Origin of the sequence: Variovorax sp. GrIS 2.14 (assembly GCF_046115955.1) — a bacterium.
In the GTDB taxonomy this organism is placed as follows: domain Bacteria; phylum Pseudomonadota; class Gammaproteobacteria; order Burkholderiales; family Burkholderiaceae_C; genus Variovorax.
In genome coordinates this window covers 169,445-212,688 of the sequence record NZ_JBJXIA010000009.1, presented here as the reverse complement: position 1 = coordinate 212,688, position 43,244 = coordinate 169,445, and the positions used below count along the sequence as shown (strand labels likewise).

At 63.5% G+C, this 43,244-nt stretch carries 37 protein-coding genes, 1 other RNA gene and 1 pseudogene (1 of these 39 cut by a window edge); 22 read left to right on the top strand and 17 right to left on the bottom strand.

Annotated features, from left to right (window positions below; genetic code table 11):
* The 7 genes and pseudogenes from RCH10_RS16525 to phoR all read left to right on the top strand — a co-directional run.
* Positions 1 to 252, top strand: a pseudogene (locus RCH10_RS16525) (phosphate ABC transporter substrate-binding protein PstS); the annotation flags it as partial.
* 15 nt (positions 253 to 267) lie between these two features.
* A complete protein-coding gene (gene pstC, locus RCH10_RS16520) occupies positions 268 to 1,335 on the top strand; it encodes a phosphate ABC transporter permease subunit PstC (protein ID WP_409053208.1) in 1,068 nt (355 codons plus the stop codon).
* Positions 1,332 to 2,216, top strand: a complete 885-nt coding sequence (pstA, locus tag RCH10_RS16515; protein WP_323497784.1) for a phosphate ABC transporter permease PstA — start codon at positions 1,332 to 1,334, stop codon at positions 2,214 to 2,216. The genes pstC and pstA overlap by 4 nt, the downstream gene beginning before the upstream one ends.
* A gap of 8 nt (positions 2,217 to 2,224) precedes the next feature.
* Entirely contained in the window at positions 2,225 to 3,016 is a 792-nt protein-coding gene (gene pstB, locus RCH10_RS16510; RefSeq protein WP_323497783.1) for a phosphate ABC transporter ATP-binding protein PstB, read from the top strand.
* A 12-nt stretch (positions 3,017 to 3,028) separates the two neighbouring features.
* Positions 3,029 to 3,730, top strand: a complete 702-nt coding sequence (gene phoU, locus RCH10_RS16505; protein WP_323497782.1) for a phosphate signaling complex protein PhoU — start codon at positions 3,029 to 3,031, stop codon at positions 3,728 to 3,730.
* A 13-nt stretch (positions 3,731 to 3,743) separates the two neighbouring features.
* Positions 3,744 to 4,436 carry a phosphate regulon transcriptional regulator PhoB gene (phoB, locus tag RCH10_RS16500; RefSeq protein WP_187051680.1) on the top strand — a complete coding sequence of 231 codons (693 nt, stop codon included), beginning with the start codon at positions 3,744 to 3,746 and terminating at the stop codon, positions 4,434 to 4,436.
* Positions 4,437 to 4,489: 53 nt separating this feature from the next.
* Positions 4,490 to 5,827, top strand: a complete 1,338-nt coding sequence (gene phoR, locus RCH10_RS16495; protein ID WP_409053207.1) for a phosphate regulon sensor histidine kinase PhoR — start codon at positions 4,490 to 4,492, stop codon at positions 5,825 to 5,827.
* Here the strand turns inward: phoR and RCH10_RS16490 are convergent.
* The 3 genes from RCH10_RS16490 to RCH10_RS16480 all read right to left on the bottom strand — a co-directional run bounded on the left by RCH10_RS16490 (position 5,819) and on the right by RCH10_RS16480 (position 9,314).
* The gene (locus tag RCH10_RS16490; protein ID WP_409053214.1) at positions 5,819 to 7,189 is read right to left on the bottom strand and encodes an MATE family efflux transporter; all 1,371 of its coding nucleotides are present in this window, start codon (positions 7,187 to 7,189) and stop codon (positions 5,819 to 5,821) included. The two genes, phoR and RCH10_RS16490, sit on opposite strands and share 9 nt — an antisense overlap.
* Before the next feature lie 10 nt (positions 7,190 to 7,199).
* Positions 7,200 to 8,936, bottom strand: a complete 1,737-nt coding sequence (locus RCH10_RS16485) for a hypothetical protein (protein WP_323497780.1) — start codon at positions 8,934 to 8,936, stop codon at positions 7,200 to 7,202.
* Between the two features lie 111 nt (positions 8,937 to 9,047).
* Positions 9,048 to 9,314 (bottom strand): type B 50S ribosomal protein L31, encoded by a 267-nt coding sequence (locus tag RCH10_RS16480; protein ID WP_187051683.1) that lies wholly within the window; start codon positions 9,312 to 9,314, stop codon positions 9,048 to 9,050.
* Positions 9,315 to 9,435: 121 nt separating this feature from the next.
* Here RCH10_RS16480 and RCH10_RS16475 point away from each other — a divergent pair, with 121 nt between their 5' ends.
* Positions 9,436 to 10,494, top strand: a complete 1,059-nt coding sequence (locus tag RCH10_RS16475) for an oxidoreductase (protein ID WP_409053206.1) — start codon at positions 9,436 to 9,438, stop codon at positions 10,492 to 10,494.
* A 49-nt stretch (positions 10,495 to 10,543) separates the two neighbouring features.
* Here RCH10_RS16475 and rho read toward each other — a convergent pair whose 3' ends face one another.
* Positions 10,544 to 11,809, bottom strand: coding sequence for a transcription termination factor Rho (rho, locus tag RCH10_RS16470; protein WP_187051685.1), 1,266 nt, complete (start codon positions 11,807 to 11,809; stop codon positions 10,544 to 10,546).
* Between the two features lie 188 nt (positions 11,810 to 11,997).
* Positions 11,998 to 12,330, bottom strand: coding sequence for a thioredoxin TrxA (gene trxA / locus RCH10_RS16465; RefSeq protein ID WP_187051686.1), 333 nt, complete (start codon positions 12,328 to 12,330; stop codon positions 11,998 to 12,000).
* Positions 12,331 to 12,499: 169 nt separating this feature from the next.
* Between trxA and RCH10_RS16460 the strand changes: the two genes are divergently transcribed.
* Genes RCH10_RS16460 through RCH10_RS16450 form a run of 3 tightly spaced genes read left to right on the top strand, consistent with a single transcriptional unit; the run spans position 12,500 to position 19,574 of the window.
* Positions 12,500 to 15,085: a PD-(D/E)XK nuclease family protein gene (locus tag RCH10_RS16460; protein WP_409053205.1), complete on the top strand. Its 2,586-nt coding sequence runs from the start codon at positions 12,500 to 12,502 to the stop codon at positions 15,083 to 15,085.
* Positions 15,082 to 18,345 (top strand): UvrD-helicase domain-containing protein, encoded by a 3,264-nt coding sequence (locus tag RCH10_RS16455; RefSeq protein ID WP_409053204.1) that lies wholly within the window; start codon positions 15,082 to 15,084, stop codon positions 18,343 to 18,345. Before RCH10_RS16460 ends, RCH10_RS16455 begins: the two co-directional genes overlap by 4 nt.
* Positions 18,342 to 19,574: a TIGR03862 family flavoprotein gene (locus RCH10_RS16450; protein ID WP_409053203.1), complete on the top strand. Its 1,233-nt coding sequence runs from the start codon at positions 18,342 to 18,344 to the stop codon at positions 19,572 to 19,574. The genes RCH10_RS16455 and RCH10_RS16450 overlap by 4 nt, the downstream gene beginning before the upstream one ends.
* A gap of 41 nt (positions 19,575 to 19,615) precedes the next feature.
* On the opposite strand, the gene ffs is transcribed toward RCH10_RS16450, so the two are convergent.
* Positions 19,616 to 19,712, bottom strand: an RNA gene (gene ffs / locus RCH10_RS16445) — signal recognition particle sRNA small type.
* A 108-nt stretch (positions 19,713 to 19,820) separates the two neighbouring features.
* Here ffs and dnaX point away from each other — a divergent pair.
* The 6 genes from dnaX to RCH10_RS16415 all read left to right on the top strand — a co-directional run bounded on the left by dnaX (position 19,821) and on the right by RCH10_RS16415 (position 25,622).
* Positions 19,821 to 21,743 carry a DNA polymerase III subunit gamma/tau gene (gene dnaX / locus RCH10_RS16440; protein ID WP_409053202.1) on the top strand — a complete coding sequence of 641 codons (1,923 nt, stop codon included), beginning with the start codon at positions 19,821 to 19,823 and terminating at the stop codon, positions 21,741 to 21,743.
* Positions 21,744 to 21,788: 45 nt separating this feature from the next.
* Positions 21,789 to 22,121: a YbaB/EbfC family nucleoid-associated protein gene (locus RCH10_RS16435; RefSeq protein WP_323500622.1), complete on the top strand. Its 333-nt coding sequence runs from the start codon at positions 21,789 to 21,791 to the stop codon at positions 22,119 to 22,121.
* Between the two features lie 12 nt (positions 22,122 to 22,133).
* Complete coding sequence (recR, locus tag RCH10_RS16430; protein ID WP_323497774.1) at positions 22,134 to 22,724, top strand: recombination mediator RecR; 591 nt, start codon at positions 22,134 to 22,136, stop codon at positions 22,722 to 22,724.
* Positions 22,725 to 22,858: 134 nt separating this feature from the next.
* The gene (locus RCH10_RS16425; RefSeq protein WP_323500620.1) at positions 22,859 to 23,893 is read left to right on the top strand and encodes an ABC transporter substrate-binding protein; all 1,035 of its coding nucleotides are present in this window, start codon (positions 22,859 to 22,861) and stop codon (positions 23,891 to 23,893) included.
* 80 nt (positions 23,894 to 23,973) lie between these two features.
* The gene (locus RCH10_RS16420; protein ID WP_187051694.1) at positions 23,974 to 24,789 is read left to right on the top strand and encodes an ABC transporter ATP-binding protein; all 816 of its coding nucleotides are present in this window, start codon (positions 23,974 to 23,976) and stop codon (positions 24,787 to 24,789) included.
* Positions 24,789 to 25,622: an ABC transporter permease gene (locus RCH10_RS16415; RefSeq protein ID WP_323497772.1), complete on the top strand. Its 834-nt coding sequence runs from the start codon at positions 24,789 to 24,791 to the stop codon at positions 25,620 to 25,622. The genes RCH10_RS16420 and RCH10_RS16415 overlap by 1 nt, the downstream gene beginning before the upstream one ends.
* 3 nt (positions 25,623 to 25,625) lie before the next feature.
* On the opposite strand, the gene RCH10_RS16410 is transcribed toward RCH10_RS16415, so the two are convergent.
* Positions 25,626 to 27,287, bottom strand: coding sequence for a transglycosylase SLT domain-containing protein (locus RCH10_RS16410; protein WP_409053201.1), 1,662 nt, complete (start codon positions 27,285 to 27,287; stop codon positions 25,626 to 25,628).
* On the bottom strand, positions 27,284 to 28,075 hold the full coding sequence (gloB, locus tag RCH10_RS16405; protein ID WP_409053200.1) for a hydroxyacylglutathione hydrolase: 792 nt from the start codon (positions 28,073 to 28,075) through the stop codon (positions 27,284 to 27,286). Before gloB ends, RCH10_RS16410 begins: the two co-directional genes overlap by 4 nt.
* On the opposite strand from gloB, the gene RCH10_RS16400 reads away from it, so the two are divergent.
* Both RCH10_RS16400 and rnhA read left to right on the top strand, forming a co-directional pair.
* The gene (locus RCH10_RS16400) at positions 28,074 to 28,871 is read left to right on the top strand and encodes a class I SAM-dependent methyltransferase (protein ID WP_409053199.1); all 798 of its coding nucleotides are present in this window, start codon (positions 28,074 to 28,076) and stop codon (positions 28,869 to 28,871) included. The genes gloB and RCH10_RS16400 overlap by 2 nt on opposite strands.
* A gap of 2 nt (positions 28,872 to 28,873) precedes the next feature.
* On the top strand, positions 28,874 to 29,323 hold the full coding sequence (rnhA, locus tag RCH10_RS16395; protein WP_323497791.1) for a ribonuclease HI: 450 nt from the start codon (positions 28,874 to 28,876) through the stop codon (positions 29,321 to 29,323).
* A gap of 186 nt (positions 29,324 to 29,509) precedes the next feature.
* On the opposite strand, the gene glp is transcribed toward rnhA, so the two are convergent.
* The 5 genes from glp to RCH10_RS16370 form a co-directional block, all read right to left on the bottom strand.
* Complete coding sequence (gene glp, locus RCH10_RS16390; RefSeq protein WP_409053198.1) at positions 29,510 to 30,871, bottom strand: gephyrin-like molybdotransferase Glp; 1,362 nt, start codon at positions 30,869 to 30,871, stop codon at positions 29,510 to 29,512.
* Positions 30,868 to 31,542 (bottom strand): molybdenum cofactor guanylyltransferase MobA, encoded by a 675-nt coding sequence (gene mobA / locus RCH10_RS16385; RefSeq protein ID WP_409053197.1) that lies wholly within the window; start codon positions 31,540 to 31,542, stop codon positions 30,868 to 30,870. Before mobA ends, glp begins: the two co-directional genes overlap by 4 nt.
* On the bottom strand, positions 31,539 to 32,714 hold the full coding sequence (gene moaA / locus RCH10_RS16380) for a GTP 3',8-cyclase MoaA (protein ID WP_409053196.1): 1,176 nt from the start codon (positions 32,712 to 32,714) through the stop codon (positions 31,539 to 31,541). Before moaA ends, mobA begins: the two co-directional genes overlap by 4 nt.
* A gap of 26 nt (positions 32,715 to 32,740) precedes the next feature.
* Positions 32,741 to 34,174 (bottom strand): aldehyde dehydrogenase family protein, encoded by a 1,434-nt coding sequence (locus tag RCH10_RS16375; RefSeq protein ID WP_323497766.1) that lies wholly within the window; start codon positions 34,172 to 34,174, stop codon positions 32,741 to 32,743.
* 143 nt (positions 34,175 to 34,317) lie between these two features.
* Complete coding sequence (locus RCH10_RS16370; protein ID WP_409053195.1) at positions 34,318 to 34,878, bottom strand: peroxiredoxin; 561 nt, start codon at positions 34,876 to 34,878, stop codon at positions 34,318 to 34,320.
* 115 nt (positions 34,879 to 34,993) lie between these two features.
* Here RCH10_RS16370 and RCH10_RS16365 point away from each other — a divergent pair, with 115 nt between their 5' ends.
* Both RCH10_RS16365 and RCH10_RS16360 read left to right on the top strand, forming a co-directional pair.
* A complete protein-coding gene (locus RCH10_RS16365; protein ID WP_409053194.1) occupies positions 34,994 to 36,592 on the top strand; it encodes a phospholipase D family protein in 1,599 nt (532 codons plus the stop codon).
* A gap of 102 nt (positions 36,593 to 36,694) precedes the next feature.
* Positions 36,695 to 37,252 carry a hypothetical protein gene (locus tag RCH10_RS16360; protein WP_187051702.1) on the top strand — a complete coding sequence of 186 codons (558 nt, stop codon included), beginning with the start codon at positions 36,695 to 36,697 and terminating at the stop codon, positions 37,250 to 37,252.
* Between the two features lie 63 nt (positions 37,253 to 37,315).
* Here the strand turns inward: RCH10_RS16360 and RCH10_RS16355 are convergent, their stop codons facing one another.
* Positions 37,316 to 39,820, bottom strand: a complete 2,505-nt coding sequence (locus RCH10_RS16355; RefSeq protein WP_409053193.1) for a sodium-translocating pyrophosphatase — start codon at positions 39,818 to 39,820, stop codon at positions 37,316 to 37,318.
* A 257-nt stretch (positions 39,821 to 40,077) separates the two neighbouring features.
* Here RCH10_RS16355 and ppa point away from each other — a divergent pair, with 257 nt between their 5' ends.
* Positions 40,078 to 40,605, top strand: a complete 528-nt coding sequence (gene ppa, locus RCH10_RS16350; protein ID WP_187051704.1) for an inorganic diphosphatase — start codon at positions 40,078 to 40,080, stop codon at positions 40,603 to 40,605.
* 28 nt (positions 40,606 to 40,633) lie between these two features.
* Here ppa and RCH10_RS16345 read toward each other — a convergent pair whose 3' ends face one another.
* The 3 genes from RCH10_RS16345 to RCH10_RS16335 form a co-directional block, all read right to left on the bottom strand.
* On the bottom strand, positions 40,634 to 41,017 hold the full coding sequence (locus RCH10_RS16345) for an FHA domain-containing protein (protein WP_323500610.1): 384 nt from the start codon (positions 41,015 to 41,017) through the stop codon (positions 40,634 to 40,636).
* Between the two features lie 154 nt (positions 41,018 to 41,171).
* Positions 41,172 to 42,353 (bottom strand): GNAT family N-acetyltransferase, encoded by a 1,182-nt coding sequence (locus RCH10_RS16340; RefSeq protein ID WP_409053192.1) that lies wholly within the window; start codon positions 42,351 to 42,353, stop codon positions 41,172 to 41,174.
* A gap of 135 nt (positions 42,354 to 42,488) precedes the next feature.
* Positions 42,489 to 43,244, bottom strand: the 3' portion of a protein-coding gene (locus tag RCH10_RS16335) for a DMT family transporter (RefSeq protein ID WP_409053191.1). It continues 150 nt past the right edge of the window; only the last 756 of its 906 coding nucleotides appear in the window; its start codon lies beyond the right edge, outside the window — the gene reads right to left on this strand; the stop codon is at positions 42,489 to 42,491.

The following is a 43,244-nucleotide window of genomic DNA, read 5'->3' as shown; positions in this document are numbered from 1 at the left end:
AACCAGAATGGAAAGGACGCATGGCCGATCACGGGCGCCACTTTCATCCTGATGCAGAAGGTGCAAGACAAGCCAGCCAACGCGACCAGCGTGCTGAAGTTCTTCGACTGGGCCTACAAGAGCGGCGACAAGACGGCTGACGACCTCGACTACGTGCCGATGCCCGACAGCGTGAAGACCGCGATTGCCAAGTCGTGGGGCGATATCAAGGACACGTCGGGCAAGACCGTCGCACCGTCGGCAACCAAGTAAATCGGGTCGGCGCGCATGAGCAGTACACCGCTCGACGGCGCGCCTCCCGCGGAGCCACATACCGTGTCGTCGACTTTCCCCGCTACTTCCGCTCCGCGTGATCCCGCGCTGGAGCGCGCATCGATCAATCCGCCGCGCAACAAACCGCGGTCAGGCCCGATGGCCGACCGCGTGTTCGGGTGGCTCGCGAAGGGCGCCGCGCTGCTCACGCTCGCGATGCTCATCGGCATCCTGCTGTCCCTGTTTGTCGGCGCCTGGCCTGCAATTTCCAAATACGGCCTCGGCTTTTTGACCAGCACGACATGGGACCCGGTCCGCGAGGAGTACGGCGGCCTCGTGATGATCTACGGCACGCTGGCGACCTCGTTCATCGCGCTGGTGATCGCCGTACCGGTGAGCTTCGGCATCGCACTGTTCCTTACCGAACTCTCGCCTTCTTGGCTGAAGCGTCCGTTGGGCACGGCCATCGAATTGCTCGCTGCAGTGCCGTCGATCGTCTATGGCATGTGGGGCTTGCTGGTGTTCGGCCCGATCCTCAGCGTCTATATCCAGCAGCCTTTGCAGAAGGCGTTTGCCGGCATTCCGTATTTGAGCGCGCTGGTGTCCGGCCCGCCGGTCGGCATCGGCATCCTGTCGGCCGGCATCATCCTGGCGATCATGATCATTCCGTTCATCGCCTCGGTCATGCGTGACGTATTCGAGGTGACGCCCGCTCTCCTGAAGGAATCGGCCTACGGGCTCGGCTCGACCACCTGGGAAGTCGTCAGCAAGGTGGTGCTGCCGTACACCAAGGCCGGCGTCGTCGGCGGCATCATGCTCGGCCTCGGTCGTGCGCTCGGCGAAACGATGGCCGTCACATTCGTGATCGGCAATGCCAACCAGCTCAACTCGCTGTCGGTCTTCGAGGCTGCAAACAGCATCACCTCGGCGCTCGCCAACGAGTTCGCCGAAGCCGGCGCAGGGCTGCACCAGGCGGCGCTGATGTACTTGGGCCTCGTGCTGTTCTTCATCACCTTCGTCGTGCTCACGCTGTCGAAGTTGCTGCTGGCAAGAATGAAGAAGAGCGAAGGGACCAAATCATGACCACAGCGGAACGTTTGCTGGAGGCCAACGCCCTTCAGGCGACGCGTGCGGCACGCTTTGCAACGCGCAAGCGCGTCAACCAAGTGGCGCTCGTACTGTCGCTCGCCGCGATGGCATTTGGGGTGTTCTGGCTGGTGTGGATCCTTTGGGAGACGCTGCGCCAAGGCATCGGAGGACTCGCGATCGCGACCTTCACCGAGATGACGCCGCCGCCCAACGAAGTCGGTGGCATCGCCAACGCGATCTTCGGCTCGCTGGTGATGGTGGCGATGGCGACTTTCGTCGGAACGCCCATCGGCATCATGGCCGGCATCTACCTGGCTGAATACAACCCCAAGGGCTGGCTGTCGAGCGTGACCCGCTTCGTCAACGACATCCTGCTGTCGGCACCGTCGATCGTGATCGGGCTTTTCGTCTACGCGGTGGTCGTTGCGTACTTCAAAAGTTTCTCGGGTCTGGCCGGCGCGCTGGCCCTGGCGCTGATCGTCATTCCTGTCGTGATCCGCACGACCGAAAACATGTTGCAACTCGTGCCACCGGGTCTACGTGAAGCAGCCTATGCATTGGGCGCGCCGAAGTGGAAAGTGATCATCAGCATCACGCTGCGTGCGGCGCGCGCCGGTGTGGTCACGGGCGTGTTGCTGGCCGTGGCACGCATTGCCGGCGAGACAGCGCCTCTTCTCTTTACCGCGCTCAACAACCAGTTCTGGACCGCGGACATCACGCAACCGATGGCAAGCCTCCCGGTGACCATCTTCAAGTTCGCGATGAGTCCGTATGAAAACTGGCAACAGCTGGCTTGGGCCGGCGTGTTCCTCATCACCGCGGCGGTGTTGGCCCTCAATATTCTGGCGCGCGTGTTGACGCGCACCAAGCTCTGAAAGCGATCATGTCAGCTGTGTTGTCCCAACCCTTCGCGCAAGCTGCGCGTTCCAAGATCTCGGTCAAGGATCTGAACTTCTACTACGGCAAGTTCCACGCGCTCAAGGGCATCAACCTCGAGATTCCGGAGAACAAGGTGACGGCCTTCATCGGCCCATCCGGCTGCGGCAAGTCGACCTTGCTGCGCACCTTCAACCGCATGTTCGAGCTGTACCCGGAGCAACGCGCCGAAGGCACGATCTCGCTCGACGGCGAAGACCTGTTGGCGTCGAAGCAGGACGTGGCGCTGATCCGCGCGAAGATCGGCATGGTGTTTCAGAAGCCGACGCCGTTCCCGATGTCGATCTACGACAACGTCGCTTTCGGCGTGAAGCTTTTCGAGAGCTTGAGTTCCAGCGATATGGACGAGCGCGTCGAGTGGGCACTCAAGAAGGCCGCGCTCTGGACCGAAGTGCGCGACAAGCTCCAGCAAAGCGGCTCCGGTCTCTCGGGCGGCCAGCAGCAGCGGCTGTGCATCGCACGTGGCATCGCGATCAAGCCTGAAGTCTTGCTGCTCGACGAGCCGTGCTCTGCGCTCGACCCGATCTCTACCGCCAAGATCGAAGAGCTCATCGCCGAGCTCAAGAGCGAGTACACCGTGGTCATCGTGACGCACAACATGCAGCAGGCCGCGCGCTGCAGCGACTACACGGCTTACATGTACCTGGGCGACCTCATCGAGTTCGGCGCGACGGAACAGATGTTCTTCAAGCCGCAGCGCAAAGAGACCGAGGACTACATCACCGGCCGTTTCGGCTAAGGGGACAACAAGATGACCGAAAAGCATTTATCCAGCCAGTTCGATACCGAACTCAACGGCGTCTCGTCTCGCGTGATGGAGCTCGGCGGCATGGTCGAGGCCCAGATTCACCAGGCTGTCTATGCGCTCGCTGAGTTCGACCCTGAAGCGGCCGATCGCGTGATGGAAACCGAGCACCGAGTCAACGCGATGGAGATCGACATCGACCGTGAGCTGTCGTCGATCATCGCGCGGCGTCAGCCGACCGCACGCGATCTGCGCCTGCTGATCGCCATCTCCAAGACCACTGCCAATCTCGAGCGCGTGGGCGACGAGGCGAACAAGATCGCACGGATGGTCAAGTCGATCATCGAGAGCGGTGCGTCGCGCACGCTGCCATCGACCGAGATCCGTATTGCCGCCGACATGGCTTCCGGCCTGCTGCGCAAGGCGCTGGATGCGTTCGCCCGGCTTGACACGGCCGCGGCACTGTCCATCCTGAAAGAAGACGACCTGATCGACAAGGAGTTCGACGGCTTCGTGCGGAAGCTGGTGACTTACATGATGGAAGACCCGCGCACCATCTCGGCCAGCCTCGACCTGCTGTTTCTTGCCAAGGCGATCGAGCGTATCGGCGACCACGCCAAGAACATTGCGGAGTTCATCATCTACATCGTCAAGGGCGCCGATGTGCGGCACACTTCGATGGAAGCCATTGAGTCGGTCCTGCTTTGATCCTTGCAGAAAGATGAAGAAACCTCGCGTCCTTATCGTTGAAGACGAGTCGTCGATCGCCGAGCTGATCGCGGTCAATCTGCGGCACAACGGGTTCGACCCGATCTGGTCGGAAGACGGCGTATCGGCGCAGCGCGAGATCGATACGCTGGCGCCCGATTTGATCCTGCTCGACTGGATGCTTCCGGGCCAGAGCGGCTTGCAGCTCGCGCGGCAATGGCGCAAAGACCCCAACACCAAGGCGATCCCGATCCTGATGTTGACGGCGCGTGGCGACGAGCCCGACAAGGTGGCCGGGCTAGACGCCGGTGCTGACGACTACATCACCAAGCCGTTTTCGACGCAAGAGCTGCTGGCGCGCATCCGTGCCGTGCTGCGGCGCCGCACGCCCGAAGCACCGGCCGAGCGCATTGAGATCGGCGAGCTGGTGCTCGACACCGCGACGCATCGCGTGACCTGGCAGGGCGGGGCGCTCAAGGTCGGTCCGACCGAGTTCAAGCTGCTGGGCTACCTGATGCAAAACGCGGAGCGCGTGCACAGCCGCTCGCAGTTGCTCGACAAAGTGTGGGGTGATCACGTTTACATCGAAGAGCGCACGGTCGACGTGCATGTGAAGCGACTGCGCGAGTCGCTCGGCGGTGCCGCGCCGATGGTCGAGACGGTGCGCGGTGCAGGCTATCGCCTGACTGCCCAAGCGACTGTTTGAACGCCCCGGCTGGCCGGCGGCCTGCTTGGCAGGCGCGGGGATAATCGCCCGCGATGCCTTTTCAAATTGCCACGTTTTTCATAGCCTCCCTTGCCGGCGCCGCGTGCGCTGCGGCGCTGACGGGATGGCACTTCGTATGGCTCGGTGCGTGGATCGGCGCATTGCTCTGGTTGCTGCTCGACGCATGGCGCGCGCAGCGATTGCTGAAAGTGCTGCGGTCCGACGTCTCGGCCTTGCCTTCGCGCGGAGCGGGGATATGGGGCGAGTTGTCGGAACGCATTCGCAAGCTGCTGCGCGAACGCGATCAGCAGATCCGACAATCCGAAGACCGGTTGCAGGAGTTCCTTGCGGCCATTCAGGCTTCGCCCAACGGCGTGGTGCTGCTCGATGAGCAGGGCCGCATCGAGTGGTGCAACCAGACGGCCGCGGCGCAGTTCGGCATCGACGCCGAGCGTGACCTGCTGCAGCACCTGGGCAACCTGGTGCGTGACCCGGCCTTCATCGCTTACCTTGCTTCCTGGAACTACAGCCGCGATGTGGTCATCGACGCGCCTGCCGCCCGCTCGAGCGGGCAACGCAGCCACGCAGTGCGGCTGTCGGTGCAGGTGCATCCATACGCCGGCAACCGACGCATGCTGCTGACGCGCGACATTACTTCACTGGAACAGGCCGAAGCCATGCGGCGCGATTTTGTCGCCAATGTCTCGCACGAGATTCGTACGCCGCTCACGGTGCTGGCTGGATTCGTAGAGACGCTGCAGAACCTGCCGCTCGATGCGGAAGAGCGGTCACGTTACCTGGCGTTGATGGCGCAGCAGTCGACCCGCATGGAAACGCTGGTCAATGATTTGCTCACTCTGTCTCGGCTCGAGGGCAGTCCGGCGCCTGCGGCGACACAGTGGACGCGTGCGCGAGCACTGTTGGCACACAGTGAAGACGAGGCACGGGGCTTGTCGAGCCGGCTGGCACCGCTGGGGCATCGGCTCACTTTTTCGCTGGACGACGACTCGGAGATATCGGGCGCACCGGTCGAACTCCAAAGCGCCATGTCGAACTTGGTGAGCAACGCGGTGCGCTACACACCGGGCGGTGGCGAGGTGGTTGTGACATGGAAGCTGCTTCCTGATGGACGCGGCGAGTACGCCGTGCGCGACAGCGGTCCCGGCATTGCCGCGGAGCACATCCCGCGGCTGACGGAGCGCTTCTACCGTGTCGATCGCAGCCGGTCTCGCGAGACCGGCGGGACGGGGCTGGGCCTGGCGATCGTCAAGCACGTCGCGCAGCGACATGGTGCCGAGCTGCGCATCGAAAGTACGTTGGGGCAGGGCTCGCGTTTTGCGCTGGTGTTTCCGGCCAAGCGCGTGCGCGAGGCGCGTGTGACGTCAATCTGATCGGCGATCCGATCGCCCAGGGCGCAAGCTTTTGCCCATGGTCTGCCAGAGCAAGACGACGAAGAGCAAAGCCGTCACCCACAACGCCGCCGCGCTCGTCAGCCAGAACGTGAGTGGCGACGGCATCGCGGCGAAGGGCCCGAAGCCATGGAAGGCCAGCCAGTAGCTGCCGCCCAGCCCGGCACCCCACAGCAGCGCGCAATAGATGGCCAGCGGCGCGACCGCCACGCCGTAGCATCGCAGGACGAAGACACACATCGTCTGTACGGAATCGGCCAGGTGATAGGCGGCAGTCGCTAGCAGCAACACGGCCGCCATCTGAACCACCGCCGGGTTCTGCGAGTACACGGCGGGCAACTGCCAGCGCAGCGCCACCATGAGGCCGGCCACCACCAGCGAGCACAGCAGCGCCATGCCGAGCCCGGTGAGGCACGCGTGCCGTGCCTTGACCGGATCGCCGGCGCCCAACCAGTAGCTCACGCGCGAACTCGTCGCCAGACCAAGCGACAACGGCACCATGTACGCCACGGCCGTGAGATTGGAGGCGATCTGGTGTGCCGCCGACGAGACGGTGCCGAGCCGCGCGATGAACAGCGCCAGCAGCGTGAAGGACGTGACTTCGACCAGCACCGCCAGACCGCCGGGCACGCCCAGTCGCGCGAACTGCCGGAGCTGGCGCCAATCCGGTGGCTCGATGCGTTGCCAGAACCGATAGGCACGGTAGTAGGCGGCGTTGCGCATCAACCAGAGCGCCAGTCCGAGCATCGTGTAGTTGACGACCAGCGTGGCCCACGCCGCGCCTGCAAGGCCCATCGCGGGCAGGCCCGCGCCGCCGAAAGTGAACCAGATCGACAGCGGCAACTTGATACACAGCGAGCCGATCTGCAGCCAGGTCACGAGGCGCGGTCGACCGAGACTCTGGTTGAGCGTGCTGAACACGCGGAACAGCAGCGCAGGCGGGAGCGCCCAGGCCAGCACCGCGAGGTACGTTTCCACAGTGGCCTGCATCGTCGGCGGAACCTCCGTCCAGCGCAGCAACGGTCCGGGCGCCATCAACACCGCCATGCCCAGGACGATGGCGACGAGGCAAACGTAGAGCGACTGCCGTACCGAGCGGCCAACCTCGTCGGCGCGGTTGGCGCCATGCAACTGGGCCCATATCGGCAGCAGCGCCTGCAAACCGCCGATCAACGACACGTAGACGCTAATGAAGATGGCGGCACCGACGGAGAGCGCAGCCAGTGCGCCTTCGGCATAGCGGCCTGCGACGATGGTGTCGATGACCCCGAAGGCCATCACGGCCAGCTGGCCGACCAGCACCGTACCGGCGTGCGCAGCGATCACCCGCCGTTCGTTGCTGATGCTGCTCACGTCAAGGTGTGATGCGCTGGAACAGCAGCAAGTCGTCTGCTGCGCTGGTCGGGCGCCGCAAGGTGCCGCTGAGGCGCCATTGGTCCATGCTGACGATGTTGTGCAGCGTCGCGATAGCTTCAGGACTGATGAGCAGCCATGGGCAGGCCTCGCCGCCCACCAGCGGAGACAACTCGAACTGCCCGTGGTAGCGCAGCGCCGCGATGTGTTGCCTGCTCAACGCGAGCTCCGAAATGCATGCTGGCCGGCCGACGCGTTCTGCGATCGCATTCACCTGTGGCACGTAGCTGCGCGCGTAGTCGAGCAGCGGCAGCCACAGCGTCATGAGCAGCATCCAGCACAGCGCCGCGCCGCCCGCCGGCAGCACCAATGTTTTCCACAGGGCGGCCCGATGGCGTCCGGTACGCCACCGCACCAGCCAGCACCACGCCACGGTCGCCAGCACCGCGAAGACGAAAGCCGCCAGCGAAAAAGAAGGGACGAAGCCCGGCGCCAGACGCGCGACGTTGGCTGCCGGCTTGGCAGGCACGCCGGTTTGTATCGCGATCCAGATGACCCAGATGATCAGCGCGGAGCCACTGAAGAAGAGCAGCGTGAACCAGTCGATGATGGCTGCGGCACTGCGCCGGAATGTGGGCAATGCGAATGCCGCCAACGTCGCGAATGCGGGCAACCCGAGCAGCAAGGCGCGCTCCGAAAAATCGGTGGTCACAGTCGCGGCCAGTGGCACCAGCATGAACAGGAGCGGAATCGCGACGTGTCGCGCGTTGAGCTGACGACGCCACCGCCACAGCGTCCACAAGGCGAGCGGCCAGGCCGGCCAGGTGAACCAGATGACGAGCTTGGCCAGACTGCGAATGTCGCCGAGGGTCGACGAGCCGGAGCGATGGCCGGGCAGGGCGATATGCCAATGCGCGAGATGCAGCCGTGCGGCGAGCAAGACTGCCAGCAACGTGATGCCCGCGATGACCCAAGCTGCAGCGGCCGAATAGCCAGTGCCTTCTGCCGCGTCATCCGCTTGACGAAACGCATCGCGGCGTCGCTCGGTGAACACCAGAGCCGATGAACCCACGCCGAGGAGCAGCGCGATCGTCGGTGCACCGCTCAATGCCATGCCAACGGCACCGACCACCAGCGCGATGACCGCGCCGATGCGACGAAAGGGAAGCGCCGCCACGCCATAGAACATGTGCGACACGAAGAAAAGCTGCGCCAGTGCCGGCGTCGTTTCGTGGCCGAGCTGCGCCAGGCCGAGGCACGCCAGCAGCGCCAGCAGCGCTGCATCGGCCATCGCGCGGGCGTAGTCGACCGGACGCGCCTCGCCTCCGAAGGCAAACGCCACGGGCTGCGCGCGCGGTGTGCGGGCAAGGTAGTAAACCGCGTACCAGGTGGCGGTGAAAGCGCCCCACAGCAGCAGGGCGAAAGCGATGCGCACCGCCAGATCGGGGTTGAGCCATGCCGGTGCGATCTTGATCGCCAGCGCACCGATCCAGTAAGGCAGGAGCGCAGGTGTTTCGGGCTTGAGGCCAAGCAGGGAGGGATCGAACCAGCGGGCGATACCCCCGGTTGCCCGCGCAAGTTCAGCCATGTAGCCGAAGGAGACGATGTCTGCGGTTTTCCAGGGACCGCGGCCGAGCAGGCCGGGCATCAGGTACGCCGCGCACAGCAACAGCAGCGCGATGCGCGGTAAGCGGCGCACGGCGTTCTGCGCAACGATCGCGGGCGTCGGTTGGTTCACTGAGAGCAGAGGATACGCAAGCTGGTCGAGCTTTGAAGAAGCAGTTGGTGGAGCGGCCAAGAAAAAGGGCAGCGCGGTAAACCGGGCTGCCCTCGTCTGGAAGCGCCTGCCTTACTTGGCGGCAGCGCCGGTCGTCTTGCCGAAACGGTTGCGGAACCGTTCGACGCGACCACCCATGTTGTCGACAGACTTTTGCGTGCCCGTGTAGAACGGATGCGATTCGCTGGAAGTGTCGAGCTTGAACAGCGGCAATTCGCGGCCGTCGTCGGTCTTGCCCATTTCCTTGGTGTTCGCGCACGAACGGGTCACGAACTTGAAGCCGTTCGACAAGTCGACGAACAGGACTTCCCGGTAGTTCGGGTGAATGCCTTCTTTCATGGTCTTTTCCTTTGGGTCGATGCGAGAGCCACTAGATGTCGGCACGGCGCCAAACTGCACTTTTCGCGTAGCCCACGATTATCGCATACTGCCCTGTTATCGAGTAACAGACCTCATCCGTATGATTTTGAAACCACTGCGTGTTGGCCTCGTCGGCTACGGCTTTGCCGGCCAGACCTTTCATGCCCCCGTGCTGTCGGCCGTGCCCGGGATGGAACTTGCCGCGGTAGCGAGTTCCCAAGGCGACAAGGTGGCAGCGGAGTGGCCGGGCGCAGCGGTCGTCGCGGATGTGGGAGCCTTGGTGGCGGGGCAAGACGTCGACCTCGTCGTTGTCGCCACACCCAATGCACAGCACTTTCCGGTCGCCAAAGCGGCGCTCGAAGCTGGCAAGCATGTGGTCGTCGACAAGCCGTTCACGCTGGATGCGTCCGAAGCGCGCGAGCTTGCCGCTCTTGCACAGCGCCGGGGTGTGCTCCTGTCGGTCTATCAAAATCGGCGTTTCGATGCCGATTTTTTGACGCTACGCGATCTGCTCGCCAGTGGCGACGTCGGGCGGCCGGTGTACTTCGAATCGCACTTCGATCGCTTCCGGCCGGAGGTGCGTGATCGCTGGCGCGAACGGGCCGTGCCAGGCGCCGGTCTTTGGATCGATCTGGGCGCGCATCTTCTGGATCAGGCGTTGCAGTTGTTCGGCAAGCCCGACACCTTGCAACTAGACAGCGCAGTGTTGCGCGAGGGCGCCGTGGTCGAGGATTACTTTCATGCCGTGCTGCGCTATGAACGGGGTCCGCATGCGCCGTTGCGTGTCGTGCTGCATGCGACCACGCTCGCTGCCCACGCTTCGCCGCGCTACCTGATGCATGGCACACGCGGCAGTTACGTCAAGTACGGCGTCGACTCACAAGAAGACGCACTGCGCGCAGGGCTGCGACCCGGCGGTGACGACTGGGGCATCGATCCGCTGCTCGGCGAGTTGACGCTGATGGCTGCGGGCAGTTGGGTGCAGACAAAGACGCAGCCGAATCGGCGCGGCAACTACGTCGACTATTACGCTGCGGTGCGCGACGCGATCCTCGGCGAAGGCCCGAATCCGGTGCCGCCCGCCGAAGCAGTCGCGCTGATGGAGTTGCTCGACCTGGGCCGGCAAAGCGCAGTGGATGGCCGAGCGCTGCGGCCATAAAAAACGCCCGCTAAGCGGGCGTCTTCGAAGGCGAGGGCGTATAAGCGGATCAGCCGCCTCGACGCATCATGTCGAAAAACTCGACATTGGACTTCGTCGCCTTCATGTTCTTCAACATGAGCTCCATCGACTCGATCTCGTCCATGTTGTACATGAGCTGGCGCAATATGCGCGTCTTCTGAAGGATCTCGGGAGCCAGCAGCAGTTCTTCGCGTCGCGTACCGCTGCGGTTCAGCTGAATCGACGGGAACACACGCTTTTCATACAGACGGCGGTCGAGATGGATTTCGGAGTTGCCGGTGCCCTTGAACTCTTCGAAAATAACTTCGTCCATGCGGCTGCCGGTGTCGATCAGCGCAGTGCCGATGATCGTCAGCGACCCGCCTTCTTCGACGTTTCGCGCTGCGCCGAGGAAGCGCTTGGGCCGTTGCAGTGCGTTCGAATCGACACCGCCGGTGAGCACCTTGCCCGACGACGGCACGACGTTGTTGTAGGCACGTGCCAGACGCGTGATCGAGTCCAGCAGGATCACTACATCCTTCTTGAGTTCGACCAGGCGCTTGGCGCGCTCGATCACCATTTCGGCGACGTGCACGTGGCGCGCAGCCGGTTCGTCGAAGGTCGATGCAATGACTTCGCCCTTCACGGTGCGCTGCATTTCGGTCACTTCTTCAGGGCGCTCGTCGATGAGCAGCACCATCATGTGAACGTCCGGGTAGTTGGCGCTGATCGCGTGCGCGATGTGCTGCATCATCACCGTCTTGCCGCTCTTGGGCGGGGCCACGAGCAACGCACGCTGTCCGCGGCCGATGGGCGCGATGATGTCGATGATGCGGCCGGTGATGTTCTCTTCGCCCTTGACGCCGTCTCGCTCGAGCTTCATCTGTTCCTTGGGGAACAGCGGCGTCAAGTTCTCGAACATGACCTTGTGCTTGTTTTGCTCCGGCGGGCCGTCGTTAACCTTGTCGAGCTTGGTCAGCGCGAAGTAACGCTCGCCGTCTTTGGGCGTACGCACTTCGCCTTCGATCATGTCGCCGGTGTGCAGGTTGAAGCGCCGCACCTGGCTCGGGCTGATGTAGATGTCGTCGGTGCTGGCGGTGAAGCTGGTGTCCGGGCTTCGCAAGAAGCCGAACCCGTCGGGCAGGATTTCGAGGACGCCGTCGGCAAAAACCTGTTCGCCGGCCTTCGCGCGCTTCTTGATGATCGCGAACATCAGCTCCTGCTTGCGCATGCGGCCGACATTTTCGATCTCAAGGGCTTCGGCCTGCTTGAGGACTTCAGACACGTGGAGTGCCTTGAGTTCGTTTAAGTGCATGGAATGACCCCTCGCGGGGAAATCTGACTGGAAAACTAAGAGGGGGGGGTTTGATGTGAAGCTAGAGGCGCATCACAAACCGGGGAAACTTCAACCTGCGAACCGGGCGCCGTGGCGAACCGATCACTTGCTGCCGATTATGCAGCAAATTAAGCGGGCAGCGCCTTGCGCGCCACCCGCGTCGAAAATCACGCCAGTTGCTGATCGATGAAAGCGGTCAATTGAGCTTTGCTCATGGCGCCGACTTTGGTCGCAGCGAGTTGGCCGTCTTTGAACAGCATCAGCGTCGGAATGCCACGAATACCGAACTTGGCGGGGATGTCGCGGTTCTCGTCCACATTCATCTTTGCGATCTGCAGCTTGCCTTCATAGGTTGCGGACACCTCGTCCAGAATGGGCGCGATCATCTTGCACGGACCGCACCATTCCGCCCAGTAGTCCACCAGCACAGGTTTGCCCGACTTGAGCACGTCGGCTTCGAACGAAGAATCGGAGATATGTTTGATGAGGTCGCTGGCCATGTGGTTTCCTTGTGCGCAGAGAGAGTTTTGGTACAGCTAAAGTGAGGTTTATTGTGACAGAAACCAAGTAGCGGCGCGCCGCGCACCGAGGCTATGGCAACGATAGCCAAAGCTTGCCGAAACCGCCTCAAGTCGTTTCAAAACTCCAGTGAATTCCCGATACAAAAACATGACCGACGTCCATCCGATTCGGGCTTTGTGGTGCAACGCCTCCAACGGTGTCATCGCTCGCATATCGCACCATCTGGCGAGCCGGCGAGTGCATGCGGCGCGCACGGTCGTGCTCGTGCCCTATGCGCAGCTCATGGGGGTCGCGCGAGATATGTGGGCGGAGGTTGCGGGTGCCGGATTCGCGCCACGCTTCGAGACCACCCGCAACTGGGCGAGCGACACCGGTGGCTTCTTGCCGACAGGCTACGACATCGCGTTCGACATGGCGCGCGATCTTGTCACGGCGCAATCGTTGTTGATGCAAGCTGGCTTCGGCAACGAGCGCCTTGCGCTCTCAGGCCGCGTCGTCGAACTCGCGATGCAGTTGGCACCGCTGGCTGCGGCCGAGTTGCCGCAAGACCGCGCTGTGTGGTCGCAACGTGTCGATCGTGTTGCCGATGCAGGTCACGAGTCCGAATGGTTCAAGATAGAAGGCGCGCTGATTCGCATCGCTATCGTCTGGGCGGCCACGTCGGCCTACGCAACCGATGTGCTGTTCAGCGATGCGGCACGCAAGCAGGTCGATGCGCTCATCGTTCTCGACGGTTATCAGACCGATCCGTTGACTCAGAAGCTCGTCGCACTATGGGGCGACAGTGCTGTCCACATGTCACTGAAACACGCTCCGTTATCCGATGCGCAAGCAGAGGCGCCACCCGCAGCGGCGTTGCACGTCGCGCTCGACCCCGAAGACGAAGCAGCACTGGCCACCGCCTGCGTGTTGCGTCATCTGGCGGAAGGCCGCGCGCCCGTCGCATTGATCGCCACCGACCGCGCCTTGACGCGCCGTATCGGCGCCCAACTCGCTGCTCAGGGTGTGGCGACGCACGATGAAACCGGGTGGAAACTTTCCACCACGCGCGCTGCTGCGACGCTGATGAGCGCGCTGCGTGCCTGTGCGCATGACGCGACGAGCGATCAGGTGCTCGACTGGCTCAAGAGCGCGGCCGACACGAGCGCGGAGTCGCCCGCAGACTCATCGATGCTGCAATTGATGGAGGCCAGGATGCGACGCGAGGGCCAGCGCGACTGGCTCGCTTGGTGTGCCCATCTGGCGCGCAGGGAACGCGAGCAGGATCTCGCTCTACTCACTTTCACCAAAGCCATCGAGGCGCGTCGCGCGCCGATGGCACGCGCCCGTCCGCTGGGCGACTGGCTCCGCAGCCTGTGTGAATTGTTGAGAGCAGCAGGGCAATGGGACGCGCTCGCCGTCGACATCGCCGGGGCGAAGGTGATCACTGCTTTGTGGCTCGATGACTTAGACAGCGACGGTGGCGAATTCGATGGCGTGCGTCACACGCTTGCCGAGTTCACCGCGTGGGCACGCGACGTTCTCGAAGATGGCAGCTTCAGGCCATCGACCGGTGGGCATGCGCCTCAGGTCGTCGTACTGCCGCTGCATCAACTGCTGGGCCGTGCCTTCGGCGCCATCGTGATGCCGGGCTGCGACGATAGGCGCCTTCCCGCATCACCCGAACCACCGGGCAACTGGAGCAAAGCACAGCGCGCCGAACTCGGCTTGCCTTCACGCGAAGCACTCGAAGCGGCGCAACGTGCCGCATGGGTAGCTGTCCTTCGCAATCCGTCGTGCGAACTGTTGTGGCGCCAGTCGGATGCCAGCGGGGAGCCAGTGCGGCCCAGTCCGCTGGTGCAGGCCTTGCAGTTAGATCACGCTGCAAGTGTGGCAACCGATCCGCGCACCGTGCGTGAAGTGCCGTTGAACCCGACGCTGCGTCCGATGCCCACCGGCGAGCGGTTGCCCATCGAAAACATCTCGACCAGCGTGTACGAAGACCTTCGCCGCTGCCCTTACCGCTTCTTTGCCATGCGGCAAATCGGCTTGCGCAGCGCCGACGAGCTCGATGCCGAGGTCGACAAGCGCGACTTCGGCAACTGGCTGCATGCGGTGCTCGGGCACTTCCATGAAGCGCTGCAGAAAGCGCCGACAAGCGATCTCGCTTTGCGAAAGTCGATGCTCGCGTCGGCCCAGCACGGGGCCACGCAGGAATTCGGCCTGTCGGAAGCGGAGTTCCTGCCCTTTGCCGCGGCATGGCCCGCCGTGCGTGATGGCTACCTGTCCTGGCTCACGAAGCACGAGGCCGACGGCACCGTCTTCGTCGAGGCCGAGCCTTGGAAGGAGCAGCGCCTGGGCAACCTCAAATTGGTCGGCCGCCTCGACCGAATCGATCGTTCGCCCGACGGCCGAGCCTTTGTCATCGACTACAAAACCGAATCGGCCGCCAAGACCAAAGATCGAATCAAAGATCCGACCGAAGACACGCAGCTCGCCTTCTACGCCGCACTGGTTGCCGACGACACATTGCGCGCGGCCTACGTCAACGTCGGCGAAAAGTCGTCGGGCACGCAGACCGTTGAGCAAGACGAAGTGGTCGACGCGCGCGATGCACTGGTGGCAGGGCTCATCCACGACTTCGCACGGATTGCCGAGGGCGCAGCGTTGCCTGCCCTCGGCGAAGGCGCGGTCTGCGATCACTGTTCGGCGCGCGGCCTCTGCCGCAAAGACTTTTGGGAGCTCGCGGCATGAGCGCGCCTGCGTACGGACGCAACGGCAAGCCCGTCACCCGCGAAGCCTTCTACGCGGTTGCCTGCGACCCGCGCCGCTCGGTCGCGGTCGAGGCATGCGCCGGTGCCGGCAAGACCTGGATGCTGGTGTCGCGCATCGTGCGTGCCTTGCTGGAGCAGGGCGATGGCGCGTGCGAAGCGCACGAGATCCTGGCCATCACTTTCACCAAAAAGGCGGCTGGAGAAATGCGCGAGCGGCTCGATCAGTGGCTCGAAGATTTCGCGCAGCGCACGACTGACGAACTGGTGGGCGAACTGATCGTGCGCGGCGTCGAACCAGCCGAAGCTGCGGAGGCTGCGCCGCGCTTGCAAAGCCTCTATCGCCGATTGCTGGACGGCGGTCGACCGGTGCAATTCAGGACCTTCCACGCATGGTTTGCGGGCCTGTTGCGCAACGCGCCGCTGGCTGTGCTGCGCGACCTGAAGCTGCCTGCCAACTACGAGTTGCTCGAAGACGATGCAGAGGCGCGCGCGCACACCTGGCGGCCCTTCTTCGAAGCGTTGACCGAAGACAAAGACGCGCTCGCCGACTACTACGCGGTCGTCGCAACCCATGGTCGTTCGCAGGCCACGAAGGCGTTGGGCGAAGCGTTGACGCGGCGCGTGGAGTTCGCGCTGGCCGATGCTGAATCTTCGGTGCAGCACTTCGGCACGCTGTACCCGGCGCTGGCCGGCTTCGATTCGCCGACACATGGCTTGCGCGGCGACTTCGTTCGACAGCAGTGGTTGGCCCGCGCTGCCACGTTGGGCCGTGAAGCCAACAAGACTCCGCAGAAGGCCGCGGAAGTCATCGTCGATGTGTTCGGCTCAAGCCCACTTGAAGACGAAGCATTGCCAGGCGTACTGACACGCTTGCGCAAAGCATTCTTCGTCGCGACCGAAGACCGCCTCAACAAGAACTTGCAGAAATACGCGGCTGCGCAAGAGGCCGAAGCCGATCTTCAGTTGCTGTGCGCCGCCGAGGCGCAACACGCCGCGTGGCTGTACCAACAGCGCATGACGCGGCTCACCCGCGTGCTACTGGCCTCCTTTGCCGCGGTCAAGCGCGCGCATGGCTGGGTCGACATGAACGACGTCGAGCAGGCCGCGCAGATGCTGCTCGGCGAGTCGGCCTTGTCGGGCTGGGTGCAGGAGCGTCTCGACGCACGCATCGCGCATTTGCTGATCGATGAATTCCAGGACACCAACCCGCTGCAGTGGCACGCGCTCTACAGCTGGCTGAGCGCTTATGGCGGCGCGGTGGGCCGTGCGCCGCGTGTCTTTATCGTCGGCGATCCGAAGCAGAGCATCTATCGCTTTCGCCGCGCCGAGCCGCAAGTTTTCATCGCTGCCAAGGCATTCGTCGTCGACGTGCTGGACGGCGATCGGCTCGATTGCGATCACACGCATCGCAATGCGCTAGCAGTTGTAGGCCTCGTCAACCAGGCAATGGGCGCGGCGCAAGAGGCCGGTGAGTTCGATGGCTACCGCGCGCACACGACCGAGCGCCGCGACGATGGCGAAGTGCTCAAGCTGCCGCCGATCGGGCGCGATGCGGTGAACGATGCGGCCGCTGCGGCACCGGCCGATGACGGCATGCTGCATTGGCGCGACAGCCTCACGACCCCGCGGGTGCTGCCCGAAGAGCAACTTCTGCAAAAGGAGTGCGAGCAGGCCGCGCGCTGGATAGCGCAGCGCATCGCCGATGGCACGCCGCCGAAGCAAATCATGGTGCTGGCCCGTCGCCGCAGCCGGCTTGCTGCCATGCAGGATGCCCTGCGCGAGTTGCACATCCCGACCCAGCAGCCCGAGAAGAATGAACTGCACGATGCGCCCGAGGTGCAAGACATCGTCGCGCTGGTCGATGTGCTGGTTTCGCCGGCGCACGATCTTTCGCTGGCGCGCGCGCTCAAGTCGCCGCTGTTTGGCATCGGCGACGACGACCTGGTTCAATTGGCATTGCGGCAGCGCGCGCGGCCCGGTACGCCGTGGCTGGCGCTGCTCATGGGCGATGACTTGCCTGCTGTGCTCACACCACTCGGCGAGCGGCTGCAGCGCTGGCAGACTTTGCTGGCGACACTGCCGCCGCACGACGCGCTCGACGCGATCTATCACGACGGCGATGTGTTGGCCCGTTTTGGTGCCGCGGCACCGGCAGCGTTGCGCCAGACGGTGCTCGCCAATCTGCGCGGGCTGCTCGCAGCATCGCTTGAAATCGATGGCGCCCGGTTTGCCACGCCTTACGGATTGGTGCGTGCGCTGCGTGCTGGTGGCGTCCGCGCACCGGCCGTCACCGCGCCCGATGCGGTGCGGCTGCTGACCGTCCACGGCGCGAAGGGTCTCGAAGCCGACAACGTTGTCCTGCTCGACTGCGACGCCGCAGCGGCACGCTCGCAAACGATGGGCGTGCTGGTCGAGTGGAAAGGCGGCGACAGCAAGCCGACGCGCTTCGTTTTCATGGCCAGTGAGAAGTCGCCGCCAGCCTGCGCGACACCGTTGCTCGAAGAAGAGCAACGTGCACGGCATCGTGAAGAGCTGAATGGGCTCTATGTGGCGACCACGCGAGCCCGCGAACGCCTTGTGCTGTCGGCTGTCGAGCCGGCACGACAGAACGAAGGCAGCTGGTGGGTGCGCCTCGAACGCGGGTGCACGCCGATCGAGGTAGATGAGCCGCTGGCGATGCCGATGGCCGCTGTCGTTACGGTGGGCAGCTTCACGCTCAAAGAGGCTCCGATTGAACACAAGGTGCAGGCGAATGCGGCCGTCGCCACAGTCAAACGGGTTGCCGCTGTCGATGTGCGCGCCGCAGCGTTCGGCGAGGCGATGCATCGGCTGCTCGAATGGGCCGTGCCCGGGGAGCCGCTGCCCGCTGCCCACGTGCGAGCGGCAGCGCGCGAGTTCATGCTCGATGCCGCGCAGGCACGTGACGCGGCCTCTTTCGCGCAACGCATCCGTGCTGGTTCGGGTGCGTGGGCATGGGACGAGCGCATGATCGACTGGCACGGCAACGAGATCACTATGGTCCATGAAGGCGAGCAATTGCGCATCGACCGACTGGTGCGCCATCGAGAAACCGGTGCATGGTGGGTGCTCGACTACAAGTCCACGGCGCACCCCGAACGCGATGCATCGCTCATCGCGCAGATGCAGCGCTATCGCGTCGCCGTGCAAAACGCCAACCCCGGTGTCACGGTACGCGCCGCGTTCCTCACCGGGCAGGGCGAACTGGTATCCCTTGAATGAGTGTTGAAAAAAATGTTGTCGTCATCGGTGGCGGCCCTGCAGGGTTGATGGCCGCCGAGGTATTGAGTGCAGCCGGTGCCAAAGTGCAGCTGTACGACGCGATGCCCTCGGTCGGGCGCAAGTTTCTGTTGGCGGGAAAGGGTGGCTTGAACCTGACCCATTCCGAGCCTTTCAACATTTTCGCGAGCCGCTTCGGTGATCGCCGCGCGGCGCTCCAACCGATGCTCGATGCGTTCGGGCCCGAGCAGTTGCGCGCGTGGGCGCTCGGTCTCGGCGTCGAGACTTTCGTCGGCACGTCGGGCCGTGTGTTTCCGACGAGCATGAAAGCCGCACCGCTGTTGCGCGCATGGCTGCATCGGCTGCGCGCTGCGGGCGTGCAGTTTCATATGCGACATCGCTGGCTGGGATGGGCCGGTGAAGAAAGCGGCTTGCTCCGCTTCGCAACGCCGGGCGGCGAAACCACCGTGCACGCGGCTGCCGTGGTTCTGGCACTCGGCGGTGCGAGCTGGTCGCGACTGGGCTCCGATGGCGCTTGGGCGCCGTGGCTGAAGGAACTTGGTGTCGATGTCGCGCCGCTGTTGCCATCCAATTGCGGCTTCGACATTGGCTGGAGCGAGTATTTTTCGACGCGGTTCGCGGGGCAGCCGTTCAAGTCGGTCGCAATCGAGTTCACGGATTCGCAAGGCCGACGCTTCGCCCGCAAAGGCGAATTCGTCGCGACTGCGACCGGCATCGAAGGCAGCCTGATCTATGCGGCTTCTGCGCTGCTGCGCGATGAAATCGCGAAGGAAGGGAGCGCAACGCTGACCCTGGATTTGCTCCCGGATCGCACCGCAGGCCAGGTGCTGGCTGCGGTAACGCATCCGCGTGGCGCACGGTCGCTCAGCAGCCATCTGAAAAGCCGCCTCGGCCTGGACGGCATCAAGGCTGGCGTAATGCATGAAGTGATGACGCGAGAAGCGATGCAGGTGCCCGAACAGCTGGCCGCGGCGATCAAGGCCGTGCCATTGCGGCTGGTCGCCACTCGGCCCATCGACGAGGCGATCAGTAGCGCCGGCGGTGTGCGCTTCGATGCACTCGACGAGCGGCTGATGGTCAAGGCACTGCCAGGCGTATTTTGTGCTGGCGAGATGCTCGACTGGGAGGCGCCGACGGGCGGCTACCTCATGACCGCGGCGATGGCGAGTGGCGCTGCCGCGGCGCTGGGCGCGTTGGACAGTCACAACTAAAAGGAGCGCTCGAGTCGCTCGGGACTTGAGGCATTTATGAGGTTGACGAGCCTTACCCCCGGCACTGACTACGCAGTTAGGGCTGCTTGGTTCCCCACCTGACCCGGTTGGCCACTTCACCATGCGGGGAGGCCCGTCAGCCTTTATTGTAGGCCACAGATTTCACCGGACCCTCTGCAAGGTTTAGATGGCCGCATGGCGAGGGTAGCTCGGGAAGCTCGCACTGTGCCGCCCTAAAATAACGAGATGTCTTATCTCGTGCTCGCCCGCAAATACAGGCCCCGGACCTTCGAAGAAATGGTCGGCCAGGAGCATGTGGTGCAAGCGTTGGCCAATGCGCTGACGACACAGCGGTTGCATCACGCCTATCTGTTCACCGGCACCCGCGGCGTCGGCAAGACCACCGTTTCCCGCATCCTGGCCAAGTCGCTCAATTGCCAGGGGCCGGACGGGCAGGGCGGTATCACCGCGACGCCGTGCGGCGTGTGCCAGGCCTGCAAGGACATCGACGCCGGTCGCTTCGTCGACTACACCGAGCTCGATGCCGCGTCGAACCGTGGTGTCGACGAAGTCCAGTCGCTTCTCGAGCAGTCGGTCTACAAACCGGTGCAGGGCCGCTTCAAGGTCTTCATGATCGACGAAGTGCACATGCTGACCAACACCGCGTTCAACGCGATGCTGAAGACGCTCGAAGAGCCACCCGAATACCTCAAGTTCGTGCTTGCCACCACCGATCCGCAGAAAGTGCCGGTCACCGTGCTGTCGCGTTGTCTGCAGTTCAACCTGCGACCGATGGCGCCCGAAACCATCCTGGAGCATCTGACCAGCGTGCTGCAAACCGAAGCGGTGCCGGCCGAAGTGCAGGCGTTGCGTTTGCTGGCCCGTGCCGCTCGTGGATCGATGCGCGATGCGCTGTCGCTCACCGATCAGGCGATCGCATTCGGCAACGGCGAGCTGCTCGAAAGCGGCGTGCGCACGATGCTGGGCAGTGTCGACCGCGGCCATGTGTTCAAGCTGATCGAGGCGCTCGCTACGGGCGATGGCAAGACGGTGGTCGACACTTCGGAAGCGTTGCGCCGCGACGGCATGTCGGCCGCGTCCACGCTGGAAGAAATGACGGCGGTGCTGCAAGGCATGGCTGTCGTTCAAGCCGTTCCGTCGCGCGCCGCATCGACCGTAAGCGATGCGACCGATCCGGATGCCGCCGAGACCGTGCGCCTCGCCGCGTTGATGCCGCCGGATGAAACGCAGTTGCTCTACAGCTTGTGCCTGCACGGTCGCGGCGAACTCGGGCTGGCGCCGGACGAGTACGCGGCGCTCACGATGGTGCTGCTGCGCCTGCTGGCCTTCAAGCCTGCGGAAAAAAAAACTCTGAATGAAGCGTTGCCGGCAGAGTATGCAGCTTCGATCTCCAGTGTTGCGACCGTGGATGTTGTGGAGGCAACGCTAGCGGCAACGCGGGCTCTCACATCGCTCCCGATACGGCAGATGACCGAGCGCCCGCCTGCGTCACCCCCCATATCCTCCCCCGCGCAGAACGCAATCGCGGCACCTCCCGGTCAACGTCTTGCCGTCGTCACTTCGCCCTCGCGGAGCGTGGAAGGACGAAGTCCCGCCGCGGCCTCCGGCGCGATGCAGGGCCATGGCAATGACAATGGAAATGGCCATGGCCATGGCCAGGAAAACGCCAACGTCGTCGCAGTGCCGATGCGTGTCCAGCCGCCGCCGAGCCAGCGCGACACCCCCCGTGAGGATGTCGGCACGCCGTCACAACCGATCCCCTCCAGCGAAGACGGCGACTTCTGGCATGCCACGGTCACGCAGATGGTCGTTGCAGAAGCTGTGACCGCATTGACTCGCGAGCTCGCATTGCAATCGCAACTGGTCGCGCGCGACGTCGACCAGTGGCTGCTGCGCGTCGAGCGCGAATCGCTCAACCAGACATCGACCCGCGACAAGCTGCAAGCCGCACTGGCTGCTCTCGGCCACGGCGTTGCGATCTCCATCGAAATCGGCGTGGTGATCGACAGCCCCGCGCGCCGCAACAAACAGGTCGCGGAGGCGCGCCAGCGTGCCGCTGAAGAGGCGATCAACAGCGATCCGGATGTGCAGGCGCTGATGCGCGACTTCGACGCGAAAATCGTCCCCGGAACCTTGCGGCCGGCATAGCCACAATCCAATCCATTCAATCATTCCAACCACCAGGATCAAACGATGTTCAACAAAGGACAACTTGCCGGCCTCATGAAGCAGGCGCAGGCAATGCAGGACAACCTCAAGAAGGCACAAGACGAGCTCGCCACGATCGAGGTCGAAGGCGAGTCGGGCGCAGGCTTGGTCAAGGTGCTGATGACCTGCAAGCACGACGTGAAGCGCATCACCATCGACCCGAGCCTGCTGGCCGACGACAAGGACATGCTCGAAGACCTCGTGGCCGCTGCATTCAACGCCGCGGTGCGCAAGGCGGAAGAGACGAGCGAGCAGAAGATGGGCAAGCTCACCGCCGGCATGCCCGGCCTGCCGCCCGGCATGAAGCTGCCGTTTTGATGCACGTCATCGGTGGCTGATTCCAGCTCGCTCAACGCGCTGGTCGACGCGCTGCGCCGCCTGCCAGGCGTCGGCGTCAAGTCGGCTTCGCGCATGGCGTTCCATTTGCTACAGCACGACCGCGAGGGCACGCAGATGCTTGCGCGCGCCCTGCAGCAGGCGGCCACGCAAGTGCGGCACTGCGATCGTTGCAACACCTTCACCGAGGCTGGCATCTGCAGCGTCTGTCTGGATGCGCGTCGCGATGCCACCAAGCTGTGCGTGGTCGAAACACCGGCCGACCAGGCTGCGCTGGAGCGCACGGGCGCTTTCCGTGGTTATTACTTCGTGCTGATGGGCAAGCTCAGTCCGCTCGATGGCATCGGCCCCAAAGACATCGGTTTGCAAAAGCTGTTCGATCGCGCGCTCGACGGTACGGTGAGCGAGGTGATTCTCGCGACCAACTTCACGGCAGAAGGCGAGGCCACAGCGCACGTCATCGGTGAGGCGTTGAAGCAACGCGGCCTGCGCGTGACGCGGCTGGCGCGCGGCGTGCCGGCAGGCAGCGAGCTGGAATACGTCGATCTCGGCACCATCGCGCATGCACTGGTCGACCGGCGCTAGAGCACGCACGACCTCGGCTTTTTGGCGAACGCGGCGATTCTCTTCGTCGGCCAGCAGAGAGCTTCTTGCTTACGTAAAAACCCGCACGGGATGTTCCCGATGCAGGAGATAAGGGCCGGCCCCAAGCTCACTGCATGCTCAATCGCCGTCTCTTCACTTCTGCAGGCGCGTTGGCCGCTGCGACCATCGCAGTGCCCCGACTGCACGCCCAACCCAAACTCGAGAAAACGAAGGTGTCGATTGCCGTTGGAGGCAAGGCTGCGTTCTATTACCTGCCGCTCACCATCTCCGAGCAGCTCGGCTACTTCAAGGCAGAGGGCCTCGAAGTCGAGATCTCCGACTTCGCGGGTGGCGCACGCGCGCTGCAGGCAGTCGTCGGCGGCTCTGCCGATGTCTGCTCCGGCGCCTTCGAGCACACCATCAACCTGCAGGCAAAGAACCAGGCCTTCCAGTGCTTCGTGCTGCAGGGCCGCGCTCCGCAGATTGCCGTCGGTGTGTCGACCAAGGCGATGCCCAACTACAAGACGCTGGCCGACCTGAAGGGCAAGAAGATCGGCGTCTCTGCGCCCGGCTCGTCGACCAATATGGTCGCCAACCTCGTGCTGTCGCGCGGTGGCCTGAGGGCGACCGACGTGAGCTACATCGGCGTCGGCGTCGCGGCTGGCGCGCTCACCGCGCTGCGCTCGGGCCAGATCGACGCGATCAGCAACACCGATCCGGTGATGACCATGCTCGAGCAAAAGGGCGACGTGAAGATCATCAGCGACACGCGCACCCTCAAGGGTACGCAAGACGTGTTCGGCGGGATGATGCCCGCGGCCTGTCTCTATGCATCGATGGAGTACATCCAAAAGAATCCGAACACCTGCCAGGCGCTTGCCAATGCGATCGTCCATGGCCTCAAGTGGCTGCAGACCGCAGGGCCGGGCGACATCATCAAGACCGTGCCGGAGGCCTATCTGCTGGGTGACCGCGCGCTGTATCTCGCGTCGTTCGACAAGGTTCGCGAATCGATCGCGATCGACGGCATCGTGCCAGCCGATGGACCCAAGACTGCGCTCGCCGCCATCGCCAGCTTCGACACCAGCGTCAAGGCCGACAAGATCGACATCGCCAAGCTGTACACGAACGAATTTGCCAAGCGCGCGAAGGACAGGTTCAAAGCCTGACTTTCGAGCGTCCAGCGACCCGGCTTCGGCCGGGTTTTTTCTTTGTCGGCACCGCGAACCACGATGCCAAAATCCACGTCATGTCCGAATACGCTCTCGAACTTCTCGACATCTCCTGCACCTTCAGATCGAAGGACGATCCGGGCCAACGCTACACCGCGGTGGCCGACACCACGCTGCGCATCAAGGCCGGCGAATTCGTCTCCGTCGTCGGGCCGACCGGTTGCGGTAAATCGACACTGCTTAACGTCGGCGCCGGGTTGTTGACGCCTTCGTCAGGCGTCATCAAGGTGTTCGGCGAACCACTGGTCGGCATCAACAAGCGCGCCGGCTACATGTTCCAAAGCGAAGCGTTGATGCCCTGGCGCAGCACGCTCGACAACGTGATGGTCGGCCTGCAGTACCGCGGCGTGCCCGATGCAGAAGCCAGGTCGCAGGGCAATGCATGGCTTGCGCGCGTCGGTCTCTCGGGCTTCGGAGACCGCTATCCCCACCAGTTGTCCGGCGGCATGCGAAAGCGTGCTGCGCTGGCGCAAACGCTGGCGCTCGACCCCGACATCATCCTGATGGACGAACCTTTCAGCGCGCTCGACGTGCAGACGCGACAGCTGATGGAAAACGAGGTGCTCGCCCTGTGGGCGGCCAAGAAGAAGGCGGTGCTCTTTATCACGCACGACCTGGACGAAGCCATCGCGATGAGCGACCGTGTCGTGGTGCTGTCTGCCGGACCGGCCACACACCCGATCGGCGAGTTCAACATCGACCTGGCGCGGCCGCGTGACGTGGCCGAGGTGCGCACGCACCCGCGCTTCGTCGAGCTGCACACGCAGATATGGAACGTGCTGCGCGACGAGGTGCTCAAGGGCTACGCTCAACAGTTGAAGAAGGCGGCGTGATGACCTTGAAGCCGAACGAACGCAACGCGCGCTTCTGGCAGCTAGCCCTGCTGGTCATCATTCTCGTGGCGTGGCATGTGGCCTCGCGCAATCAGCAGTTCGCCTTCTTCCTCGGCGAACCGATTCAGGTGGCAGGGCGCATCTGGAGCTGGTTCATGCCGTTCAACGTGCCGGCGAACCCGCTCTTTCCCGATGGCCTGAAAGGCAACGCCGACATCTACCTGCACCTCGGCACCACGTTGATCGAAACCGTGCTGGCCTTCTTCATCGGCACTGCACTTGGCCTGGCGTGTGGACTGTGGCTCGCGCTGGCACCGACCGCCAGCCTCATCCTCGACCCTTACATCAAGGCCGCGAATTCGATGCCACGCGTGATCCTCGCACCGATCTTTTCGCTGTGGCTGGGCCTGGGGATCTGGAGCAAGGTCGCTCTGGCGGTCACGCTGGTGTTCTTCATCGTGTTCTTCAACGTGTACCAGGGTGTGCGCGAAGTGAGTCCGGTGATCCTGGCCAACGCCCGGATGCTGGGCGCCAACCAGCGGCAGTTGCTGCGCACCGTCTACCTGCCGAGCGCGACCAGCTGGGTGTTTTCCAGTTTGCATACCTCGGTGGGTCTGGCCTTCGTCGGCGCGGTGGTTGGCGAGTATCTAGGGTCGGCGCGTGGCGTCGGCTACTTGATCTTGCAGGCTGAAGGTACCTTCGATGTCAACACCGTGTTCGCCGGCATCGTCGTGCTCACTGCCTTCGCACTGGTGCTCGACGGCATCGTCGGTCTGGTGGAGAAGCGGCTGATGAAGTGGCAGCCCAGGAGCGGCGAGACCGAGAAGCTCTGAGATTCAGCGCTTCTTCCTGACCGGCTCGCCGCCGCGCTTCTCGCGCACCACGGTCTTGCTGCTCGCCGGAACCTTGTCGATCTTCGGCTTGCCGGAAGTGCCCTTGGCAACCGGCGCCGGCACGCGCTGGCTCACGGCCTGCACGCGCGACTGACCGCGTGGCGCGGATGCCGTTTGCGGAGCGCGCTGTGACTTCGCCGCGCGATCGTGGCGTCCAGCATGAATCAACTGTGCGTTGCCGGTGCCGACGTGCGCTGCCCGTGCCGCCTGAATCGGCAAATACACGACCACCTGATAGCCGCGCGGAAACGCATGGTTGGGCTTGACGTCGTTCCAGTCAGCCACGTTGGTGGCGCTCAGACGGTAACGCTGCGCAATGCTCGCGACGCTGTCGTTGCGGCCGGCCTTGACGGTGGTTTTGCGGGTGACGATCTCCGGTTGAAAGCTCAGCTGGCCGGTGTCGGCAACGACGGCCGCCACGTCTTCAAGCACCTTGGCCGAGCGCGGCACGATCAACGTCGAGCCGGTCTTGATGAGCATGCGCGGCGGTATCGCGTTGATCGATCGAAGGTCGACTTCGCTCATGCCGGCGCGTTGGGCGGCGTCGGCTACCGTCATGGTCGTGGGCACGATCCATGCGGTCCAGCTCGCATATTGACCTTGCGTGTAAGCCTCGAAGTTGCGCTGGAATACGGCCGCGTTATCCCAGGGCAAAAGGATCTGTGGCGTGCCGGCGGCCAGCAACACCGGCTTGTGCGCGGCCGGGTTCAGTGCGCGAAAGTCTTCGATGCGCGTGTCGGCCAGCTTGGCGGCGAGGTTCACGTCGAGGTCTCGCGTGAGCGTCACCGACTGAAAGTACGGGTGGTTGGCAATCAGCGGCAGCTCGGTGTTGAAAGCCTGCGGATTGGCGACGATGTTTTTCACTGCCTGCAGCTTGGGCACGTACATGCGCGTCTCGGCTGGCATTTGCAGGTCGCTGTAGGTGGTCGGCAAGCCCAGCTTCTGGTTCTTTGCAATGGCACGGCTGACGCTGCCTTCGCCCCAGTTGTAGGCGGCGAGCGCCAGTTGCCAGTCGCCGAACATGCCGTAGAGCTTTTGCAGGTAGTCGAGCGCGGCGCGGGTCGATGCCAGCACATCGCGCCGGTCGTCTCGAAACACGTTTTGCTTCAGGTCGTAGTCAGTGCCTGTCGCAGGCATGAACTGCCACATGCCGGCCGCGCGGGCGCTCGACACGGCTTGCGGGTTGAAGGCGCTTTCGATGAAGGGGAGCAGGGCGATCTCGGTCGGCATGTCGCGACGCTCGAGTTCTTCGACGACGTGAAAGATGTACTTGTTCGAGCGCTCGGTCATGCGCTGGATGTAGTCGGGCCGCGTGGCATACCACTGCTCGCGGTCGTGCACGGCCTCGTTGTCGAGATTCGGCATCTTGAAGCCGCGGCGAATGCGGTCCCACATGTCGGTCGGCGGCGCGAGCGGCATGACGTTCAGCGATGTGGCTTTGCCTGCCGTGATCGGTTGCAGCGGACCACCGGGATAGGTGGCTGCGGCGCCTCTGGTACCGCCGGAAGTCGAGCCGGTACCCGTGGAGGAAGAAGGCGATGTGGGCGTTGCGCAGCCCGCGAGCAGCAAGGCGCCTGCGACGCAGGCAGCAATGAGAAATTTCATCGGAAGTCGTTTTTCCATTGGCGCAGTGCGGCGAACACGTCGGCTTCGACCGCGTTGGCAGGAAGCTCGGCATGCGCGCGCACCGCTCGAAGGACAGTGGCTTCGCGGCTGCGAAGAAAGGGGTTGATCCGGCGCTCGATCGCGAGTTGCGAAGGCAGCGTCGGTTGCCCGAGTGCACGCAATGCTTCGCACTGCGCGTTGTAGTGAGTCAGTTCGGTGTTCGCTGGTTCCACCGCCTGGGCAAAGCGGAGGTTAGCAAGTGTGTACTCGTGGCCACAGCACACGCGTGTTGCGTCGGGCAAAGCGCTCAGCGCATCGAGCGAAGACAGCATCTGCGCCGGCGTGCCTTCGAACAGGCGACCACAGCCGCCAGAGAAGAGCGTGTCGCCGCAAAACAGCAACGGCGCTGCCTCGTGGCCCGCGGATTCCTGTGCCGGCAGAAAAAAGGCAATGTGGCCCGCGGTGTGACCGGGGATGTCGATCACTTCGAATCTGAGACCGAGCGTTTCTGCGTGATCGCCTTGCTTCAGTGGTGTGAACGGCTCGGGAATGTTCTCGCGCGCAGGGCCGAAAACCCTGGCGCCGGTGGCAGCATGCAGCTCGGCCACGCCGCCAGTGTGATCGGCGTGATGGTGCGTGACTAAAATCGCGGCGAGTTGCAGGTTGTCGCGCTTCAGTGCGTCGAAAACCGGTTTGGCTTGGCCCGGATCCACCACGATCGCGTTGCGCCCGTCGTGCAGCATCCAGATGTAGTTGTCGGTAAAAGCGGGTAGCGGAACGAGGTTCATGAGCGGTCAAATTATAGATTTGCACAAGTGGTTCGAGACCCCTCCGGGCCGCTATCTGCTGGCGTGGGAGCAGGCGCAGTTCGACCACGCGGTAGCCGACATCTTCGGCTATCACGCTTTGCAGCTCGGCGTGCCCGAAATCGAAGGCCTTCGCACCAACCGCATGCCGCACCGCTGGCTGGCGGTGGCCGACCCTGCACAGGCCAATTTGCGCCCGCGCCTGCGTGGTTCGCTCATCACCGATTTTGCGGCGCTGCCCTTTTCGGCCAACAGCCTCGACCTGGTCGTGCTGCCGCACTCGCTGGAGCTCAGTGCAGATCCGCATGCAACTCTGCGCGAGGTCGAAAGGGTGCTGGTGCCCGAAGGCCGCGTGGTCATTTGTGGGCTGAATCCATCGAGCCTTTGGGGCATGCGGCAGCGGCGCGCTCACCTGTACCGGCACCTCGGCTTCGGCCAGTTGTTTTTGCCGGAGGCCGGTGAGTTCATCGGCTTCAGGCGCATGCGCGACTGGCTGCGACTGCTCAGCTTCGAAGTCGAGTCGGGGCGATTCGGCGCGTACCGCCCGGCCGTCAACAGCGAGACCTGGCTCGAACGTTGCCGCTGGATGGACACGGCCGGCGAGCGCTGGTGGCCCATCTTCGGCGCAGTCTATTTTTTGGTCGCAGTCAAGCGCGTGCGCGGCATGCGGCTGCTCAGTGCCGACTGGCGTCGCGCCTCGGCACGCGCTACGGCGCCGGTGCCCATTGCAGGTAAGGTCCACCGGTCGCCTTCCTCAAAAAACGAAAGAAGCATTTGAGTTTGGACGAAGTCGTTATCTACACCGACGGTGCTTGCAAGGGCAACCCGGGACCAGGTGGGTGGGGTGCCTGGCTCAAGTCGGGGCTCACCGAAAAAGAGTTGTTTGGCGGCGAACTCGCCACCACCAACAACCGCATGGAGCTGACCGCCGTCATCGAAGGCCTCACTGCCCTCAAGCGACCATGCAAGGTGGTGCTGTACCTCGACAGCCAGTACGTGCGCATGGGCATCATGGAGTGGGTGCATGGCTGGAAACGTAAGGGCTGGCGCACCGCGAGCGGTCAGCCGGTAAAAAATGTCGAGCTATGGCAGCGGCTCGACAAGCTGGTGCAGGAGGGCGGGCATCAGATCGAATGGCGCTGGGTCAAGGGCCACTCGGGTGACCCGGGCAACGAGCGCGCCGACATGCTGGCGAACAAGGGCGTCGAGCGGGCGCTCGGGCGGCTCTAGGCCGTTCGCTCGGCCAGTTCGTTCAGTCGGTTCAGCCGACGTCGTCCGCTTGCGATCGCGCAAAGCGTTCAAGCTTCCAGCACGAACATCGAATCCGCCGGCTCACCGCCGCGAAAGAAATAGTCGCCCGATGCGAGTTCGACTACAGGCAAGGCTGCATCGGCGCCTCTCGGTCTTTGAGGTCGTCTAGATCAGGCCGTCGAACATCATCACGTCGACTTCGTCACCGGCGGCGACATTGCCTTGCTCATGGTGCAACACGACCAACCCGTTGGCTTCGACCATGGAACTCAAGATGCCCGAGCCCTGGTTGCCGGCGATGCGCACTTCTGGCAAGGCGCCCGGCTTCGTCTGGATCAAGCCGCGCTGGTATTCGGTACGACCCGGCTTCTTGCGGATCGGGCCGGCGCTGCGCGCTCGCAGCAGGGGCAGCGGTGCGCTCGCCGCGCCGTGGCAACCCATCATCCGCAGCAAGGCAGGGCGAACCAGAACGAGAAAGGTCACCATCGCCGCGACCGGGTTGCCGGGCAATCCGAAGAGGAGTGCGGGCGCGGCGCCAACATCATTCTGGTCGCGCGCAATCAATCCAACGGCGAGCGGTCGGCCGGGTCGCATCGCGACGTTCCAGAACGCGACGTCGCCGTGTCGTTCCATCACCGCACGCGTATGGTCGGCCGCGCCCATGCTCACGCCGCCGCTGGTGATGATGGCGTCGGCTTCGCGTGCGGCCCTCTGCAGCGTGTCGGCGAGCGCAATCGGGTCGTCGCGGACCAGGCCGAGGTCGATCACCTCGCAGCCGAGGCGGCTCAGCAAGCCGAACAGCGTGTAGCGATTGCTGTCGTACACCGCGCCTTCGCGCGGCGCTTCGCCGAGGCTCAGGATCTCGTCGCCGGTTGAAAAGTAGGCGACGCGCAATCGGCGCACCACCGGCACCATCGGCAGCCCGAGGCTCGCGACCAGGCCGAGCGCGGCTGGCGACAGTCGCGCTCCGTGCGTCAAAGCGGGCTGGCCTTGCATCAGGTCTTCACCTGCAAAACGGCGGTTATCGCCGCGGTGCAAAGCATTCGCGGGGAAGGTGATCCGGTCGCCTTCGATCCGACAGAACTCTTGCGGAACCACGGTATCGAGTCCTGTGGGCATGACAGCGCCGGTCATGATGCGAACCGCGTCGGTGGCTGCCAGCCGTCCGTGCCACGGTGCGCCGGCCAATGCGGTGCCCACCACGCGAAGGCTCAACGAACCTTCCGCAGCGTCCGACAGCAGTGCGCCACCGAATGCATAGCCGTCCATGGCGGAGTTGTCGTGCGGCGGCACGCTGACGGGCGAGACGATATCTTCGGACAGCACGCGACCCAGTGCATCGCGTAAAGCGATGCGTTCTGCTTGCGGAACGGCGGCCTGCTCTGTCAGCCGCTCCAGAAACGCCAGTGCGCTTGCAACGCTCAGGGAGGCTGCGTCATGGCCGTGGGCTGTATCGACAGTCGAATCAGCGACCGAAGCGGCGACTGGCGCTGCAAGAGACGCGGCGATGTCTGCAATGCGGGTCATCGCGCTTGCATTGCGTGCAACTCGTCCAGCGTGTTCGCGTTAAGGAAGGCGTCGGGCGCGTCGCCGGGGCGATCGAAGGGCACGAGCACCGTGCGGTGCTGGGCCGTCCATGCGCCGACTTTGCGCCCATCTCGCTGCATGAAGCGCTGTAGGCTGTCGCGCAAATCTGCAGGGGCATCGGTGCGCGAATTGATATGCGGCCTTGCACGCAGAAGGCAGAACACGGGCTGAGGCCGAAGCTTCGGCGTGCCTTCATCCGACTCTGAGTGTCCTGCTGCCATCGCCATGGTGATGTCGGCGTCTGCATCGACCATCGCGTCGGCCAGGCGACGCGCCAGATCGTGCGGGAAGAGCGGCGTATCGCAAGGCACGGTCAGCAGATATTCGGTTTCGCAATGCGCCAGGCCGGTCAGAAAGCCCGCCAACGGCCCGGCGTAGTCGGCCGGTTCATCATCCGGCCACACCGGAAATCCGAACGTTTCATAGGTCGGCAGATTGCGATTGGCATTGATGACAACGCGCCCGACCTGCAGCGCAAGGCGCGATGCCGCGCATGCACCGAGCGGAACCCGATTGAACTTCTGCAACCCCTTGTCGACACCCCCCATGCGCGACCCGCGTCCGCCCGCGAGCACCAGCCCGGTGACATCGGCGAGGGGGATTGCGGTCATCCGCCGATATAGCTCATCTCGACACGGCGCTGCGTGGCCGCCGAGTCGCCGTCGTCGTCCGAGCCCGGATCACCGGCTGCACGAAGCGCCCGCAATTCCGAGTACCGATCGGCGCGCCCTTGCCAGATGTTGCCGATGTGCGAGACGATCTGTTCGTCGCTCGCGTCACCGCGCAACAGCGGCCTCAAATCATGTCCGCTGTGCGCGAAGAGGCAGAGATAGAGCTGTCCTTCGGTCGACAGGCGCGCGCGGCTGCAGTCGCTGCAGAAAGCCTGAGTCACGCTGCTGATCACGCCGATTTCGCCGCGCCCGTCGGCATAGGCCCAGCGCTGTGCAGTCTCGCCCGGAGTGCTCGCGTCGAGCGGCACCAAGGGGAACTCGGCGGCTATGCGTGCGACCACGTCCGACGATGGCATGACTTCGTCCATGCGCCAGCCGTTGGTCGCGCCGACGTCCATGTACTCGATAAAGCGAAGCACCACGCGGCCGCCGTAGTGATCGCGAAAGTAGCGCGCCATCGGCACGATTTCCTGATCGTTGGTGCCGCGCTTCACAACCATGTTGATCTTGATGGGGCCGAGCCCGGCGGCCACTGCCGCATCGATGCCGGCGAGCACATCGGCCACCGGAAAGTCGACGTCGTTCATGCGGCGGAACACGGTGTCGTCGAGGCCGTCGAGACTAACGGTCACGCGCTGCAGGCCGGCCGCCTTGAGCGCAGCAGCCTTGCGCGCCAGCAACGACGCGTTGGTGGTGAGCGTGAGGTCGAGCGGCGCACCTTCGGGCGTGCCGTCGTTCCATCGGATCGCCGCGAGCTGTGAAATCAGCACATCGATGTTCTTGCGCAGCAATGGCTCGCCGCCGGTCAGCCGGATCTTGCGCACGCCGTGAAGCGCGAAGAGCCGCGCCAGTCTCGTGATCTCTTCGAAGCTCAGGAGCGCACTGTGCGGCAGGTAGTCGTAGTTTTTGTCGAACACGTCTTTCGGCATGCAGTAGCTGCAACGGAAGTTGCAGCGGTCGGTCACGCTGATGCGCAAGTCGGTGAGCGGACGGCCGAGCCGGTCGACCAGATGCCCAGTCGCCGCAACCACTGCGTCGCTCACGACATTGCCAACCGAAGCCGTCCGCAAGCGGCTGCGCTCGTCGACAAGAGGGATCACGCGTGCGTTCATGGCTCGGTTGTATGCGGGCGGGCGACTCAGCCGTGTCGGACGGCAACGGTCTTGAGCGTGGTGAACCCATAAAGGGCCTCGAAGCCCTTTTCGCGACCGTAGCCCGATGACTTGACGCCACCGAAAGGCAACTCCACACCACCACCCGCACCGTAGTTGTTGATGAACACCTGGCCGGCGCGCACCCGCTTGGCCATGCGGAACTGGCGTGCACCGTTGGCGGTCCACACGCCGGCCACGAGTCCGAACTGCGTCGCGTTGGCGAGCGCCACCGCTTCATCCTCGTCGCGGAACTGCATTGCTGCGAGCACGGGGCCAAAGACTTCCTCCTGCGCCAGCCGATGCATCACCGGCACATCGCGCAACAGCGTGGGCGCTTGATAAAAGCCGGTGTCGGGCGCTTCGTCGACCACAACGCCTTGCGCCACCATCGGAATGTCGGCGTGCTGCGCGTCCGAGAGAAAATCCCATACGCGTTGCTGCTGCGATTGCCGAATAAGCGGGCCGACGTCGAGGTCCATCGCGGCCGGGCCGACGCGCAGCGCAGAGAACGCATGGCCGAGGCGCTCGAGCAGCAGCTCGTAGATGTCGCGCTCGATCAGCACGCGTGAGCCGGCCGAACAGGTCTGGCCGGCGTTCTGCACGATTGCGTTGATGAGCACCGGAATGGCGGCGTTGATGTCGGCATCGGCAAAGATGATCTGCGGGCTCTTGCCGCCGAGCTCCAGCGTGACTGGGCAATGACGCTCTGCTGCGATCTGCTGGATCAACGTGCCAATCTTCGGGCTGCCGGTGAAGCTGATGTGATCGATGCCTTCATGGCGCGCAAGGGCATCGCCCGCTTCATGGCCGTAGCCGGTCACGATGTTCAGCGCACCCGGCGGAAAGCCTGCTTCGGCGGCCAGTTGCGCCACGCGGATAAGCGACAGGCAGGCGTCTTCGGCCGGCTTGACCACGCACACGTTGCCTGCGGCCAGCGCACCGCCCACGCTGCGCCCGAAGATCTGCATCGGGTAGTTCCACGGAATGATGTGGCCGGTGACGCCGTGCGGCTCGCGCCAGGTGAAGACGCTATAGCCTTCTTGGTAAGGGATGGTTTCGCCGTGGAACTTGTCGCAGGCACCGGCGTAGAACTCGAAGTAGCGCACCAGCGCCAACGCATCGGCACGGGCTTGCTTGACCGGCTTGCCGCAATCGCGCTGTTCGAGCAGCGCAAGTTCGTCGACGTGCTCGGCGATCTTTTGCGAGAGCTTGTAGAGCAAGCGGCCGCGGTCGGCCGCGCTGACTTTGCTCCAGGTGCTTTCAAAGCAATCGCGTGCCGCGCGAACGGCGCTGTCGATGTCGTCGGCGTTGCTGCGTTGCAGTTCTTCGAAGATCTGACCGTCTGATGGATCAATGACGGGCAGGGTGCGCCCGGACGACGAGGCCACGCTCGTGTTGGCGATGTAATTAAGTTGCATCGATGAATTCTCGCGCAAGGTCGATAGACGTTGCAGCCATGTTGCCGATGTCCGGTTGCTGCGCCGATGCTTTTCACTGCGCGGCGCAAATATTTCAGTCGCTTTCGGCGCTTCACGGCAGAGGGTGCGGCGCTGCCAGGGCGTCAGCGCGCCGGCGCTTTCTGCAAGGCGCGCACGGCCTCCAGCATTCGCTCGACGTGCTTGTCCGGGTTGAGGTTCTGGTAGTAATAGGCAACCTTGCCATCCGACGAGATCATATAAGAGAGTCGATTGGCGAAATCGGGCCGCGTCTGCATGAGAGCGTCGAAGCCCTGGATAACGGTCTTGGACTCGTCCGAGGCCACTGGAAACCGGCTCTGGCACGCGCGGACCGAAAATTTCGATAACGTGCCGATGTCGTCTGCGGAGACGCCGATCACCGTGGCACCGAGCGCAGCAAATTTGTCTGTCGCTTCGGCGAAGGCATGCGCTTCGATCGAACAATCTGCCGAGTCGGCTGCCGGGAAGAAGTAGACGACCACCGGGCCTTTGGCCAGTGCCTCGGCAAGCGAGTAGCGAAAGGTCTTTCCACCCAGCGCCGCGTTGGCGGTGAACTTAGGTGCGGTGTCGCCGATGTCCAACGCAGCGAAAGCAGGCTGAGCCGTCAGCAAAACAACGGCAATCGGCACACAGCGTGAGAGGATGGTTCGAACGAAATGGGCCATGGTGTAACTCCCGGCGAGTGGCCGCCGAATTCTAGAGTGCGCAGTTTTGCGGGCGCGCGTTGAAACCAGCATGCACCCAGTGGCGTACTCGAAGCAGCGAACACGAAAGAAAAGCATGAAAACACTCTCCCGACTCTCTGCTTTCATGCACTTGCGGTGGCTGCGCGCTTTGCTGGCACTGTCGGCCATCGCCATGCTCGGTGCGTGCGGCTCGTTGCCGCCGATGCGCGAACGTGCGATGGTGACATCGGCCCCAGCCGATCCGTCGACCGCGCTGGCCACGATAGCCGCTGCCTCCACGCCGCCGGGCGAACACTCCGGCTTTCGGCTGATGCCATTGGGCGTGTACTCGCTCGATGCGCGCATTCAATTGGCGCAGCGCGCCCAGCGATCGCTGGTGGTGCAGTACTACCAGCTCGAAAACGACGCGGTCGGTCGCTTGTTGCTGCGTTCGTTGCGCGAGGCGGCGCTGCGCGGGGTCAAGGTGCGTGTGCTGGTCGACGATCTCTACACGGTGAAGAGCCAGCAGCTGTTGCTCGCGCTTTCGGAGACGCAGAACGTCGACGTGCGGCTCTACAACCCATTCTGCTGTGGCCGCAACGGCTTCATCTCACGCTTCGCTGCCTCGCCGCATGAAATCGGCCGGCTCAACCATCGCATGCACAACAAGCTTTTCATCGCCGACGGCACGATGGCGGTTGTGGGCGGTCGCAACATTGCCGACGAGTATTTCGTCTTGAGCGAAGCGCAGAACTTTATCGACATGGATGCGCTGATCATCGGCAAGGTGGTGCCGCAGTTCGAGACCATCTTCGACGGCTACTGGAACAGCGAACAGGTCCGGCCGATCGAAGAAATAGTCACGCCGGAGGGGGGCCAAAAGCTCACGGGCGCCGACTTCGACAGCTGGGTTGGCATGGCCGCGCCGGCGCCGAAGATCGAGCTGCCGCCATCAGACATCCTCGGCTATGGCCCGATCGGCGAAGAACTCGATGGCGGCCGGTTGGGCCTGCTGTGGGGCGAAGCACTTGCCATTGCCGACCCAGCGAGCAAGCCGACTTACATGACTGAAGACGAGGCGGTTGCGACCAGCGTCACGATGAAGGTGTGGGGCCTGCTGCTCGATGCCAAGACCGATGTCGAACTGACTTCGCCCTACCTGGTTCCGGGCGAGAAGGGCATGGCGGCGTTCGAAGATCTGGCCAAGCGCAACGTCAAGCTCACGCTGCTCACCAATTCGCTGGCGGCCAACGACGAGCCGCTGGTTCACACTGGCTATGCACGCTACCGCGAGCGCCTGCTCAAAACCGGTGCAGACGTGTACGAGCTGAGCCCGGAGCGCACCACGGCGAGCAAGCGATTCGGATCGTTCGGCAAGTCGCTCGGTCGGCTCCACGCCAAAACGGCCGCGATCGACAAGCGGCGCGTCTTCATTGGATCGATGAACCTCGACCCACGCTCGGCCAGCCAGAACACCGAAATGGGCGTGGTCGTCGACAGTCCGCAACTGGCACGCGAAATGCTCCGGATCATCAATATCAGCAAACTGCAAAACTCGTACCGGCTGCGGCTCACCAAACCCGCCGGAACGCTCGAATGGCTGACGACCGATGGCGAAAACGAAATGATCCTGACGACCGAGCCGGAATCCGGCTTTTTCAAGCGGCTCTATAACTCTTTGATCGCGCCGATAGTCCCGGAAATGCTGCTGTAGTTGTGTACTTATTGCTGTCTACCCACTGTCAAAAAACCAATATACAGTTAGAAACAATTGGTGCGACGGGCGCGCCAGCAACCGTTTTTCAGGATGAACGCAGTGAGCAACTCTCGGCAAGTGGTCATGCAAGTCGTCAAGCGCTCCGGTGAGGCAGCGCACCACGTCGAGTTCACCCTCGACGACAACTTTTCGGAACGGCTGCGGCAGCTGCGGACGTTGGTGCCGCCGCTCAACGGGCTGAACAAGCAACGGGACCTCGTTATCGACAAAGTGCGCGCGCGACTGCCTTCGGCAGTGTGGCGTTGCGGTGCGGCAGGAGAAGAACCCAGCGCCGTCGATGGTTCGTGCATCGTGATCGCGGCAGAAGGCTTCTTCAACTGCGGAGCCAAGGATCGCAAGTCCAAGGAGAAGCTGGTGACTTACACCTTCCCGATCCAGCGGCTTGTCGAACTGCACGCTGAGCGCGCCAACGGCGAAACGTTCTTTATCCGAAACGGTATTTTCACGAACGACGAGCCGGCCGATTCATCTGCGGGACGTTGGGTCGCCGCGCTGCATGAATTTGCCGACTCTCGGCTGCCCGAGGGGCCGTCGCAGTTCGACACGCTGCCGGGCGCACCTGATACGCGCCAGCCGAGCATGAGCGAGCTGAACTGAGACCGGCCCACTCGCAGCAGGCCCAAGCTCAAGCCCAAGCCCGGTCTCAGGACTTGAGCATCATCAGGATTTGATCTTCACCTCGACACGGCGCGCTTCGGCCGCCGGCCCGTCAACCTGAGACTGCTCGGGCTTGGAAAGCTCGATCTTGTCGGCAGGTGCACCCGCTGCCTTCAGCGCGTCACTCACCGCCATTGCCCGCTGCCTGGCCAGCTCCGCATTGGTCGCCGCATCGCCGCTGGCGTCGTGATAGCCGCTCACCAGAACCGTGCTGCCGCTTTGAACCGCTTTGACGACATCTGCCAGCGCTTCCTTGCCGCCGGGTGCGATTTCCGATTTGCCGGTCTGGAAGTAGAACTTCACTATGCCGTTCTCGACCTTGACCGATGCGGCTTCGATGGCCGCGACCGCACCGGCAGCAGCAGCGGGTGCGGCAGCCGCGGCGGGTGCTGGCGCCATCGCGGCGGGTGGCGTTTCGATCTTTAATGGAACGGCGGCCGCGGCATCGCCACCGTGGAACTTGACCACCAGCGGCACGATCAGCAGCGCCACGATGTTGATGATCTTGATCAGCGGGTTGATTGCCGGACCGGCCGTGTCTTTGTAGGGGTCGCCCACGGTGTCGCCGGTGACCGCGGCCTTGTGCGCTTCGGAACCCTTGCCGCCGTGATGGCCGTCTTCGATGTATTTCTTGGCGTTATCCCAGGCGCCGCCGCCCGTGCACATGCTGATGGCGACGAAAAGTCCAGTGACGATTGTTCCCATCAGCAGGCCCCCGAGCGCTTTCGGTCCGAGCACCAGGCCGACGATGATCGGCACCACGACCGGCAGCAGCGAAGGGATCATCATTTCCTTGATGGCCGCACCGGTCAGCATACTCACGGCCCTGCCGTACTCTGGCTTGCCCGTGCCGTCCATGATCCCGGGAATCTCGCGGAACTGGCGACGCACTTCCTCGACCACCGCCCCGGCGGCGCGGCCCACCGCCTCCATCGCCATCGCGCCGAACAGGTAGGGAATCAGGCCGCCGATGAAGAGACCGACGATCACCATCGGGTCGCTCAGGTTGAAGCTGATCGCCTGGCCATAGCTTTCGAGCTTGTGCGTGTAGTCGGCGAAGAGCACCAGTGCAGCCAGGCCGGCCGAGCCGATCGCGTAGCCCTTGGTCACCGCCTTGGTGGTATTGCCGACCGCGTCGAGCGGGTCGGTCACGCTGCGCACGCTCTCCGGCAGGCCGGCCATTTCGGCGATGCCGCCGGCGTTGTCGGTGATCGGCCCGTACGCGTCGAGCGCGACCACGATACCGGCCATCGACAGCATCGAGGTGGCAGCTACCGCAATGCCGAACAGGCCGGCGAGCGAATACGACGCGAGGATCGCGATGCAAACGAAAATCACTGGCCAGGCCGTCGAGCGCATCGACACGCCGAGGCCCGCGATGATGTTGGTACCGTGGCCGGTGGTGGAGGCCTGCGCGATGTGCTGCACCGGCTTGTATTGCGTGCCGGTGTAGTACTCGGTGATCCAGACCAAAGCGGCGGTCAGCGCAAGGCCGACGAAGCAGGCGCCAAATAGTTTCAGCTGGCTGCCGCTGGCAGCTACGGCGTTGTCCGGAATGAGCCAACTCGTGACGAACCAGAAGGCGATCAGCGACAGGATGCCGGCGACGGCCAGCCCTTTGTAGAGCGCCGGCATCACGTTCACCATGCCCGGCGACGCCTTCACGAAGAAGCAGCCGATGATCGACGCGATGATCGACACCGCGCCCAGCGCCAATGGGTACAGCACCGCGTTGATCGGGGCTGTCGTGATCATCAGCGCGCCGAGCACCATGGTGGCGATGAGCGTCACGGCGTAGGTTTCGAACAGGTCGGCAGCCATGCCGGCGCAATCGCCAACGTTGTCGCCGACGTTGTCTGCGATCACCGCCGGGTTGCGCGGGTCGTCTTCCGGAATGCCGGCTTCGACCTTGCCTACCAGGTCGGCGCCGACGTCGGCACCCTTGGTGAAGATGCCGCCACCGAGCCGCGCGAAGATCGAGATCAGCGAAGAGCCAAAGGCGAAGCCGATGAGCGGGTTCAGCAGCGTCGCGAGGTTGGCGCCGGGCGCCGCGCTACCGACCAGAAACCAAAAGAAGCCAGCAACGCCCAGGAGGCCGAGGCCGACGACCAGCATGCCGGTGATTGCGCCGCCGCGAAACGCCACATCGAGCGCCGGTCCGATGCCGTGGGTCGCCGCCTGCGCTGTCCGCACGTTGGCCCGCACAGACACATTCATGCCGATGAAGCCGCAGGCACCCGACAGCACCGCACCGATGATGAAGCCTACCGCTGTGGTGACGTCGAGAAAGAGTCCGATAAGTACCGCGAGCACGACGCCGACGATGGCGATGGTTCGGTACTGCTTGGCGAGGTACGCGGCGGCACCCGTCTGGATCGCAGCCGCGATCTCCTGCATTCGGGCGTTGCCCGGGTCTTTGGAAAGTATCCAGCTGCGAGCCCAGATCCCGTAGCCAACGGCCACCAGGCCGCAGACCATGGCGAGTATCAGGGGAGTGTTGCCGATCATGCGTTTGCTTCTCCATCGTTCGTTGCGATTGAAAGAAACGGAAAGCACGCGGAACCCTGCGCGCAACGCGTACGGGACCTTGGATTTCCGTCGCGTTGCTTCCTCGAAGCTGCTGCACCTTGGGTGCGGAGCCGATTGGCCAACGGGTGCAATTTACAGGCAAAAGTCACGGTTCGTGTGAGCGGACCGTGACACGATCAGTAAACTTCGGGTTTGTCCGCATCTTTCGCAATCCTCTCAACCACACGAACAACGACATGTCCTTCGACAAAGTTTCCCCTGGCAAGAACATCCCCGATTCATTCAATGTGGTGATCGAGATCCCCATGAATTCCGACCCGATCAAGTACGAGGTCGACAAGGAGTCGGGCGCGCTGTTCGTGGACCGCTTCATGACGACGGCCATGTACTACCCCGCCAACTACGGCTACGTGCCGCAGACCTTGAGCGGCGATGGCGACCCGGTCGACGTGCTGGTGATCGCGCCGTATCCGCTGCTACCGGGCGTCGTGGTGCCGTGCCGCCCCCTGGGCATTCTCTTGATGGAAGACGAGGCTGGAGTCGATGGCAAGGTGCTCGCCGTGCCGACCACCAAGGTACTGCCGATCTACAGCCACTGGAACTCGATCGACGATGTGAACCCGATGCGCTTGAAGGCCATCAGTCACTTCTTCGAGCATTACAAAGATCTCGAAGAAGGCAAGTGGGTCAAGGTGCTGGGATGGGAGGGCATCGACGCCGCCCGGAAGGAAGTCATGGACGGCATCGCCGCATACACGAAGTAAGGCTCGGGTAGCCCTGCGCGGAGGGAACTCAGTCCTTCGGCATGAGTTTGACCAGCTCTTCATCAGGGAGCTTGCCGGCCGCTGTCACCAGACGCAGCGCCTCGGCATCGCTCATGGCGTCACCGCCGCTCGACAGAAACCGGATGACGCAAGCGCCGACCTTGATTTCGTCGCCATTGCCAAGCGCGCAGCTTTCGACGCGTTGGCCATTCACATAAGTGCCGTTGGTGCCGCCCAGATCGCGAATCTGGATCGCGTCTCCAGCCTGTTCCATCACGGCATGGGCGCGGCTGACTTGCGGATTGTCCAGCACCAGGTCGCAACTGGGCGCGCGTCCAATCAGATACGGGAGCTTGAACAACGCCACCTGCCTGGGCGTGGCTGTCTGTTGAAGAACGATGAGTCGAGCCATTTGAATATTCTCCCGCGAGCCAACCTGTGCCGAATGGCCCCAGGCCGTGTGCCGATCGGCGGCGCGCTAGAGCGGGCTACCGGGGGCGTCAGCCGGCAGTATGTATAGCCTTTGTGGCGATTCGCACATATCAGGCCCAAAGCTCGGGATTAAGTCACGAAGCCTTGAAAGGACTGCGTTCGTCGAGGTGATCCATGTAGTTTTCGATGCCTGCGCCCTCGCGTTCCAGAAAGCGTTCGACGGCATCGGCGAACGAGGGATGCGCAAGCCAGTGAGCGCTCGTCGTCTTGACCGGCATCAGCGCGCGCGCCATCTTGTGTTCGCCCTGGGCGCCGCCCTCGAAACGCGATACGCCGTTGTCGATGCACCACTGCAAGGGCTGGTAGTAGCAGGCGTCGAAATGGAGGCAGTCGACACGTTCGAGCGCCCCCCAGTAGCGGCCGTACGCCGCGAGCGGCGCACCGATGCCGGCTACACCGTTCTCAACGGCCGCAGAAAGTGCAATCAGGCTGGTGGCGATCGGCTTGCCCGCGCGTTCAGCTACGAAAAGCAGCCACGCCTCTGGCAGAGTGTCGGCCATGCGATGGAAGAAGTCGCGGGTGAGGTAGGGCGCGTTGCCGTGTTCCCGATAAGTGCGCGCATAGCAGCGATAGAAAAAATCCCAGTCGGCGGTGGAAATATCGGCGCCGCGAGACCAGCGAAAGCTGACCTCCGCATCGGCCACCTTGCGGCGCTCCTGTCGGATCTTCTTGCGTTTGTCGTGCGACAGGCTGGCCAGAAACGCGTCGAAATTCGGATAGCCGGGTTCGGTGTTTGTCCAATGAAATTGAATGGTGTGGCGCAGCATGAGTCCGGCTTCGGCGCAGGCGGCAATGTCTTCGTCGGCACCGAAAAGGAGATGCAGCGACGAAAGTTCTTCCTGCTTGCACCACTGAACCAACCCTTGAACCAGCAAGGTGCGGCTCTTCGCATCGCGCGCCAGCAGTCGCGCGCCGGGTACCGGCGTAAAGGGCACTGCAACGAGCGCTTTCGGGTAGTACTTGAGTCCGTGCTGCTCATAGGCGTTTGCCCATGCCCAGTCGAATACGTACTCGCCGTACGAATGGTCCTTGACGTAGACCGGGCAAGCACCTTCGAGCCGTTTGCCGCGCCGCAGCGTGACGAAAGCTGCCGTCCAGCCGCTCTCCGGCGTAGCGCTCTTGCTCTCATGCAAGGCAGCGAGATATTCGTGTCGCATAAAGGGCGACGGATTCGGCTGCAATGCGAGCAGGTCGTTCCACGCCTTCGCGTCGATTTCCGCGGGAGATGAATGGATGTGAAGGACGAGATCGGTCAAAGCATGTTCAAAGAAGCGGATTCGGATGGCGGCGACATGGCAGTTTAGGAAGGAATGCGAGACCTCGTGCGGCGACAGTCATCCTTGCACGATGGACGTCGTTCCCGACGCACAGCCGGCACCTTCAGCGCGCCGTCAGCGGCGGGTTCCGAGGTACTCCGCAACACCGATGCCACCCAGAACCAGTGCCAACGCCACCGCGTGAAACAGCGACAGCGACTCGTGCAACACAAGCACGGCGAGCAGCGGCCCGAAGATCGGAACCAGATTGAGGAAAACGCCGGCGCGGGCAGCACCGATGAGCTCTACCGAACGTATGAAGGTGAGCTGCGAGATGAACGATGGCAACAGCCCGACAAACAGTGCGAGCGCCATGCCTTTTGCCGTCGGCATGAAGAAGTGGCCGGTCGCGACTTCGACGACCAGCAGCGGAAGTGAAGTCAGGAACGCCACGGCGGCCAGCGCGGCAAAGAACACGATGCCCGGCGCTGCCGGCCGGCCCCGCAGCGCGAGTGTGTAAGCGGCGTACATCAGGCAGGCGATGACCATGGCGATATCGCCGCGGTTGAAAGCCAGTTGCGCCAGCGCGGCGAAGTCTCCCTGCGATGCCACCACCGCGATGCCGGCAATCGTCAGCGCCACCCCGCACAGCTGCAGCCCGCGGATGCGCGTTCGAAAAATGAAAAAGCTACCGACGAGCACCAACACCGGGATCGTGCCCTGAATGATCGCGATATTGATGGCCGTGGTGTGGTGCGCCGCCGTGTAGAACAGCGCGTTGAAGCCGGTGAACCCGAAGGCGCCCATCAGCACGATGCGCCGCCATGCCGGCACCAGCACGCGCCAATGTTGCGCGATCTGCCGGTGCGCGGTGAGGCCCAGCGCGATGCA

Excerpts from the sequence above, each read along its gene's own strand:
- pstC (WP_409053208.1), top strand. The coding sequence starts at position 268 with ATGAGCAGTACACCGCTCGACGGCGCGCCTCCCGCGGAGCCACATACC.
- pstA (WP_323497784.1), top strand. The coding sequence starts at position 1,332 with ATGACCACAGCGGAACGTTTGCTGGAGGCCAACGCCCTTCAGGCGACG.
- pstB (WP_323497783.1), top strand. The coding sequence starts at position 2,225 with ATGTCAGCTGTGTTGTCCCAACCCTTCGCGCAAGCTGCGCGTTCCAAG.
- phoU (WP_323497782.1), top strand. The coding sequence starts at position 3,029 with ATGACCGAAAAGCATTTATCCAGCCAGTTCGATACCGAACTCAACGGC.
- phoB (WP_187051680.1), top strand. The coding sequence starts at position 3,744 with ATGAAGAAACCTCGCGTCCTTATCGTTGAAGACGAGTCGTCGATCGCC.
- phoR (WP_409053207.1), top strand. The coding sequence starts at position 4,490 with ATGCCTTTTCAAATTGCCACGTTTTTCATAGCCTCCCTTGCCGGCGCC.
- RCH10_RS16480 (WP_187051683.1), bottom strand. The coding sequence starts at position 9,314 with ATGAAAGAAGGCATTCACCCGAACTACCGGGAAGTCCTGTTCGTCGAC.
- RCH10_RS16475 (WP_409053206.1), top strand. The coding sequence starts at position 9,436 with ATGATTTTGAAACCACTGCGTGTTGGCCTCGTCGGCTACGGCTTTGCC.
- rho (WP_187051685.1), bottom strand. The coding sequence starts at position 11,809 with ATGCACTTAAACGAACTCAAGGCACTCCACGTGTCTGAAGTCCTCAAG.
- trxA (WP_187051686.1), bottom strand. The coding sequence starts at position 12,330 with ATGGCCAGCGACCTCATCAAACATATCTCCGATTCTTCGTTCGAAGCC.
- RCH10_RS16460 (WP_409053205.1), top strand. The coding sequence starts at position 12,500 with ATGACCGACGTCCATCCGATTCGGGCTTTGTGGTGCAACGCCTCCAAC.
- RCH10_RS16455 (WP_409053204.1), top strand. The coding sequence starts at position 15,082 with ATGAGCGCGCCTGCGTACGGACGCAACGGCAAGCCCGTCACCCGCGAA.
- RCH10_RS16450 (WP_409053203.1), top strand. The coding sequence starts at position 18,342 with ATGAGTGTTGAAAAAAATGTTGTCGTCATCGGTGGCGGCCCTGCAGGG.
- dnaX (WP_409053202.1), top strand. The coding sequence starts at position 19,821 with ATGTCTTATCTCGTGCTCGCCCGCAAATACAGGCCCCGGACCTTCGAA.
- RCH10_RS16435 (WP_323500622.1), top strand. The coding sequence starts at position 21,789 with ATGTTCAACAAAGGACAACTTGCCGGCCTCATGAAGCAGGCGCAGGCA.
- RCH10_RS16425 (WP_323500620.1), top strand. The coding sequence starts at position 22,859 with ATGCTCAATCGCCGTCTCTTCACTTCTGCAGGCGCGTTGGCCGCTGCG.
- RCH10_RS16420 (WP_187051694.1), top strand. The coding sequence starts at position 23,974 with ATGTCCGAATACGCTCTCGAACTTCTCGACATCTCCTGCACCTTCAGA.
- RCH10_RS16415 (WP_323497772.1), top strand. The coding sequence starts at position 24,789 with ATGACCTTGAAGCCGAACGAACGCAACGCGCGCTTCTGGCAGCTAGCC.
- RCH10_RS16410 (WP_409053201.1), bottom strand. The coding sequence starts at position 27,287 with ATGAAATTTCTCATTGCTGCCTGCGTCGCAGGCGCCTTGCTGCTCGCG.
- RCH10_RS16400 (WP_409053199.1), top strand. The coding sequence starts at position 28,074 with ATGAGCGGTCAAATTATAGATTTGCACAAGTGGTTCGAGACCCCTCCG.
- gloB (WP_409053200.1), bottom strand. The coding sequence starts at position 28,075 with ATGAACCTCGTTCCGCTACCCGCTTTTACCGACAACTACATCTGGATG.
- glp (WP_409053198.1), bottom strand. The coding sequence starts at position 30,871 with ATGACCCGCATTGCAGACATCGCCGCGTCTCTTGCAGCGCCAGTCGCC.
- mobA (WP_409053197.1), bottom strand. The coding sequence starts at position 31,542 with ATGACCGCAATCCCCCTCGCCGATGTCACCGGGCTGGTGCTCGCGGGC.
- moaA (WP_409053196.1), bottom strand. The coding sequence starts at position 32,714 with ATGAACGCACGCGTGATCCCTCTTGTCGACGAGCGCAGCCGCTTGCGG.
- RCH10_RS16375 (WP_323497766.1), bottom strand. The coding sequence starts at position 34,174 with ATGCAACTTAATTACATCGCCAACACGAGCGTGGCCTCGTCGTCCGGG.
- RCH10_RS16370 (WP_409053195.1), bottom strand. The coding sequence starts at position 34,878 with ATGGCCCATTTCGTTCGAACCATCCTCTCACGCTGTGTGCCGATTGCC.
- RCH10_RS16365 (WP_409053194.1), top strand. The coding sequence starts at position 34,994 with ATGAAAACACTCTCCCGACTCTCTGCTTTCATGCACTTGCGGTGGCTG.
- RCH10_RS16355 (WP_409053193.1), bottom strand. The coding sequence starts at position 39,820 with ATGATCGGCAACACTCCCCTGATACTCGCCATGGTCTGCGGCCTGGTG.
- ppa (WP_187051704.1), top strand. The coding sequence starts at position 40,078 with ATGTCCTTCGACAAAGTTTCCCCTGGCAAGAACATCCCCGATTCATTC.
- RCH10_RS16345 (WP_323500610.1), bottom strand. The coding sequence starts at position 41,017 with ATGGCTCGACTCATCGTTCTTCAACAGACAGCCACGCCCAGGCAGGTG.